Annotated in this window: 53 protein-coding genes (2 of these 53 only partly in view); 41 read left to right on the top strand and 12 right to left on the bottom strand. The window is 68.7% G+C overall.

What is annotated here, in order from left to right; all coding sequences use genetic code 11:
- Nucleotides 1-482, top strand: partial view of a 2-hydroxychromene-2-carboxylate isomerase gene (locus BMY35_RS08820; protein ID WP_093197001.1) — the 3' portion only. 148 nt of this gene lie to the left of the window's left edge; 482 of the gene's 630 nt are visible here — the last part of the coding sequence; the start codon falls outside the window, past its left edge; it ends in the stop codon at nucleotides 480-482.
- 22 nt (nucleotides 483-504) lie between these two features.
- Nucleotides 505-846 (top strand): hypothetical protein, encoded by a 342-nt coding sequence (locus BMY35_RS08815; RefSeq protein WP_093196999.1) that lies wholly within the window; start codon nucleotides 505-507, stop codon nucleotides 844-846.
- Between the two features lie 25 nt (nucleotides 847-871).
- Here the strand turns inward: BMY35_RS08815 and BMY35_RS08810 are convergent, their stop codons facing one another.
- Nucleotides 872-1783, bottom strand: a complete 912-nt coding sequence (locus BMY35_RS08810; RefSeq protein WP_093196996.1) for a LysR family transcriptional regulator — start codon at nucleotides 1781-1783, stop codon at nucleotides 872-874.
- Between the two features lie 178 nt (nucleotides 1784-1961).
- Between BMY35_RS08810 and BMY35_RS08805 the strand changes: the two genes are divergently transcribed.
- From BMY35_RS08805 to BMY35_RS08745, 13 genes are all read left to right on the top strand, one after another.
- A complete protein-coding gene (locus BMY35_RS08805; protein WP_093196993.1) occupies nucleotides 1962-2615 on the top strand; it encodes a hydrolase in 654 nt (217 codons plus the stop codon).
- 26 nt (nucleotides 2616-2641) lie between these two features.
- Nucleotides 2642-2935 carry a DUF1427 family protein gene (locus tag BMY35_RS08800; protein WP_093197258.1) on the top strand — a complete coding sequence of 98 codons (294 nt, stop codon included), beginning with the start codon at nucleotides 2642-2644 and terminating at the stop codon, nucleotides 2933-2935.
- A 95-nt stretch (nucleotides 2936-3030) separates the two neighbouring features.
- On the top strand, nucleotides 3031-4926 hold the full coding sequence (locus BMY35_RS08795; protein ID WP_218152978.1) for an amidohydrolase: 1896 nt from the start codon (nucleotides 3031-3033) through the stop codon (nucleotides 4924-4926).
- Nucleotides 4927-4934: 8 nt separating this feature from the next.
- Nucleotides 4935-5333, top strand: coding sequence for a DoxX family protein (locus BMY35_RS08790; protein ID WP_093197255.1), 399 nt, complete (start codon nucleotides 4935-4937; stop codon nucleotides 5331-5333).
- Entirely contained in the window at nucleotides 5326-6927 is a 1602-nt protein-coding gene (locus BMY35_RS08785) for an MFS transporter (protein WP_093196988.1), read from the top strand. Before BMY35_RS08790 ends, BMY35_RS08785 begins: the two co-directional genes overlap by 8 nt.
- Nucleotides 6928-7029: 102 nt before the next feature.
- The gene (locus BMY35_RS08780) at nucleotides 7030-7851 is read left to right on the top strand and encodes an alpha/beta fold hydrolase (protein WP_093196985.1); all 822 of its coding nucleotides are present in this window, start codon (nucleotides 7030-7032) and stop codon (nucleotides 7849-7851) included.
- Nucleotides 7852-7911: 60 nt separating this feature from the next.
- Entirely contained in the window at nucleotides 7912-8226 is a 315-nt protein-coding gene (locus BMY35_RS08775; protein ID WP_093196983.1) for a GNAT family N-acetyltransferase, read from the top strand.
- A gap of 80 nt (nucleotides 8227-8306) precedes the next feature.
- Nucleotides 8307-9182: a diaminopimelate epimerase gene (gene dapF / locus BMY35_RS08770; protein ID WP_093196980.1), complete on the top strand. Its 876-nt coding sequence runs from the start codon at nucleotides 8307-8309 to the stop codon at nucleotides 9180-9182.
- Nucleotides 9179-9883: a DUF484 family protein gene (locus BMY35_RS08765; protein WP_093196977.1), complete on the top strand. Its 705-nt coding sequence runs from the start codon at nucleotides 9179-9181 to the stop codon at nucleotides 9881-9883. Before dapF ends, BMY35_RS08765 begins: the two co-directional genes overlap by 4 nt.
- Nucleotides 9880-10515 carry a YdcF family protein gene (locus BMY35_RS08760; protein WP_177213588.1) on the top strand — a complete coding sequence of 212 codons (636 nt, stop codon included), beginning with the start codon at nucleotides 9880-9882 and terminating at the stop codon, nucleotides 10513-10515. Before BMY35_RS08765 ends, BMY35_RS08760 begins: the two co-directional genes overlap by 4 nt.
- Nucleotides 10499-11497: a tyrosine recombinase XerC gene (locus BMY35_RS08755; RefSeq protein ID WP_093197251.1), complete on the top strand. Its 999-nt coding sequence runs from the start codon at nucleotides 10499-10501 to the stop codon at nucleotides 11495-11497. The genes BMY35_RS08760 and BMY35_RS08755 overlap by 17 nt, the downstream gene beginning before the upstream one ends.
- 13 nt (nucleotides 11498-11510) lie before the next feature.
- A complete protein-coding gene (locus BMY35_RS08750; protein WP_093196975.1) occupies nucleotides 11511-12725 on the top strand; it encodes a class I SAM-dependent rRNA methyltransferase in 1215 nt (404 codons plus the stop codon).
- A gap of 110 nt (nucleotides 12726-12835) precedes the next feature.
- Nucleotides 12836-13888 (top strand): CobW family GTP-binding protein, encoded by a 1053-nt coding sequence (locus BMY35_RS08745; RefSeq protein WP_093196973.1) that lies wholly within the window; start codon nucleotides 12836-12838, stop codon nucleotides 13886-13888.
- 79 nt (nucleotides 13889-13967) lie between these two features.
- Here the strand turns inward: BMY35_RS08745 and BMY35_RS08740 are convergent, their stop codons facing one another.
- Complete coding sequence (locus tag BMY35_RS08740; protein ID WP_093196971.1) at nucleotides 13968-15470, bottom strand: YdgA family protein; 1503 nt, start codon at nucleotides 15468-15470, stop codon at nucleotides 13968-13970.
- Nucleotides 15471-15980: 510 nt separating this feature from the next.
- On the opposite strand from BMY35_RS08740, the gene dksA reads away from it, so the two are divergent.
- The 21 genes from dksA (at nucleotide 15981) to BMY35_RS38260 (ending at nucleotide 40421) form a co-directional block, all read left to right on the top strand.
- The gene (gene dksA, locus BMY35_RS08730) at nucleotides 15981-16835 is read left to right on the top strand and encodes an RNA polymerase-binding protein DksA (RefSeq protein ID WP_256228272.1); all 855 of its coding nucleotides are present in this window, start codon (nucleotides 15981-15983) and stop codon (nucleotides 16833-16835) included.
- A 48-nt stretch (nucleotides 16836-16883) separates the two neighbouring features.
- A complete protein-coding gene (locus BMY35_RS08725; protein ID WP_093196964.1) occupies nucleotides 16884-18557 on the top strand; it encodes an STAS domain-containing protein in 1674 nt (557 codons plus the stop codon).
- Nucleotides 18558-18615: 58 nt separating this feature from the next.
- Nucleotides 18616-19161 carry an ATP-dependent protease subunit HslV gene (gene hslV, locus BMY35_RS08720; RefSeq protein ID WP_007832466.1) on the top strand — a complete coding sequence of 182 codons (546 nt, stop codon included), beginning with the start codon at nucleotides 18616-18618 and terminating at the stop codon, nucleotides 19159-19161.
- A 2-nt stretch (nucleotides 19162-19163) separates the two neighbouring features.
- A complete protein-coding gene (gene hslU, locus BMY35_RS08715; protein WP_093196961.1) occupies nucleotides 19164-20492 on the top strand; it encodes an ATP-dependent protease ATPase subunit HslU in 1329 nt (442 codons plus the stop codon).
- A gap of 272 nt (nucleotides 20493-20764) precedes the next feature.
- Complete coding sequence (gene mraZ / locus BMY35_RS08710; RefSeq protein ID WP_081270207.1) at nucleotides 20765-21193, top strand: division/cell wall cluster transcriptional repressor MraZ; 429 nt, start codon at nucleotides 20765-20767, stop codon at nucleotides 21191-21193.
- Nucleotides 21194-21201: 8 nt separating this feature from the next.
- Nucleotides 21202-22125 (top strand): 16S rRNA (cytosine(1402)-N(4))-methyltransferase RsmH, encoded by a 924-nt coding sequence (rsmH, locus tag BMY35_RS08705; protein ID WP_093196960.1) that lies wholly within the window; start codon nucleotides 21202-21204, stop codon nucleotides 22123-22125.
- 1 nt (nucleotide 22126) lies between these two features.
- Nucleotides 22127-22501, top strand: coding sequence for a cell division protein FtsL (gene ftsL, locus BMY35_RS08700; RefSeq protein WP_093196957.1), 375 nt, complete (start codon nucleotides 22127-22129; stop codon nucleotides 22499-22501).
- Nucleotides 22498-24252, top strand: coding sequence for a peptidoglycan D,D-transpeptidase FtsI family protein (locus BMY35_RS08695; RefSeq protein WP_093196956.1), 1755 nt, complete (start codon nucleotides 22498-22500; stop codon nucleotides 24250-24252). The genes ftsL and BMY35_RS08695 overlap by 4 nt, the downstream gene beginning before the upstream one ends.
- 2 nt (nucleotides 24253-24254) lie before the next feature.
- Entirely contained in the window at nucleotides 24255-25814 is a 1560-nt protein-coding gene (locus BMY35_RS08690; protein ID WP_093196953.1) for a UDP-N-acetylmuramoyl-L-alanyl-D-glutamate--2,6-diaminopimelate ligase, read from the top strand.
- Complete coding sequence (murF, locus tag BMY35_RS08685) at nucleotides 25811-27256, top strand: UDP-N-acetylmuramoyl-tripeptide--D-alanyl-D-alanine ligase (RefSeq protein WP_093196952.1); 1446 nt, start codon at nucleotides 25811-25813, stop codon at nucleotides 27254-27256. The genes BMY35_RS08690 and murF overlap by 4 nt, the downstream gene beginning before the upstream one ends.
- A gap of 15 nt (nucleotides 27257-27271) precedes the next feature.
- Nucleotides 27272-28450, top strand: coding sequence for a phospho-N-acetylmuramoyl-pentapeptide-transferase (gene mraY / locus BMY35_RS08680; protein ID WP_019656756.1), 1179 nt, complete (start codon nucleotides 27272-27274; stop codon nucleotides 28448-28450).
- A gap of 19 nt (nucleotides 28451-28469) precedes the next feature.
- A complete protein-coding gene (murD, locus tag BMY35_RS08675; protein WP_093196949.1) occupies nucleotides 28470-30680 on the top strand; it encodes a UDP-N-acetylmuramoyl-L-alanine--D-glutamate ligase in 2211 nt (736 codons plus the stop codon).
- A complete protein-coding gene (ftsW, locus tag BMY35_RS08670; protein WP_093196948.1) occupies nucleotides 30677-31975 on the top strand; it encodes a putative lipid II flippase FtsW in 1299 nt (432 codons plus the stop codon). Before murD ends, ftsW begins: the two co-directional genes overlap by 4 nt.
- The gene (murG, locus tag BMY35_RS08665) at nucleotides 31972-33036 is read left to right on the top strand and encodes an undecaprenyldiphospho-muramoylpentapeptide beta-N-acetylglucosaminyltransferase (RefSeq protein ID WP_093196946.1); all 1065 of its coding nucleotides are present in this window, start codon (nucleotides 31972-31974) and stop codon (nucleotides 33034-33036) included. The genes ftsW and murG overlap by 4 nt, the downstream gene beginning before the upstream one ends.
- A 130-nt stretch (nucleotides 33037-33166) precedes the next feature.
- Complete coding sequence (gene murC / locus BMY35_RS08660) at nucleotides 33167-34636, top strand: UDP-N-acetylmuramate--L-alanine ligase (RefSeq protein ID WP_093196944.1); 1470 nt, start codon at nucleotides 33167-33169, stop codon at nucleotides 34634-34636.
- Entirely contained in the window at nucleotides 34633-35604 is a 972-nt protein-coding gene (locus BMY35_RS08655; protein ID WP_093196942.1) for a D-alanine--D-alanine ligase, read from the top strand. The genes murC and BMY35_RS08655 overlap by 4 nt, the downstream gene beginning before the upstream one ends.
- A gap of 2 nt (nucleotides 35605-35606) precedes the next feature.
- Nucleotides 35607-36395, top strand: a complete 789-nt coding sequence (locus tag BMY35_RS08650) for a cell division protein FtsQ/DivIB (RefSeq protein WP_093196940.1) — start codon at nucleotides 35607-35609, stop codon at nucleotides 36393-36395.
- A 28-nt stretch (nucleotides 36396-36423) separates the two neighbouring features.
- Complete coding sequence (ftsA, locus tag BMY35_RS08645) at nucleotides 36424-37653, top strand: cell division protein FtsA (protein WP_093196937.1); 1230 nt, start codon at nucleotides 36424-36426, stop codon at nucleotides 37651-37653.
- 170 nt (nucleotides 37654-37823) lie between these two features.
- Nucleotides 37824-39038 carry a cell division protein FtsZ gene (ftsZ, locus tag BMY35_RS08640; protein WP_093196934.1) on the top strand — a complete coding sequence of 405 codons (1215 nt, stop codon included), beginning with the start codon at nucleotides 37824-37826 and terminating at the stop codon, nucleotides 39036-39038.
- Nucleotides 39039-39294: 256 nt separating this feature from the next.
- The gene (lpxC, locus tag BMY35_RS08635; protein ID WP_171022508.1) at nucleotides 39295-40218 is read left to right on the top strand and encodes a UDP-3-O-acyl-N-acetylglucosamine deacetylase; all 924 of its coding nucleotides are present in this window, start codon (nucleotides 39295-39297) and stop codon (nucleotides 40216-40218) included.
- A 26-nt stretch (nucleotides 40219-40244) separates the two neighbouring features.
- Nucleotides 40245-40421, top strand: coding sequence for a hypothetical protein (locus BMY35_RS38260; protein WP_019656766.1), 177 nt, complete (start codon nucleotides 40245-40247; stop codon nucleotides 40419-40421).
- Nucleotides 40422-40428: 7 nt separating this feature from the next.
- On the opposite strand, the gene BMY35_RS08630 is transcribed toward BMY35_RS38260, so the two are convergent.
- Together BMY35_RS08630 and BMY35_RS08625 are read right to left on the bottom strand one after the other, a co-directional pair.
- Nucleotides 40429-41343: a hypothetical protein gene (locus BMY35_RS08630; protein ID WP_143080660.1), complete on the bottom strand. Its 915-nt coding sequence runs from the start codon at nucleotides 41341-41343 to the stop codon at nucleotides 40429-40431.
- Nucleotides 41344-41453: 110 nt separating this feature from the next.
- The gene (locus BMY35_RS08625) at nucleotides 41454-42413 is read right to left on the bottom strand and encodes a LysR family transcriptional regulator (protein ID WP_093196927.1); all 960 of its coding nucleotides are present in this window, start codon (nucleotides 42411-42413) and stop codon (nucleotides 41454-41456) included.
- 117 nt (nucleotides 42414-42530) lie between these two features.
- Here BMY35_RS08625 and glyA point away from each other — a divergent pair, with 117 nt between their 5' ends.
- Complete coding sequence (glyA, locus tag BMY35_RS08620) at nucleotides 42531-43853, top strand: serine hydroxymethyltransferase (RefSeq protein WP_093196924.1); 1323 nt, start codon at nucleotides 42531-42533, stop codon at nucleotides 43851-43853.
- Nucleotides 43854-43972: 119 nt separating this feature from the next.
- Here glyA and ruvC read toward each other — a convergent pair whose 3' ends face one another.
- Nucleotides 43973-44521: a crossover junction endodeoxyribonuclease RuvC gene (ruvC, locus tag BMY35_RS08615; RefSeq protein ID WP_093196921.1), complete on the bottom strand. Its 549-nt coding sequence runs from the start codon at nucleotides 44519-44521 to the stop codon at nucleotides 43973-43975.
- A gap of 151 nt (nucleotides 44522-44672) precedes the next feature.
- Between ruvC and BMY35_RS08610 the strand changes: the two genes are divergently transcribed.
- Entirely contained in the window at nucleotides 44673-46751 is a 2079-nt protein-coding gene (locus tag BMY35_RS08610; protein ID WP_093196918.1) for a tetratricopeptide repeat protein, read from the top strand.
- A 149-nt stretch (nucleotides 46752-46900) separates the two neighbouring features.
- On the opposite strand, the gene BMY35_RS08605 is transcribed toward BMY35_RS08610, so the two are convergent.
- Both BMY35_RS08605 and BMY35_RS08600 read right to left on the bottom strand, forming a co-directional pair.
- Complete coding sequence (locus BMY35_RS08605) at nucleotides 46901-47890, bottom strand: phosphatidate cytidylyltransferase (RefSeq protein WP_093196915.1); 990 nt, start codon at nucleotides 47888-47890, stop codon at nucleotides 46901-46903.
- Between the two features lie 7 nt (nucleotides 47891-47897).
- Nucleotides 47898-48803: a 1-acyl-sn-glycerol-3-phosphate acyltransferase gene (locus BMY35_RS08600; protein ID WP_176947383.1), complete on the bottom strand. Its 906-nt coding sequence runs from the start codon at nucleotides 48801-48803 to the stop codon at nucleotides 47898-47900.
- A gap of 9 nt (nucleotides 48804-48812) precedes the next feature.
- On the opposite strand from BMY35_RS08600, the gene BMY35_RS08595 reads away from it, so the two are divergent.
- Nucleotides 48813-49235: a ribosomal maturation YjgA family protein gene (locus BMY35_RS08595; RefSeq protein WP_093197245.1), complete on the top strand. Its 423-nt coding sequence runs from the start codon at nucleotides 48813-48815 to the stop codon at nucleotides 49233-49235.
- Here BMY35_RS08595 and mtgA read toward each other — a convergent pair.
- The 5 genes from mtgA to BMY35_RS08570 form a co-directional block, all read right to left on the bottom strand.
- On the bottom strand, nucleotides 49201-49944 hold the full coding sequence (mtgA, locus tag BMY35_RS08590; RefSeq protein ID WP_093196912.1) for a monofunctional biosynthetic peptidoglycan transglycosylase: 744 nt from the start codon (nucleotides 49942-49944) through the stop codon (nucleotides 49201-49203). The two genes, BMY35_RS08595 and mtgA, sit on opposite strands and share 35 nt — an antisense overlap.
- Before the next feature lie 12 nt (nucleotides 49945-49956).
- On the bottom strand, nucleotides 49957-50805 hold the full coding sequence (gene aroE, locus BMY35_RS08585; RefSeq protein ID WP_093196910.1) for a shikimate dehydrogenase: 849 nt from the start codon (nucleotides 50803-50805) through the stop codon (nucleotides 49957-49959).
- Nucleotides 50806-50828: 23 nt separating this feature from the next.
- Nucleotides 50829-51683 carry an energy transducer TonB gene (locus BMY35_RS08580; RefSeq protein ID WP_093196908.1) on the bottom strand — a complete coding sequence of 285 codons (855 nt, stop codon included), beginning with the start codon at nucleotides 51681-51683 and terminating at the stop codon, nucleotides 50829-50831.
- Nucleotides 51684-51738: 55 nt separating this feature from the next.
- Nucleotides 51739-53805 (bottom strand): ribonuclease catalytic domain-containing protein, encoded by a 2067-nt coding sequence (locus BMY35_RS08575; protein WP_093196906.1) that lies wholly within the window; start codon nucleotides 53803-53805, stop codon nucleotides 51739-51741.
- A gap of 69 nt (nucleotides 53806-53874) precedes the next feature.
- On the bottom strand, nucleotides 53875-54468 hold the full coding sequence (locus BMY35_RS08570; RefSeq protein ID WP_093196904.1) for a YqiA/YcfP family alpha/beta fold hydrolase: 594 nt from the start codon (nucleotides 54466-54468) through the stop codon (nucleotides 53875-53877).
- A 399-nt stretch (nucleotides 54469-54867) separates the two neighbouring features.
- Here BMY35_RS08570 and BMY35_RS08565 point away from each other — a divergent pair, with 399 nt between their 5' ends.
- Together BMY35_RS08565 and BMY35_RS08560 are read left to right on the top strand one after the other, a co-directional pair.
- Nucleotides 54868-55602, top strand: a complete 735-nt coding sequence (locus BMY35_RS08565) for a response regulator transcription factor (RefSeq protein WP_170217082.1) — start codon at nucleotides 54868-54870, stop codon at nucleotides 55600-55602.
- Nucleotides 55603-55608: 6 nt separating this feature from the next.
- On the top strand, nucleotides 55609-56191 hold the beginning of the coding sequence (locus BMY35_RS08560; RefSeq protein WP_093196900.1) for a sensor histidine kinase. It continues 1262 nt past the right edge of the window; the window shows 583 of its 1845 coding nt (coding positions 1-583); the start codon lies at nucleotides 55609-55611; its stop codon lies beyond the right edge, outside the window.

Raw genomic sequence — 56191 nt, 5'->3', positions numbered from 1 at the left:
TTCCGCTGAAGACGCGCCCCGAGCCGCGCCGCACGTACCACGCGCTCGAGCTCGCGCGCTGGAGCGACTACCTCGGCATGCCGATGAACCTCGAGCCCGCGCACTACCCGAAGGGCGCGCCCACCGATCCGAACTGGAACAAGTACCCGGGCTGGATGGTGATCGCCGCCCAGCTGAAGGGCCTCGACGCGCAACCGCTGTCGCACGCGCTGCTTCGCGCGCTGTGGGCCGAGGAGCGCGACACCTCGAAGGCCGAGGTGCGCATCGCCGTGGCCGACGAGAACGGCTACGACGGCGCCTCGCTTCAGGCGATGGAGCAGTCGGCCGAGGTGCTGGCGATGTACCGCGCCAACAGCGCCGAAGCGGTGGAGGCGGGCGTGTTCGGCGCGCCGACCTTCATCCTGAACGGCGAGCGCTTCTGGGGACAGGACCGGCTCGCGTTTCTCGACCGGGCGCTGGACAAGTTGCGCGCGGCGGGCTGAGCGCCCTGCAAAGGCCGAGTCGATGATCGACCGTATCGTGTCGAAGCACGGAGAGGTCTTTGCCGTCATCGACTACAGGGCCGACGAAGACATCCCGTACTGTTTCTCCGCCCGGGTTCTCGAGAACCGGTTTCCGCAAGAGCTGGTCGCGCTCATCGATGAGTACAACGGCCTCGTCGACGACGGCGTGCTTTCGCTGCTCGACGATGTCGAAGAGCAGATCTACGCCTACGGGCTGAGGTTGATCGATCTCGACGAGAAGCTGTTCTGCATCCGTCTGGATGACGAGACTTCCATGTGGTTCTTTACGAGATATCCGACGGCTGGCGGTTTCGTGTCCGACTATCCGAGAGCATCCGGATAGGTCCAGAAGGCGTCGCCGCATCGACTCAGAAGGCCGACCGCGGCAGCAACGCCGGTATCAGCGTGCGGTTCATCCGCTCGCGCCACCAGCGCAGCGCCTGTCCCTGTGCACCGGTCTTCCAGGCCAGCCAGAAGGCTTCGGGAGCACGCGGCTCCTCGGTGGCTAGCTCGACCAGCGTGCCGCGCTTCAGCTCGTCCGCGATGCAGGCGCGCGGCAAGAAGCCGTGGCCCAGTCCGGCCACCTGGCAGGCGATCTTCGCGGGCATCGAGGGCACGGTGATGCGCGGCTGGCCGGCCAGCAGGCCGACGGTGCGTTCCGAGAGCGTGCGTGCGCTGTCGCCCACCACGATGGCGTTGCACTCCAGCAGGTCGCCGCGCTGCAGCGGCCGGCCCAGGCGCGTGAGCGGGTGTGTGGGCGCCACGCAGAAGGCGAAGTCGAGGCTGCCCACGGTCACGGCCTGGTAGCCGCCGCCGGCCGGGCCGTCGCCGGCGGCGATGACGATGTCGGCGCGGCCCTCGCGCAAAGCCTCCCAGCTGCCGGTGAGCGCCTCGCAGCCGATGCGCAGCCGCGTGCCGCAGCGCAGGTCTTCGAAGGCGCGGATGTCGCCGATGAGGGCCTGCGTGGGAATGAGCGAGTCGTGCACCAGGCGGATCTCCGACTCGTAGCCGGTGGCGATCTGGCGCATGCGCGATTCGAGGTCGCTCGCGGCGCCGAGCAGCCAGCGGCCTTCCTTGAGCATCTCTTCCCCGGCGGCGGTGAGGCTCACGCGCGGACCGTTGCGCTCGAAGATCAGCATGCCGAGCTGCTCCTCCAGCTTGCCCACGGCGTAGGAAATGGTGGAGGGCACCTTGTTCAGATGCGAGGCAGCCGCGGCGAAGGAGCCGTGGCGCGCGATGGCATCGACGATCTCGATGGCTTCCAGGCTGAGCTTGAGCATGCGATGGCCCGTGGAGGGTGGAAAATCTATGTTCGAAAAATTCGAACGTTGAATATGAAAAGTTTCGTCGATGACGGCCTCTGGGCCCACGATGATTCGTTCCATGCCAAGGAGATTTCTCTCCGGAAGCGATTGTGAATCAGATCGAACATTCAACCAACCCATAGGAGTTTTTCACATGTTCATCAAAGCCACCCCCACCGCCGGCGCCAAGCTGCTCACCCCCAGCGACCACACGCTGGTGATGATCGACTTCCAGTCGCAGATGGCCTTCGCCACGCACTCCATCGACGCCGTGAACCTGCGCAACAACGCCGCGCTGGTGGCGCAGGCGGCGGCCGGCTTCGGCGTGTCGACCATCCTCACGACGGTGGCCGAGAAGAGCTTCTCGGGCCCGATGTTCAGCGAGATCACTGACGCCTTCCCGGGCCAGAAGATGCTGGACCGCACCTCGATGAACACCTGGGAAGACGCCGCCGTGATCGAGCGCGTGAACCAGATCGGCAAGCCGCGCATCGTGCTGGCTGGCCTGTGGACCAGCGTGTGCATCGTCGGCCCGGCGCTGTCGGCGCTCGACCAGGGCTTCGAGGTGTACGTGATCGCCGACGCCTGCGGCGACGTGTCGACCGAGGCGCACAACCGCGCGATGGAGCGCATGGTGCAGGCCGGCGCGCAACCGATGACCTCGCTGCAATACCTGCTCGAGCTGCAGCGCGACTGGGCCCGCGGCGAGACCTACGAGCTGACCACCGGCATCGCGAAGAAGGTGGGCGGCGCCTACGGCCTGGGCGTGACCTACGCCAAGACCATGTTCGGCGCGCACGAGGGTTGATCGACAACACCGAGGCCGACGAGATCATGAAGCCCTATGTCCTGTCGCTCGCGCTCGGCCTCCTGGTCGGCGCGATCTACGCACTCTTCCAGGTGCGCTCGCCGGCGCCGCCGGTCATCGCCCTGGTGGGGCTTCTCGGGATCCTGCTCGGCGAGCAGATCCCGCCGCTCATCAAGAGCGTGATCAAGCCCGACACGGTGGCCACCTCGTGGCTGCACCACCAGGTCAAGCCGCACGTGTTCGGCGAACTGCCGAAGTGCGCGCAGCCGGCGGGCGCGAACACCGCCGAGGCCCCGTCCTCCGGAAAGCGCGACGCATGAACCCGTCCGCAGACCCCAGCCGCCGGCGCCTCCTCGGAGCGCTCGGCGCCACCCTCGCAGCCCCCGGCCTCGCGGTCGCCTCTTTCTCCGACACCATGACCACCAACACCGCAACCCCAGACCTGATCCTGCACAACGGCCGCTTCACCACGCTGGACCGCGCCAACCCGGTGGCCGACGCCGTGGCCATCAAGGACGGCCGCTTCACCCGCGTGGGCCGCGCCGAAGACGTGCTGCCGCTGGCCGGCGGCGCCACCCGCGTGATCGACCTGCAGGGCAAGCGCGTGCTGCCGGGGCTGATCGACAACCACCTGCACATCATCCGCGGCGGCCTGAACTTCAACATGGAGCTGCGCTGGGACGGCGTGCGCAGCCTGGCCGACGCCATGAACATGCTCAAGCGGCAGGTGGCGATCACGCCGGCGCCGCAGTGGGTGCGCGTGGTGGGCGGCTTCACCGAGCACCAGTTCGTGGAAAAGCGCCTGCCGACCATCGAGGAGCTGAACGCGGTGGCGCCCGACACGCCGGTCTTCATCCTGCACCTGTACGACCGCGCGCTGCTCAACGGCGCCGCGCTGCGCGCAGTGGGCTACACCAAGGACACGCCCGCGCCTCCCGGCGGCGAGATCGTGCGCGACAGCGCCGGCAACCCCACGGGCCTGCTGCTGGCCAAGCCCAACGCGGCCATCCTCTACGCCACGCTGGCCAAGGGCCCGAAGCTGCCCTTCGACTACCAGCTCAATTCCACGCGCCACTTCATGCGCGAGCTCAACCGCCTGGGCGTGACCGGTGCCATCGACGCGGGCGGCGGCAACCAGAACTATCCCGACGACTACGAAGTGATCCAGAAGCTCGCCGACGACGGCCAGCTCACCATCCGCCTGGCCTACAACCTGTTCACGCAGAAGCCCAAGCAGGAAAAGGAAGACTTCCTGAACTGGACCGCCAACTCCAAATACAAGCAGGGCGACGACTACTTCCGCCACAACGGCGCCGGCGAGATGCTGGTGTTCTCGGCCGCCGACTTCGAGGACTTCCGCCAGCCGCGCCCCGAGATGGCTCCCGAGATGGAAGGCGACCTCGAAGGCGTGGTGCGCATCCTGGCGCAGAACCGCTGGCCCTGGCGCATGCATGCCACCTACGACGAGACCATCAGCCGTTCGCTCGACGTGTTCGAGAAGGTCAATAAAGATACGCCGCTGGCCGGCCTGAACTGGTTCTTCGACCATGCCGAGACCATCTCCGAGAAGTCGATGGACCGCATCGCCGCGCTGGGCGGCGGCGTGGCCGTGCAGCACCGCATGGCCTACCAGGGCGAATACTTCGTGGAGCGCTACGGCGCCGTCGCTGCAGAGGCCACGCCGCCGGTCAAGCGCATGCTGGAGCGCGGCCTGAAGGTCTCGGCCGGCACCGACGCGACGCGGGTGGCCTCGTACAACCCGTGGGTGTCGCTGTCGTGGCTGGTCACGGGCAAGACGGTGGGCGGTCTGCAGATCACGCCGCAGCGCAACCTGCTCGACCGCGAACAGGCGCTGCGCATGTGGACCGAGAACGTCACGTGGTTCTCGAACGAGGAGGGCAAGAAGGGCCGCATCCAGGCCGGCCAGCTCGCCGACCTGGTGGTGCCCGACCGCGACTTCTTCGCCTGCCCCGAATCGGACATCGCCGATACGACCGCGCTGCTGACGATGGTGGGCGGCAAGGTGGTCTACGGCGCCGGTGTCTTCGCCTCGCACGACGAGGGCTCGGTGCCCCCGGCCATGCCCGACTGGTCGCCCGCGCGCACCTTCGGCGGCTATGCCGGCTGGGCCGACAAGAAGGAAGGCGCGCCGCTGCAGAAGGTGATGCGCAACGCTGCGATGTCCTGCGGCTGCGCCAACAACTGCAACGTGCACGGCCACAGCCACGCCACGGCCTGGAGCAGCAAGCTGCCCGTTGGCGACCTGAAGAGCTTCTGGGGCGCACTCGGCTGCGCATGCTGGGCGGTGTGAGGATGACGATGCGCTGGACAACCACACCCCTGCTGCGCTGGATCGCCCTGTTGCTGCTGTGCGCGGCCTACCTGCAGGGCGGCCTGCAGAAGGCCTTCGACTTCCCGGCGGCCATTGCCGAGATGAACCACTTCGGCCTCTCGCCCGCCGTCCCGATGGCGATCGCCGTGATCGTGCTGGAGCTCGGCGCCGCCGCGATGATCCTCACCGGCCGCCTGCGCTGGCTCGGCGCGCTGGCCCTGGCCGGCTTCACGCTGATGGCGACTTTCGTGGCGCTGCGCTTCTGGCAGATGCCCGTCGGGCAGGAGCGCTTCATGGCGGCAAACTCCTTCTTCGAACACCTGGGGCTGGTCGGCGGCTTCCTGCTCGTCGCCTGGCTCGACCTGAAGGAGCGTGCACATGTCTGATACCTCGCACGGCGCAACAGCGCCGGCTCCGCAACCGGGAGCCTTCGCGCCTCTTCGCCAGCCGGTCTTCGCGGTGCTCTGGGCCGCCACGGTGCTCGGCAACATCGGCAGCTTCATGCGCGACGTGGCCAGCTCGTGGCTGGTGACGGACCTGTCGGCCAGCCCGACGGCGGTGGCGCTGATCCAGACGGCGGCCACGCTGCCGATCTTCCTGCTGGCGATTCCGGCGGGCGTGCTGTCGGACATCCTCGACCGGCGGCGCTTCCTGATCTTCGTGCAACTGGTGCTGGCGGCGGTGAGCGGCACGCTGCTGGTGCTCTCGCACACCGGCGCGCTCACGGTGGAATACCTGATCGCGCTGACCTTCGTGGGCGGCATCGGCGCGGCGCTGATGGGGCCCACCTGGCAGTCGATCGTGCCCGAGCTGGTGCCGCGCTCCGACCTGAAGGGTGCCGTGGCGCTCAATTCGCTGGGCATCAACATCGCGCGCTCCATCGGGCCGGCGGCGGGCGGGCTCATCCTCGCGAGCTTCGGCGCGGCGGCCACCTACGGCATCGACGTGCTGAGCTATGTGTTCGTGATCGCGGCGCTGCTGTGGTGGAAGCGTCCGCCGGCTGGAGACACCGCGCTTTCGGAGAACTTCCTGGGCGCCTTCCGTGCCGGCATGCGCTACACCCGCGCCAGCAAGGAGCTGCACGTGGTGCTGCTGCGCGCGGCGGTGTTCTTCCTGTTCGCCAGCTCGGTGTGGGCGCTGCTGCCGCTGGTGGCGCGCCAGATGCTCGGCGGCAGCGCCGGCTTCTACGGCGTGCTGCTCGGCGCGGTGGGCGCCGGCGCCATCGGCGGCGCACTGGTGATGCCGCGCCTGCGTGCCCGGCTCGATGCCGACGGGATGATGCTGCTGGCCTCGCTGCTCACCGCCGCGGTGATGGGTGCGCTGGTCTTCGCGCCGCCCAAGTGGCTGGCCGTGGCGCTGCTGCTGGTGCTGGGCCTGGGCTGGATCGTGGCGCTGACCACGCTCAACAGCGTGGCCCAGTCGATCCTGCCGAACTGGGTGCGTGGGCGCGGCCTGGCCGTGTACCTGACGGTGTTCAACGGCGCGATGGCGGCCGGCAGCCTGGGCTGGGGCCTGGTGGCGCAGCAGGTCGGCGTGCCGATGACGCTGGTGGCCGGCGCCGTGGGGCTGGTGGTGGCGGGCCTGGTCTTCCACCGCGTGCGGCTGCCGGCCGGCGAGGCCGACCTGCAGGCCTCGAACCACTGGCCGGAGCCGCTGCTGGCCGAGCCGGTGGCGCACGACCGCGGGCCGGTGATGATCCAGGTCGAGTACCGCGTCCGCAAGGAGGACCGCCCTGCGTTCCTGGATGCGATGAAGCGCCTGTCCCTGGAGCGCCGCCGCGATGGCGCCTACGCCTGGGGCGTGCACGAGCACACGGCCGACCCGGAGCGGGTGATGGAGTGGTTCCTGGTCGAGTCGTGGGCGGAGCATCTGCGCCAGCACCACCGGGTGTCGCATGCCGACGCCGACCTGCAGAGCGACGTGCTGCGCTTCCACATCGGGCCGGACAAGCCCGAGGTGCATCACTTTCTTGCGCTCTGACTTTCTCCGGCGGCTACCGCCGGACTCGAGGAAAGACTTTCTTTCCTCCCTTCTTTCCCCGCACTTCACTTCACTTCACTTCACTTCACTTCACTGAAAACCATGACAACTCTCACACTGCGCGACGGCACCGAGCTCTACTACAAGGACTGGGGCTCGGGCCAGCCCATTCTCTTCAGCCACGGTTGGCCGCTCAGCGCCGACATGTGGGATGCCCAGATGCTGTTCTTCGCGGAACGCGGCTACCGCGTGATCGCATTCGACCGGCGCGGCTTCGGCCGCTCGAGCCAGCCGTGGACAGGCTATGACTACGACACCTTCGCCGACGACATCGCCGAGCTGATCGAGAAGCTCGACCTGAAGGACGTGATCCTCGCGGGCTTCTCGATGGGCGGCGGCGACGTGACGCGCTACATCGCGCGCAAGGGCAGCGCTCGCGTGGCCAAGCTCGCGCTCATCAGCGCCGTGACGCCGCTGTTCATGAAGACGGCCGACCACCCGGTGGGCCCCGACGCCTCGCTGTTCGCAGGTATCCGCGCCGGGCTGGCCGCCGATCGCCCGCAGTTCCTCGACGACTTCAGCACGCTCTTCTACGGCACCAATCGTCCCGGCGCCAAGGTGTCGCAGGGCGTCTTCAAGCAGACCCTGCAGATCGCGCTGCAGGCCTCGATCAAGGCCACCATCGACTGCGTGACCGCGTTCTCGGAAACCGACTTCCGCCCCGACATGGCCAAGATCGACGTGCCCACGCTCGTGATCCACGGTGACGACGACCAGGTCGTGCCCTTCGAGGCCACCGGCAAGCTCGCGGCCGAGATGATCAAGGGCAGCCAGCTCAAGGTCTACGCAGGCGCGCCGCACGCCACCTGCACCACCCACAAGGACCAGGTGAATGCCGACCTGCTGGCGTTCATCCAGGGCTGATCGTCCGTGGCGTCCGCGGCGCATGCGCGGACGCCTCCTTCCCCACCCGAGACCATCTTCATGACCACGCCTCCTACCCCCGTCGTCCAGGACAACCCATCGAAGCACCGTTTCGAGTTCGCATCGCAAGGCGAGCGCGCGGTCGCGATCTACACCCTTGCGGGCGACGTCATCACCTTCGTCCACACCCTGGTGCCCGAGGCGCTGCAAGGGCAGGGCGTCGCCAGGCAACTGGTGCTCGCGGGCCTGGCCTCCGCGCGCGAGCGCGGCCTGCGCGTCGTTCCGCAGTGCCCCGTGTTCGCCGCCTACATGCGCGCGCACCCCGAAACGCACGACCTGCTGTCCGACGAAGGCCGCGCGCTGCTCGGTCTCTGAGGCGCCCGGCTTCCCGGCGCCGCAGGGGAGGGCTTGGGCCCATGGTCGCCAGGGGCGATGCCCGTGGCGATAATCCCGGGATGCGAATCCGCTTTACCAAGATGCAGGGAGCCGGCAACGATTTCGTCGTGCTGGACGAAACGCGCGGCACGCTGGGCCTCAGCGCCGCGCAATACCGCTTCCTGGCCGACCGCCACTTCGGCGTCGGCGCAGACCAGATCCTCACGGTGCGGCCTTCGCCTGCCGAAGGCATCGACTTCCAGTACGTGATCCACAACTCCGACGGAGGCGAGGTGGAGCAGTGCGGCAACGGCGCGCGCTGCTTCATGCGCTTCGTCAGCGAACACCACCTGACCGAGAAGAAGCAGGTGCGCGTGCAGACGCTTTCCGGCGTGATCGAACCCCGCATGGGCGGCGACGGCCGCGTGACGGTCGACATGGGCGCCCCCGTCTTCGAACCCGCGCGCGTGCCCTTCGACCCCGCCGGGCTCGACCCGCAGCCCGAAGGCGCCTGGCACAAGTGGCACCTGGCCCTCGGCACCCGCGCCGGCAGCGCTATCGTTTCAGTAGCTGTGCTCTCGATGGGCAACCCGCACGCCGTGCAGGTGGTGGACAACGTCGACACCGCCCCGGTGGCCGAGCAGGGCCCGCAGATCGAGCACCACCCGCGCTTTCCGCAGCGGGTGAATGCCGGATTCATGCAGGTGGTCGACCGTTCCAACATCAGGCTGCGGGTGTTCGAGCGCGGCGCCGGCGAAACGCTGGCCTGCGGCACCGGCGCCTGCGCGGCGGTGGTGGCGGGCATCCGCCTCGGGCTGCTGGAGCGCCGCGTGGACGTGCAGACGCACGGCGGCGTGCTGACGATCGAGTGGCAGGGGGAGGGCCAGCCGGTGCTGATGACCGGGCCGGCCGTCACGGTCTTCGAGGGAGACATCGAGGTGCCGGAGCTGCCATGACCAACTTCACGAGCAACAACAACGACGCCAACGCCATGAACCCGATCACCGAAGACGACATCGCCAACTACCTGGCGAACACGCCCGACTTCTTCGAGCGCCATGCCCAGTTGCTGGCGCAGGTGCAGCTCACCAGCCCGCACGGCAACCGCGCCGTGAGCCTGCAGGAGCGTCAGGCCGAGATGCTGCGCGAGAAGATCAAGGCGCTGGAGCATCGCCTGATGGACATGATGCGCCATGGCACCGAAAACGTCGTGATCGCCGACCGCCTGCAGCGCTGGACCAGCGGCCTTCTCACCACCCGCGAGCCGCGCAGCCTGCCGTACCGGATCGCGGTCGACCTGCAGTCGCTCTTCCTGGTGCCGCAGACGGCCATCAAGGTGTGGGACTGCGGCAGCGAATACCTCAACGAGGCCTACGCCCAGTGGGTGAGCGACGACGTGAAGGCGCTGGCTACCTCGCTGACCTCGCCCTACTGCGGGCTCAATTCGGGCTTCGAGGCCGCCAACTGGCTGCCCGAGCCGCAGGCCGCGATGTCGATCGCGCTGATTCCGCTGCGCCCCGACGCCGAGTCGCCGGCCTTCGGCCTGCTGGTGCTGGCCTCGCCCGACGCGCAGCGCTTCAACGCCGAGATGGGCACCGATTTTCTCGAGCGCATCGCCGAGCTGGCCTCGGGCGCGCTTTCGCGGCTGCGTCCTTGAAACGTCCGCGCTGGTTGCGGCGGCCCTGGGAGGTCGCGCTGGCCTGTGGGTTGGCGGTCGTGGCGCTTGTGTACGCGGCCGTCGGTGCCTTCATTTGGCGTCATTCCGAAGAACTGCTGGCGCACCCGCCGCAGCGGCAGGCCGACGCCGCGCTGGTGCTCGGCAGCCGTGCCTACCTCGACGGCAAGCCGCATCCGTGCCTCACCGGGCGGGTCGATACCGCCCTGGCGCTGGCACGCGCCGGGCTGGTCAGGCAGCTGGCTTTCTCGGGCGGCGTGGATCTGGAGGACAGCCGAATCGAGGCCATCACGATGCAGGAGCACGCCATCGCCTCGGGATTCACCGGGCCGATGGTGCTGGAGCCTGCGTCGACCTCCACCCGGCTGAACCTGTCGTTGTCGCGCCCGCTGCTGCTGGCGGCCGGCGTGCGCAGCGTGGTCATCGTGTCGGAGCCGTTCCACCTGTGGCGCGTCGAGCGGCTGGTGAAGATGAGCGGCTTCGACAAGAGCTTCGACGTGCAGTACGCGGCGGCGCCCACCTCCTGCTGGCAGGCGCTCGGGCCGTTCTCGAAGGGCGCATTGCGCGAGCCGGCGGCCATCATCAACAATGCCGGGCATGGGTATCTCTTCTGACCCGGCTGCATCCGCTCCGTCGACTTCCCCGGACTGGATCGAAAAATACCTGGAGTACGTGCGCGTCGAGCGCCGGCTCGCGGCGCGCACGGTCGAGCTCTACGCCTTCCACCTGCAATCCCTGCGCGAGCATGCCGACGAGGCGAAGCTGCCGCTGGACCGTGTGCAGACCGCCCACGTCCGCCGCTGGATGGCGCAGCTGCACAGCGCCGGGCGCGAGCCGCGCGGCATTGCGCTGGTGCTGTCGTGCTGGCGCAGCTTCTACCGCTGGCTGGGGCACGAAGGGCTGGTCGGCTTCAACCCGGTGCAGGACGTGCACGCACCCAAGGCCGGCCGGCCGCTGCCCAAGGCGCTGGGCGTGGACGACGCGGTGCGGCTTGCCGAGCTCTACGACCCCGAGGCCGATCCGTGGACCGAGGCGCGCGACGGCGCGATCGTCGAGGTGCTCTACGGCTGCGGCCTGCGCGTGAGCGAGCTCACGGGGCTCGACGTGCGGGCGAGCAACACGGCGCGCGGCTGGGTCGATCTCGATGCGATGGAGGCCAGCGTGCTCGGCAAGGGCAGCAAGCGCCGCATCGTGCCGATGGGCGGCAAGGCGGCCGAGGCGCTGCGCGACTGGCTCGCGGTGCGCGACGATTGCCCTGGCCTGACCACGGCCCGGCTGCGCGACCCGCAGGCCGCCGGCGCGCTCTTCATCAGCGCCAAGGGCATGCGGATGTCGTCGCAGGCGGTGTGGAAGCTGCTGCGCGAGCGCAGCCTCAAGGCCGGCCTCGCGGCGCCGGTGCACCCGCACATGCTGCGCCATTCGTTCGCGAGCCACGTGCTGCAGTCGAGCAGCGACCTGCGCGCGGTGCAGGAGCTGCTGGGCCACGCCAACATTGCGACCACGCAGGTCTATACGCGGCTGGATTTCCAGCACCTGGCCAAAGTTTACGACGCGGCGCATCCGCGCGCCAAGGCCCGGGAAGACAAAGACAAGTAAGCAAACACAAAAAATGAAAACCCTTCGCCTCAAACCCGGCAAGGAGCGCTCGCTGCAGCGCCGCCATCCCTGGGTGTTCGAATCCGCCATCGCACGCGGCGGCGCCGATTCCGGCGAGACGGTCCGCGTCGAGTCGCACGACGGCACTTTTCTCGCTTGGGCCGCCTTCAGCCCGCTTTCCAAGATCCGTGCGCGAGCCTGGAGCTTCGTCGAGACGCAGCGTATCGACGCGGCCTTCCTTGCATCGCTGTGCGCTCGTGCCGTGGCTGCGCGTGGCCTGTTCGACCTGCAGAGCGACGGCGTGCGGCTGGTGCATGGCGAGGCCGACGGGCTGCCGGGGCTGATCGTCGACCGCTACGGCGACACGTTGGTGGCGCAGTTCCTCTCGGCCGGCGTGGAGCGCTGGAAGGGCGTGCTGGCCGACGCGCTGCTCAAGGGCACGGGCCTTTCGAAGCTCTACGAGCGCTCCGACGCCAGCGGCCGCGAGCGCGAGGGGCTGAAGCCTGTCACGGGCTGGCTGCGCGGGGAAGGGCCGACCGAGATCGTCATCCGCGAGCACGGTTGGAAGCTCTCGCTCGACATCGCCACCGGCCACAAGACCGGCTTCTACCTCGACCAGCGCGACAGCCGCCAGCGCTTCGCCGAGCTGGCGCAGCACCGGCGCTTCCGGCGCGTGCTCAACTGCTTCTGCTACACGGGCGGGTTCACCGTCGCGGCGCTGGCGGGGCTGAAGGCGGCGGGTGCGCTGCAGGGCGCGCAGCTGGTGTCGGTCGATTCCTCGCTGCCGGCGCTGGAACGGGGGCGCGGGCATCTGGCGCTCAACGGCTTCGAGGGGCAGGGCATCGAGACCGAGTTCCTCGACGCCAACGTCAACACCGTGCTGCGCGAGTTCATCGACCAGGGGCGCACCTTCGATGCCATCGTGCTCGATCCGCCCAAGTTCGCGCCCACGGTGGCGCACGCCGAGCGCGCCTCGCGGGCCTATAAGGACATCAACCGGCTGGCGCTCAAGATCCTGGAGCCGGGCGGCGTGCTGCTGACCTTCTCGTGCTCGGGCGGCATCAGCGCAGACCTGTTCCACAAGATCGTGGCCTCGGCGGGGCTCGACGCGGGCGTGGACGGCTACATCGCCGAACGGCTGGGCGCCGCGCCCGATCATCCGATGACCATCGAATTCCCGGAAGGCGAGTACCTGAAGGGCCTGGTGGTGGTCAGGAAGCCCGCCTGAAGCGGGGCTTGACCCTGCCGCCAACGCAACTCAGTGGCATTGGCTAAACTGCCGGGCCGCGCCTTCCACGGCCCCCATTTCCTGTTTTCCGCTTCCGGAGCACTTTCCCCATGGCCCTCATTCCCGCGACCATCCTCACCGGCTTTCTCGGCTCGGGCAAGACCACGCTGCTCAAACGCATCCTGACCGAGGCCCACGGCCAGAAGATCGCGGTCATCGAGAACGAGTTCGGCGAGGAGAACATCGACAGCGACATCCTCGTGACCGAATCGAAGGAGCAGATCGTGCAGATGAGCAACGGCTGCGTCTGCTGCACCATCCGCGAAGACCTGCGCGAGGCGCTGCAAGTGCTGGCCGCCAAGAAGCGCCAGGGCCTGCTCGATTTCGACCGCGTGGTGATCGAGACCACCGGCCTGGCCGACCCCGGCCCCGTGGCCCAGACTTTCTTCATGGACGACGAGATCGCCGAGAGCTACCTGCTCGACTCGATCCTGACGCTGGTCGACGCCAAGCATGCGCCGCAGCAGCTCAACGACCGCCAGGAAGCGCGCCGCCAGGTGGGCTTTGCCGACCAGATCTTCATCAGCAAGAGCGACCTGGTGTCGGCCGACGAGACCGACGCGCTGATCCATCGCCTGAAGCACATGAACCCGCGCGCGCCGCAGCAGAAGGTGCATTTCGGCGAGGTGCCGCTGAAGGACGTGTTCGACCTGCGCGGCTTCAACCTGAACGCCAAGCTCGACATCGACCCCGACTTCCTGACGGAAGACGACCACGATCATCACGACCATGACCACGCGCATGGCGAGCACTGCGACCATCCATCGCACAAGCACGAGGGCCATGGCCACCATCACCACGTGGACGACGACGTCAAGAGCTTCGTCTACAAGGCCGACCGCGCCTTCGATCCGGCGAAGCTGGAAGACTTCCTGGGCGCGATCGTCAACATCTACGGCCCGCGCATGCTGCGCTACAAGGGCGTGCTGAACATGAAGGGCACCGAGCGCAAGGTGATCTTCCAGGGCGTGCACCAGCTCATGGGCAGCGACCTGGGCCCGGAATGGGGCAAGGACGAGGCGCGCCAGAGCCGCATGGTGTTCATCGGCATCGAGCTGCCGCGCGAGATCCTGGAGCAGGGGCTGGAGCAGTGCCTGGTCTGAGCCCGAGCTGAAGGCTTCCTGAAAAAAACGGCGCTGGCCTCCTGGGGCCAGCGCCGTTTTTCATTGGGGCAGGGCGGCTTTACTTGCCCGCGCCACCCATTCCGCCCAGCGGCTTGCCGTTGACCTTCAGGGCGCCGTCGCTGAACTCGACCTGGGCGGTGACGTCGTCGCCGTCGCGCTTCACGAAGCCGCTTTCCTCGCCCTGTTCGACCAGGCCGGCCACCATTTCAGGCGGAGGCGTCTGGCCGCTCTCGGCGCCGGTCTCGGCCAGTTTCTCGAGCCACTTCATGGGCAGCCGCGCGTGGGCCTTGAGCACGCCGCGCTTCATCATGAGCGCCGTGCCCGGCAGCTGCAGGTCTTCGTCGGTCACGCCGGCCATGCCGGCCGAGTAGCCGAGTTCGGCACGCTTGCCGTCGATCTCGACCAGCAGCTTGTCGATGCCGGCTTCGGGGGAGTACTTGGCCATGGCCTTCAGGTCGGGCGTGAGCTGCTCGACCAGCGCCTGCATGGCCGCCTGGGAGGCCTTGCTGCCGCCCTTGCCGCAGCTGTTGGCGGCGCTGGACTGCATCCAGGCGTCGGCCAGTTTCTTGTAGCCGGCGCCGTGGATGCGGCGCGCGCCGCTGGTCAGCTCGAACTTGTCGATTTTGGTCTCGCCGATCTTGCCGGTGCCCTTGAGGGTGCCGGTGGACATGTAGAGGCCGTCCTTGATGCTCGCGTCGCCCACCAGGTCGATGTTCTGCAGCACGACGGCCGGCAGCGCCTTCGGCGGTTGCGAGCCGTCCTCGGCCGCTTTCTTCTTGACCGTGAACTCCAGGGAATCGAGCCGGCCCTCGCTCTTGCCGGTGGCCAGGAACCAGCCGGAACTGCTGTCCATGTCGGCCTTGGCGACGAGCTTGCCCATCTTCATGGTCACGCCGCTCTTCACGTCGTTGAAGTCGAGGCCGGGCATGCTCAGGTCGTAGCGGGCCTGGGTGCGCGCGGCGTTCACGTTCACGCGGGCCTGCAGGCCCTGCCAGTCGAGGCGACCCTTGCCGTCCTCGGCCAGCTTGGCGGGAGCGACCGTGAAGTCGGTCGTGAAGGCGCCGTCGAAGCCGACCTTGGTGCGGGCCGACAGGGGCTTGGCCTCGCCGAACAGCTTCTTCACCTCGGCCTGCGCCTTGGCGTCGAGCACCAGTTCGCTGTCGATGGTGGCGGCCGCCAGCGTGCCGCCGGCCAGCGGGCCGTGGTGGATGGTGTCGCGGATGGTCAGGCGCAGCTGCTTCGGCGGCTTGATGGCGGGGGTGTCGTCTTCCTCGCCGTCTTCCTTTTCCTCTTCGTCCTGGCCGGCGGTGGGCTGGCTGGCAGCCGGGCTGGCGGCGGCATCGGCCGCGCAGCCGATTTCCAGCGTGACGGTGCTGACGGCGCCCAGGAAGCCGCGTTCGTACTTGCGCTCGGTCACGCGCACCAGCGCGGTCTGCTTCGGCAGCTCGTCAAGCGCGGTGTCGTAGCGGGACTTGATCTGCGAACCGGCCCACCAGGTGCTGCCGCCGTAGGCGACCGCGATGGCCGCGGCCAGGACTCCCAAAACTGCTTTCTTGTTCAAGGCTTGTGCTTTCTTCTGTCTGTCTTGCGATTGATCGGAATGATCGGATAGGCCCCCTGCGCCATATGGACAAGGGCCGGGGCCCGCGCGCCGCCCCCTCCGGCGGCGCCGGGCGATGCTAACGGAGTCGGACGGCACACCGGAACATGTCCCGCGCCGTCGAGTTCTCTATACAATCGCGCGCCTGTTTCGCAAGCCACGTCCTGCTCCCAAGGACAAGATGTGACTTCCGGCACGGGGCGCCATACGTTTCTGGCGGGCTTTCGGGGGTATAACCCCGGGGTTCGCCACTTGGCGGGCACCCCGACAACGGGGCCTGTGCGGTCTGAAAGCCGCAAGGGGCCTCATGGGAGGAGACACCCAGTGAAAGCGCGTTCCAGTTCGTCCAAGGAGCCAGTCACCGTGAAGAAACCCGCCGCCAAGGCTACGCCAGCAACCAAGCCCGCCGTCAAGAAGGCGACGGCTGCGAAGCAGGCTGTACCTGCGGCCAGGAAGGTTTCCGGTTCCGCGATCAAGGAGAAAAGCGCGCCATCCAAAAAGCCCGCAGCACCACCGGCCAAGGCCGCGACCGCTGCGACAAAGAAGTCCGCCAAGCCTGCAACTGCCGCCACCAAGACCGCGGGCGCGGGCTCATCGTCATCCAAACCCGTCGGCCGCCCTGCTGCCGTTCCTTCTGTCCCCCCGATCCCCATGAAAAAAACGGCTGCCGCCTCCACTTCCGCCCCGGCGACACCCTCGATGCCCGCTCAAACCGCCACGCCCGCACCCGCCGCGCGTGGTGGCCGCGTGTCCCGGCTGTCGCAACTGACCGTCCCCTCGATGCCGCAGTCGGTGGCATCGACGGCCGCCAAGTCCACTTTCTCGCAAAGCCACTCCAACGCGCTGGTGCCTCCGCCGCCCCTCGCCATCAAGAAAGATCCGAAACTGGCCAACAACTGGAAAACCAAGTCGCCCGCAGAACTGAGCGATGCCGAAGTCATCGCCATGCCGGACGACGAGTACATGAACGAAAAGCAGATGGCGTTCTTCCGCCTGAAGCTCGAGGAGCTCAAGCGCGGCATCCTGGAGAACGCCGGCGAGACCACCGAGCACCTGCGTGAAGACACGGTGGTCGTGCCCGATCCGGCCGACCGCGCCACCATCGAGGAAGAGCACGCCCTCGAGCTGCGTACCCGCGACCGCGAGCGCAAGCTGCTCAAGAAGATCGAGCAGTCGATCCAGCGCATCGACGCCGGCGACTACGGCTACTGCGACGAAACCGGCGAACCCATCGGCGTCGGCCGCCTGCTGGCCCGCCCGACCGCGACGCTGTCGCTCGAGGCGCAGCAGCGCCGCGAGCTCAAGCAGAAGATGTTCGGGGATTGAAACAAAGCAAGGTAGATAAAAGCCAGCCTCTTCGATAGCCTCCCCCGAATGCCAAAGGAAGAATCGGGCCGCCTTCTGTCCAAGGTGGCCAAGTTTGTCCGCAATCCCCTGAAGGATTGGTCGGAGCTGGATGCCCCTGCGTCCGCTTCGCCCTCGGATTCGTCGCTGCCCGCGCAGACCTACAGCCGGGAGATGCTCAAGGAGATGATCGAGCGGCGCCAGCGCAACGATTTCGTGCGCCGGCGCGAGTTCGACATGCTGCGCAAGCTGCGCCAGCGTGAAGCCGCGGCGCATGCCTTCGAGGCGACGGTCACGCCGTCCTCGTTCAACATCAACAGCTCCTCCGAAAGGTCGGAGGGCCGCGCACTCACGCTCAAGAAGATCGACGAGATCGAGCAGCAGATGTCGCAGCAGTGGTGGAAGGGGCGGGGGCCGAACGGCGAAGCGCTCGTCAATCCGCCGCCCGACGCCGGCGCGGAAACCCTGCCGCCGGTGCACACCGACGAATTGCTCTCCGAGCCCGCGGAGGCCCTGCCCGCCGCGGCGGTGACCCCGAGCGGCGGCGCCGCTCCGGCCGTGGCCGAAGGCGTGCCGCTGCTGTCGTCGCGCCTTGCGCACGACGGCGCGCTCGAGGAGGCGGTGATCCGCTTCGCGCACGGCGACGACACGGGTGCCGAGGCGATCCTGCTGCAGGCCCTGGCTTCCTCCGAAGGCGCGTCGATTCCCGATGGCGGGCACGATGCAGCCGCCGAGCGCGACGACAGCCGCTGGCGAGCCCTGTTCGACCTGTACCGCGCGACCGGCGATGCCGCCAAGTTCGCCGCCGCGCGCATGCGCTATGCGCAGCGCATGCGGCGCATGGGGCCCGACTGGGTCTCGCTCGAAGAGCTGGCCCGCAGCGTCAAGGCCGTCACCGCCAGCGAGGAGGCTGCCGGAGCCGCCGCCGATGGTGCCAGCGCCCATGCAGACTGGACTTGCCCCACGCGCCTGGGGCGCGAGGGCCTGATGGACCTGACGCGTGCGCTGTCGAAGGCCGGCTCGGTCTGGACGCTCGACTGGCGCGGCCTGCATGCCGTCGAGCCCGAGGCCGCCGCGCCGCTGCGCGTGCTGTTCACCCACTGGGCCGATTCGCCGGTGCAGCTTCGCTTCATGGGCTCGGCCCAACTGCTGGCCGTACTGTCCGAGGCCGCGCCCAACAACGAGCGCGGCACCGACGAGGTCTGGTGGCAGCTGCACCTCGCGGCGCTGCGCATGATGCACCTGCCGGACGACTTCGAGCTGGTGGCGCTCAACTACTGCATCACCTACGAGGTGTCGCCGCCCGCCTGGCAGGACCCGAAGGGCGAATGCACCTCGCTGGCCGCGCCGCCCGCGAGCCGGCCCAGCTCGGTGTGGTCGCTGCTGTCGGTCGGCGGCGATTCGGAGAGTTTTCCCTCCACCGACAGCGGCTTTGCCGCGCTGGCGGGCGACCTGCGGGGCGAGTCGCTGTCGAACTGGCAGCGGCTGGACCACGATCTGCGCCACACCACGGCGCCCGTCATCTCGTGCGCCGCGCTGCTGCGCATGGACCTCGCGGCGGCGGGCACGCTGCTGAGCTGGGTGCGCACGCGCGATGCCAACGGCGAGCGCGTGCAGTTCGTCGATGCGCACCGGCTCATCGCGGCGCTGTTCAACCTGGTAGGCATTGCCGATCACGCGACCGTAGCAGTTAGAAAAAACTAAGGGCCCGGCCGGCCCTCGCGCGGGTTGCATTGCTTTTGGCCACCCCCAGATGGCTGCGATGGAACAGTTTCACGGCACCACCATCGTGAGCGTGCGCCGCAAGACCCCCCAAGGCGACCAGGTCGCCATCGGCGGGGACGGGCAGGTCACTCTCGGCAACATCGTCATCAAAGGCACGGCGCGCAAGGTGCGCCGCCTCTATCACGGCAAGGTGCTTGCCGGCTTCGCGGGCGCCACGGCGGACGCCTTCACGCTCTTCGAGCGCTTCGAGGCCAAGCTCGAGAAGCACCAGGGGCACCTGACCCGCGCAGCGGTCGAGCTCACCAAGGACTGGCGCACCGACCGCGTGCTGCGCAAGCTCGAGGCCATGCTCGCCGTGGCCGACGCCACCACTTCCCTCATCATCACCGGCAACGGCGACGTTCTGGAGCCCGAGGACGGCGTGATCGCCATCGGATCGGGCGGCGCCTATGCCCAGTCGGCGGCCAAGGCGCTGATCGAGAACACCGAGCTCTCGGCCGAGCAGATCGTGCGCAAATCGCTGGCGATCGCCGGAGAAATCTGCATTTACACGAACATGAACCACACGGTGGAAGCGCTCTGACCATGTCCATGACCCCCCAGGAGATCGTCTCCGAGCTCGACAACCACATCGTCGGCCAGCCGGCCGCCAAGCGCGCCGTGGCCATCGCCCTGCGCAACCGCTGGCGCCGCCAGCAGGTCGACGACAAGCTGCGCCACGAGATCACGCCCAAGAACATCCTCATGATCGGCCCCACGGGCGTGGGCAAGACCGAGATCGCCCGCCGCCTCGCGCGCCTGGCCGACGCGCCCTTCATCAAGGTCGAGGCCACCAAGTTCACCGAGGTGGGCTACGTGGGCAAGGACGTCGATTCGATCATCCGCGACCTGGCCGAGATCGCCGTCAAGCAGACCCGCGAGGCCGAGAGCGTGAAGGTGCGCGCGCGTGCCGAAGATGCTGCCGAGGAGCGCATCCTCGACGTGCTGCTGCCCGCGGCGCGCGGCGCCGACGGCACCGCTGCCGCGACCGACTCCAGCAACGCCACCCGCCAGGCCTTCCGCAAGAAGCTGCGCGAGCACCAGCTCGACGACAAGGAGATCGAGCTCGACCTCGCCGAGGCCCGTGCTCCGCTCGAGATCATGGGCCCCGCCGGCATGGAGGAAATGACCGAGCAGCTGCGCGGCATGTTCGGCCAGCTCGGCGGCGGCAAGCGCAAGACGCGCAAGCTCAAGATCGCCGAGGCGCTGCGCCTTCTGACAGACGAGGAAGCCGCCAAGCTGGTCAACGAGGACGAGATCCGCACACAGGCGATCGCCAATGCCGAGCAGAACGGCATCGTCTTCATCGACGAGATCGACAAGGTCGCCACCCGCAGCGAAGCCCAGGGCTCCGACGTGTCGCGCCAGGGCGTGCAGCGCGACCTGCTGCCGCTGGTGGAGGGCACGGCCGTCAGCACCAAGTACGGCGTGGTGCGCACCGACCACATGCTGTTCATCGCGAGCGGCGCCTTCCACCTGAGCAAGCCCAGCGACCTCATTCCCGAGCTGCAAGGGCGCTTTCCGATCCGCGTGGAGCTGCAGTCGCTTTCGGTGGCGGACTTCGAGAGCATCCTCACGCAGACCCGTGCTTCGCTCGTGAAGCAGTACCAGGCGCTGCTCGCCACCGAGGGCGTGACGCTCGAATTCACTCCAGAAGGCGTGAACCGGCTGGCCACCATCGCCTTCGAGGTGAACGAGCGCACCGAGAACATCGGCGCGCGCCGCCTGTCGACCGTGATGGAGCGCCTGCTGGATGAGGTAAGCTTCGACGCGACCCGCCTCGAAGGGCAATCGATCCGCATCGATGCCGCCTATGTCGACCAGCGCCTTGCGGCACTAAGTCACGACGAAGACCTTTCGCGCTTCATCCTCTGAAGCCGCTTCTCCTTCCCCCTGTAACGGGGGAATCCTTCACGCATCACTTTCACTGCGTGAGCTAAGTACTTCATTTTCAACGAAATTCGCCGATTCCAAGGATTTGGAATCGACGCTAAGTCGTTGATTCCATTACAAAAAATAGCCCAAACGGCCAGTTGCTTCCGAAGTGTTTCCTGCTACAGTGCAAAAAAGTGCAGTTAAGTGGGAAAAAGTGCGAGTAGTGCCTCTTTCGGGTGCTGCAGCACTCCCAACACAGGGGTTTCGTGGTCGTGTTTCAAGGCGCTTCATCGCTCAGTCTGGATGCCAAGGGGCGGCTCTCCGTGCCGACCCGGCATCGTGACGTCCTGAGCGCGACGGCAGGCGGCCAGCTCACGATCACCAAGCATCCGCACGGATGCCTGATGGTGTTCCCCCGTCCCGAATGGGAGAAATTCCGCGAGCGCATCGCCGCGCTGCCGATGTCGGCGCAGTGGTGGAAGCGCGTCTTCCTGGGCAACGCCATGGACGTCGAGATGGACGGCACCGGCCGCATCCTCGTGTCGCCCGAACTGCGCGCGGCCACCGGCATCACGCGCGAGACGCTGCTGCTGGGCATGGGCAACCACTTCGAACTCTGGGACAAGGCCACCTACGAGGCCAAGGAGGCCGAGGCCACCCAGGGCGAGATGCCGGACGTATTCCAGGACTTCGCGTTCTGAGGGGCACCGTGAACACGCCCTGGACCCACACGACCGTCTTGCTCGGCGAGGCGGTGGAAGCTCTTCTATCCGGCAGCACCGCAGCCACCGGCACCTACGTGGACGCCACCTTCGGACGGGGAGGGCACGCGCGCGCGATCCTCGCGCGGCTGGCGCCGGAAGGCAGGCTCATCGCATTCGACAAGGATGCGGAAGCAGTGGCCGAAGCAGCGCGCATCTCGGATGCGCGTTTTTCCATCCGCCACCAGGGATTCCGCTCGCTGGGCGAACTGCCCGACGCGAGCGTGGCCGGCCTGCTGATGGACCTGGGCGTGAGCTCGCCGCAGATCGACAACCCGGTGCGCGGTTTCAGTTTTCGTTTCGATGGCCCGCTCGACATGCGCATGGACACCACGCGCGGCGAGAGCGTGGCCGAGTGGCTGGCAACGGCCGAACTACAGCAGATTGCAGAGGTGATCCGTGACTATGGCGAAGAACGGTTTGCTGTTCAGATTGCAAAGGCGATTGTTGCTCGCCGACAAGAACGGGGCCCAGTTTCAACCACCGCCGAACTGGCCGAGCTCGTGGCTGGCACGGTCAAAACCCGCGAGCCGGGCCAGAACCCTGCAACGCGCACATTTCAGGCTTTTCGGATTTTCATCAACGCCGAGCTTGAAGAGCTGCAACAGGCGCTAGAAGCCAGCCTCTCGGTGCTGAAGCCCGGCGGGCGGCTCGCGGTGATCAGCTTCCACTCGCTCGAAGACCGCATCGTCAAGCAGTTCATCGCCAAGCACTCGAAGGAGGTCTACGACCGCCGCGCGCCGTTCGCCGCGCCCAAGGCCATGAAGCTGCGTGCCCTGGAGCGCATCAAGCCCTCGCAGGCCGAGGTGAGCGGCAATCCTCGAGCACGCAGCGCCATTCTTCGAGTGGCGGAACGCACGGAGGCCGACTGACATGGCCCGCGTGAACCTGCTCCTGCTGATGGCCGTCATTGCGACGGCTTTGTACCTTGTGCACACCCAGTACCTGTCGCGCCAGCTCTATACCGAGCTCGACCGCGTGCAGCAGGACGCCCGCCGCCTGGAAACCGAACGCGACCGCCTGCAGGTCGAGAAGCGCGCGCAGGCCACGCCGCTGCGCGTCGAGCGGCTCGCCAAGGAGCAGCTGCAAATGCGCACCACTTCCCCGGCGATCACGCAGTACGTACGGCCCGACGGCTCGGTGATCCCGGCCGTCGCGCCGGTTGCGCCGATGCCGGCCGCCACGACCGCCAAACCGGCGGCCAAACCGGCGGCCAAGCCAGCCACCGCAGCGAGGGCAACGCGATGAACCGGGGCAACCGCAGCGTGCGCTACACCACCAGTCCCTTGCTCGCGAGCAAGACGCCGGTTTGGCGCAGCAAGCTCATCGTGGCCGGCATCGCTTTCGGCTTCCTGGTGCTGGCCGGCCGGGCTGCCTACGTGCAGGTCATCGGCAACAGCTTCTTCCAGCGGCAGGGCGAGGTGCGTTTCGCGCGCACGCTCGAGCTGCCGGCCAACCGCGGCCGCATCCTCGACCGCAACGGGCTCATCCTCGCTTCCAGCGTGGTCGCGCCCAGCATCTGGGCCATTCCGGAGGATATCGAGCGCGACGACCCCGAGGTGCGCGCCAAGCTCAAGCAGGTGGCCAAGCTGCTCGAGATGTCGCAGAAAGACTTCGACAAGAAGCTGGAAGACGAGGACAAGACCTTCGTCTGGATCAAGCGCCAGGTCGACGAGCCCATCGCCAAGCAGATCGCGGCGATGAACCTCAAGGGCATCTACCAGCGCAAGGAATACAAGCGCCAGTACCCCGAGGGCGAGGCTGCCGCGCACGTGGTGGGCTTCACCAACGTGGAAGACAACGGCCAGGAAGGCATCGAGCTGGCCTTCAACAAGGACCTGGCCGGCAAGGCCGGTTCGCGCCGCGTCATCAAGGACCGCCTGGGCCGCGTGGTCGAGGGCGTGGGCGAGACCGTGCCGCCGCTGGACGGCAAGGACATCCAGCTCAGCGTCGACAGCAAGGTGCAGTTCTTCGCCTACCAGAAGCTGCGCGACGCCGTGACCGCGCGCAAGGCCAAGGCCGGCAGCGTGGTGGTGCTCGATTCCGTCACCGGCGAGGTGCTGGCGCTGGCCAACTACCCGAGCTACGTGCCCGACAAGCGCCAGAACCTGACCGGCGAGCAGCTGCGCAACCGCGCGATCACCGACACCTTCGAGCCCGGCTCGACCATGAAGCCGATCACGGTCGGCATGGCGCTGGAGGCCGGCCGCGTGAAGCCCTCGACGCTCATCGAGACCGGCCCCGGCCGCTACCAGATCGGCGGCTTCACCATCAGCGACACGCACAATTACGGCACGCTGACCGTCGAAGGCGTGATCCAGAAGTCGAGCAACGTCGGCGCGCTCAAGATCGCCCAGAAGATGACCCCGCACGAGATGTGGGACACCTACACCGCGCTGGGCTACGGCCAGAAGCCGCAGATCCAGTTCCCCGGCGCCGTGACGGGCCGGCTGCGCCCCTGGAAGACCTGGAAGCCGGTCGAGCAGGCCACCATGGCCTACGGCTACGGCCTGTCGGCGTCGCTGTTCCAGATGGCGCATTCGTACACCGCGTTCGCGCACGACGGCTCGCTCATTCCGGTGACCATCCTCAAGAACTCCGAGCCGCCGGTGGGCGTGCGCGTGTTCTCGCCCTCGAACGCGCTGGCGGTGCGCAAGATGCTGCAGATGGCCGCCGGCCCCGGCGGCACCGGCACGCGCGCGCAGACGGTCGGCTACTCGGTCGGCGGCAAGTCGGGCACGGCCCACAAGCAGGTCGGCAAGGGCTACGCCAGCAACAAGTACCGCGCCTGGTTCACCGGCATGGCGCCCATCGAGAAGCCGCGCATCATCGTCGCCGTGATGATCGACGAGCCCAGCGACGGCCAGTATTTCGGCGGCCTGGCGGCCGCTCCCGTGTTCAGCGAGGTCGTGCAGCAGACGCTGCGCATGATGAACGTACCGCCCGATCTGGCGGTCAAACCGCTTGTGATGACGCAGGGCGTCGACGAGAGCTTCTGAACATGCTGACCTTCACTTCCCCCCAACTGGTCGCCGCCTGGCTGAAGGAGCGCGCGCCGCAGGCCGCGCTGCACGCCGACAGCCGCGCCGTGGGCGCGGGCGACGTCTTCATCGCCTGGCCGGGCGCCGCCACCGACGGCCGCAGGCACGTGGCCGCCGCGCTGGCGCAGGGCGCCGCCGTCTGCCTGGTGGAGCACGAGGGCGTCGAGCCCTTCGGCTTCGATGGTGACGAGCGCATCGTGAGCTACCCCGGCCTGAAAGCTGCCACCGGCCCTATCGCCTCGGCCTACTACGACAACCCCTCGGCCCTGCTCGAGCTGCTGGCCGTGACCGGCACCAACGGCAAGACCTCCACCGCCTGGTGGCTGGCCGAGTCGCTTTCCACGCTGCGCGCGGCGGGCGGCGTGCGCGTGATGAAGCCCGACGGCACCATGCAGCGCGACGCCCCGTCGCCCTGCGCGGTGATGGGCACGCTGGGCATCGGCGTGCCGCCCGAGCTGACCTACACGGGCCTCACCACGCCCGACCCGGTGATGATGCAGCGCGAGCTGCGCTCGCTGGTCGAGCGCGGCTTCGGCGCCTGCGCCATCGAGGCCTCGTCCATCGGCATCGCCGAGCGCCGCCTCGACGGCGCCCAGATCGCCGTGGCCGTGTTCACCAACTTCACGCAGGACCACCTGGACTACCACGGCAGCATGGACGCCTACTGGCAGGCCAAGGCCGAGCTGTTCCGCTGGCCCGGCCTGCGCGCCGCGGTGATCAACATCGACGACACGCACGGCGCCAGCCTGTGCGCGAACCTGATCGACGCCGGCATCGGCGCGCTCGACGTCTGGACCGTCTCGGCCGGCGGCAAGCCGGCCCGCCTCGTGGCGCGCGAGATCGGCTACGACGCGCAGGGCCTGCAGTTCTCGGTGGCCGAGCACGGCACGGCTGCCGTGGAGCGCCTGTCGACCGGGCTCATCGGCCAGTACAACGTGTCCAACCTGCTGGGCGTGCTCGGCACGCTGCGCGCACTGGGCCTCACGCTGCAGCAGGCCGTGGCCGCCTGCGCCAACCTCACAAGCGTGCCGGGCCGCATGGACCGCGCGGGCACCGGCGAAGGCGCGCCGCTGGCCGTGGTCGACTACGCCCACACGCCCGATGCGCTCGACAAGGCGCTGATCGGCCTGCGCCCGCTGGCCAGGCAGCGCGGCGGCGCGCTGTGGTGCCTGTTCGGCTGCGGCGGCGACCGCGACCCGATCAAGCGCCCGATGATGGCCGCCGTCGCCGAGCGCCAGGCCGACCGCGTGATCGTCACCAGCGACAACCCGCGCAGCGAAAAGCCCGACGCGATCATCAGCCAGGTGCTGCGCGGCTTCTCGCGTCCTGACGCGGCGCAGGTGCAGCCTGACCGCGCGGCCGCCATCGCCGACGCGATCGCGCAGGCCGCGCCGCAAGACGTCGTGCTCATCGCCGGCAAGGGTCACGAGGCCTGGCAGGAAATCGCCGGCCAGCGCATCGAGTTCTCTGACAAGGCCCATGCGCTGCAGGCGCTGGCGAAGCGAGGAGCAGCGGCATGAGCGTCGCCACGACCACGCCCCTCGACATCACCCTGGCCCGGATCCAGCAATGGATTCCGGGTTCCCGCCTGGTGGGCGACGGCTCCATCGTCATCGCCCGCGTGCACACCGACACGCGCACGCTCGCGCCCGGCGACCTGTTCGTCGCGCTCAAGGGCGAGCGCTTCGACGCCAACGATTTCCTGGCCGATGCGAAGAAGCAGGGCGCGGTGGCAGCCATTGCGCATCACGGCCTCGAAGCCGCGGGCCTCGCCGGCCTCGAGGTGCCCGACTCGCTGGTCGCGCTCGGCGCGCTCGGCGCGGGCTGGCGCGCGCAGTTCGACCTGCCGCTGATCGCCGTGACCGGCAGCAACGGCAAGACCACGGTCACGCAGATGATCGCGGCCGTGCTGTTCGCCTTCCGTGCCGAACGTGCGCTCGCCACGGCCGGCAACTTCAACAACGAGATCGGCGTGCCGCTCACGCTGCTGCGCCTGCGCGCGCAGCACCAGCGCGCGGTGCTCGAGCTGGGCATGAACCATCCGGGCGAGATCGCGCGGCTGGCGGCCATCTCGCGCCCGACCATCGCGCTGGTCAACAACGCGCAGCGCGAGCACCAGGAGTTCATGGCCACCGTCGAGGCGGTGGCTGTCGAGAACGCTGCCGTGTTCGCGGTGCTGCCCGAGGACGGCACGGCCGTCTTCCCGCACGGCGACGAGTTCACCTCGCTGTGGACCGACATGGCCCACGACGGCGGCTCGCGCCGCTGCCTGACCTTCGGCGAGAACGAGGACGCCGACGTCTCGCTGCTGCGCGCCGAATGGAAGCAGGGCGCCTGGGCCGTGGGCATCCGCACGCCGGTGGGCGATTTCGATGCACGCCTGCACATCGCGGGCCGGCACAACGTCGTCAACGCGCTCGCCGCCACGGCGTGCGCGCTCGCGGCGGGCGTGTCGCTGGAGACCATCGGGGCCGGCCTGTCGGCCTTCGAGCCGGTGAAGGGGCGTTCTCGCGCCAGCGAGATCGCCCTGCCGGGCGGCCATGCGCTCACGCTGGTCGACGACAGCTACAACGCCAACCCCGATTCCGTGATCGCCGCCATCGACGTGCTCGCGGCCCTGCCGGGCCCGCGCCTGCTGGTGTTGGGCGACATGGGCGAGGTGGGCGACCGCTCGCCCGAGTTCCACGCCGAGGTCGGCGAGCACGCCCGCCTGCGCGGCATCGAGTCCGTCTACGCGCTGGGCGCAGCGACGGCGCACACCGTCGCTGCCTTCGGCGGTTCGGACGGACGCCATTTCGAAGAGTTCGACGCGCTGCGCGCGGCGGTGCTCGCGCGCCTGCCGCAGGTCGGCAGCGTGCTCGTGAAGGGATCGCGCTTCATGAAGATGGAGCGCGTGGTGCAGGTCGTCGAGCAGGCACAACAACAACCACAACAACAAGAGGAGGGCGGCCATGACGCATGAGCCGCGCGAAACCACATGCTGCTGACACTGGCCCAATGGCTGCAGACGCTGTCGCCCGAGTTCGGGTTCCTGCGCATCTTCCAGTACCTCACCTTCCGCGCGCTGATGGCCGCGCTGACGGCGCTCGTGGTCGGCCTGGTGGCCGGCCCCTACGTGATCCGCCGCCTCGCCGCGCTCAAGATCGGCCAGCCGGTGCGCGGCTACGGCATGGAGACCCACCTCACCAAGAGCGGCACGCCCACCATGGGCGGCGTGCTGGTGCTGTTCTCCATCGCGTTCGCCACGCTGCTGTGGTTCGACATCTCCAACAGGTTCGTGTGGATCGTGCTGTGGGTGACCATGGGCTTCGGCGCCATCGGCTGGGTGGACGACTGGCGCAAGGTGGTGCGCAAGGACCCGGAGGGCATGCGCTCGCGCGAGAAGTATTTCTGGCAGTCGGTGGTGGGGCTGATCGCGGCCTTCTACCTGCTCTTCAGCATCTCGGAAAGCTCCAACTGGCGCGTGGTGCAGCTGTTCTTCGCGTGGGTGCAGTCGGGCTTCGACCTCGACTTCCCGCCCAAGATCAACCTGCTGGTGCCCTTCTTCAAGGAAGTGAGCTATCCGCTGGGCGGCATCGGCTTCGTGATCCTCACGTATCTCGTGATCGTGGGCGCGAGCAATGCCGTGAACCTGACCGACGGCCTCGACGGGCTGGCGATCATGCCGGTGGTGATGGTGGGCTCGGCGCTGGGCGTGTTCGCCTACGTCACGGGCAGCGCGGTGTATTCCAAGTACCTGCTGTTTCCCAACATCCCGGGCTCGGGCGAACTGCTGGTTTTCTGCTCGGCCATGGCCGGCGCGGGGCTCGCGTTCCTGTGGTTCAACACGCATCCGGCGCAGGTGTTCATGGGTGACGTGGGCGCGCTGGCGCTGGGCGGCGCGCTGGGCACCATCGCGGTCATCGTGCGCCAGGAGATCGTGTTCTTCATCATGGGCGGCATCTTCGTGGTCGAGGCGATCTCGGTGATGGCGCAGGTCACCTACTTCAAGTACACGAAGAAGCGCTTCGGCGAAGGTCGGCGCGTGCTCAAGATGGCGCCGCTGCACCATCACTTCGAGAAGAGCGGCTGGCGCGAGACGCAGGTCGTGGTGCGCTTCTGGATCATCACGATGCTGCTGTGCCTCGTGGGCCTTTCGACGCTGAAGCTGCGGTGAACGGAAGAAGAGAAGAAGCATGCGTCACCTGAAAGACCTCCCCGTCCTCATCCTCGGCCTCGGCGCGTCCGGGCTGGCGATGGCGCGCTGGTGCGCGCGGCACGGCGCGGTCGTGACGGTGGCCGACACGCGCGAGGCGCCGGCATTGCTCTCCAAGCTGCGCGAGGAACTGCCCGGCGTGACTTTCGTAGGTGGACCGTTCTCGGCCACGCTGGTCGAAGGCACGCCGATCCGCGCCGTGTATCGCTCGCCGGGCCTGTCGCCCGAGACCATCGCGCCGGTGGCCGATGCGGCGCGTGCCGTCGGCCTACCGGTCGGCGGCGAGTTGGACCTGTTCGCGCGTGCGCTGCTGGATCTGCGCACGGTGGAAGTGCCTGTGGTGGAGGCTGAGCCGGAACCCGAGGCCGAGCCCGAAACGCAAGCTCCGGCCGAACCCGTGGCCGAAGTGCCCGTGGAAGCCGTCGAGCCGGAGCCCCAGGCGCAACTGCCGCTGGACGAGCCTGCGGCTGCTGATCAGGCAGCGGCCGAGGCTGAACCATCGCAGCAGCCTGCCGTTCCTGTCGAAACCGAACCGCCTGCCGCTGAAGCCGCCACCGAACCCGCTTCCGAAGCGACCGCGCCCGCGCAGGCCGAAGCCATGCCGCGCGATCCGTCGATGAGCGTTGCCGTGCCGCAGCCGCCGCAGGCCGAGGAATCGCCCGCGCCTGCCGAAGCCACGGAACCCGTCGCGCAGCCGGCGGCAGAAGCCGCGCCTGAATCGGCACCGGAAGCCGCCGACGCGACCACGGCCGAAACGCCGGAAGCTCCCGAAGCCGCTGCTCCCGAGTCTTCCGAGACTCCGCCGGCGGCTCCCGCGCCGGCCACCGTTTCCCGCCTGCCCACCACCGGCAAGCCCTACGTCCCGACGGCAGCCAAGGAGGCCGCGGAATTCGTCGCGCGCATCGCCGAGCTCTCCGCCACCAACCCGGCCTCGGCCGCCGTCGAGGAAGAGCCCTCGCCGCAACTCGAACTGGCACCGCCCGTCGAGCCCGAGGCACCCAAGGGCTACACGCCCGCGGTGCTCGCCATCACCGGCACCAACGGCAAGACGACCGTCACCTCGCTCACCGGCCGGCTGGTCGAGCGCGCGGGCAAGACCGTGGCCGTGGCCGGCAACATCGGCCCGACGCTGCTCGACACGCTCACGGCGCACATGGATGCCGAGACGCTGCCCGACGTGTGGGTGCTGGAGCTGTCCAGCTTCCAGCTCGACGGCGTGCAGGGCTTCGAGCCCACCGCCGCCACGGTGCTCAACCTCACGCAGGACCACCTCGACTGGCACGGCGACATGGCCGCCTACGGCGCGGCCAAGGCGCGCATCTTCGGCGCGCACGGGCTCATGATCCTCAACCGCGACGATGCCGGCGTGATGGCCATGCTGCCCGCGCCCGTCAAGGTCAAGCTGCAGCGCCCGCAGATCCGCACGCACGTCACCTTCGGCTCCGCCATGCCGCTGCGCCCGGGTGACTACGGCATCGAGCGCGTCAACGGCATGGCCTGGCTGGTGCGCGCGCTGGAGGCCGACGAGACGCAGAAGCGCAAGCGCGGCGCCGTGGTCGAGGAAGAAATCTTCCTGCAGCGCCTGATGCCCGCCGATGCGCTGCGCATCCGCGGCCGTCACAACGCCATGAACGCCCTCGCGGCCCTGGCGCTGGCCAGCGCCGCCGGCTGCCCGCTGAACACCATGCTCTACGGCCTGCGCGAGTACCAGGGCGAGCCGCACCGCGTGGAGCCCGTCGCCATCATCGACGAGGTCGAGTACTTCGACGACAGCAAGGGCACCAACGTGGGCGCCACCGCCGCCGCCCTTACCGGGCTGGGCGAGGAGCGCCGCGTGGTCGTCATCCTTGGCGGCGAAGGCAAGGGGCAGGACTTCGAGCCGCTCGCCGCGCCCGTTCGCCAGTACGCGCGCGCCGTGGTGCTCATCGGCCGCGACGCGCCGATCATCGAAGCCGCGCTGGCATCGACCGGCGTCTCGCTGCTGCACGCAGCCTCGATGGACGAGGCCGTGAAGCTCGCGTCCGCGCGCGCCAACCCCGGCGATGCCGTGCTGCTGTCACCGGCCTGTGCGAGCTTCGACATGTTCAAGGACTACGCGCACCGCGCCGAGGTGTTCCGCGAGGCCGTGCAGGCCTACGAGGACAGCCCGCGCGGCCTGGGCGATTCGACGACGACGGAGGACCCGGTTTGAACTCTGCCGCCTCAGGCGCCACGCCCAACGCATCCACCAGCCGTTTCGGCGGCTGGTTCAGGCGCGCGCGCAGCGGGATCGACTCGCTGCCCGTGCACCTGCCCGTGCGGCTGGGCGGCGCCGGCATCGCGCAGACGAAAGCCACGCCGATGCGCGTGCTGGGCTTCGACCAGGCGCTGGTCTGGGTCACGGTCGCGCTGCTGACCTGGGGCCTGATCATGGTGTATTCGGCCTCCATCGCGCTGCCCGACAACCCGCGCTTCGCGCGCGCCGGCTACAGCGCCTCGTACTTCCTCACGCGGCACGCGGCCTCGGTGGTGTTCGCGTTCATCGCCGCGCTGCTGACCTTCCAGATCCCGATGAAGACCTGGGAGCGCGCCGCGCCCTGGCTCTTCGTGGCCTCGCTGCTGCTGCTGGTGGCGGTGCTCATTCCGCACATCGGCATCAACGTGAACGGCGCGCGCCGCTGGCTGCCGATGGGTTTCATGCGCTTCCAGCCCTCGGAGCTGGCCAAGCTCGCGATGGTGCTCTACGCCGCCAGCTACATGGTGCGCAAGATGGAGATCAAGGAGCGCTTCTTCCGTGCCGTGCTGCCGATGGGCGTGGCGGTGGTGGTGGTCGGCATGCTGGTGATGGCCGAGCCCGACATGGGCGCCTTCATGGTGATCGCCGTGATCGCCATGGGCATCCTGTTCCTGGGTGGTGTGAACGCGCGCATGTTCTTCCTGATCGCCGCGCTGGTGGTGGTGGCCTTCGGCACCATCGTCGCGAGCAGCCCGTGGCGCCGCGAGCGCATCTTCGCGTACCTCGATCCGTGGAGCGAGGAGCACGCGCTGGGCAAGGGCTACCAGCTGTCGCACTCGCTGATCGCCATCGGGCGCGGCGAGATCTTCGGCGTGGGCCTGGGCGGCAGCGTCGAGAAGCTGCACTGGCTGCCCGAGGCGCACACCGACTTCCTGCTGGCCGTGATCGGCGAGGAGTTCGGCCTGGTCGGCGTGCTGCTGATCATCGGCCTGTTCCTCTGGCTCACGCGCCGCATCATGCACATCGGCCGCCAGGCCATCGCGCTCGACCGCGTGTTCTCTGGCCTCGTGGCCCAGGGCGTGGGCGTGTGGCTGGGTTTCCAGACCTTCATCAACATGGGGGTGAACCTGGGCGCCCTGCCGACCAAGGGGCTGACCTTGCCGCTGATGAGCTTCGGCGGCTCCGCGATCCTGATGAACCTCGTGGCGCTGGCGATCGTTCTGCGCATCGACTACGAGAACCGTGTGCTGATGCGGGGAGGCCGCGTATGACCGGCCGCACCGCACTCGTGATGGCCGGCGGCACCGGCGGCCACATCTTCCCCGGACTCGCGGTGGCCGAGGCCCTGCGCGAGCGCGGCTGGAAGGTGCACTGGCTGGGCGCGCCCGGCAGCATGGAAGAAAAGCTGGTTCCGCCGCGCGGCTTCGCCTTCGAGCCCGTGCAGTTCGGCGGTGTGCGCGGCAAGGGCCCGCTCACGCTGTTCCTGCTGCCGCTGAAGCTGCTGCGCGCCTTCTGGCAGAGCCTGGGCGTGGTGCGCCGCGTGAAGCCCGACGTGCTGGTGGGCCTGGGCGGCTACATCACCTTCCCGGGCGGAATGATGGGCGTGCTGGTCGGCAAGCCGCTGGTGCTGCACGAGCAGAACTCGGTCGCAGGCCTCGCCAACAAGGTGCTGGCGGGCGTGGCCGATCGCGTGTTCACCGCCTTCCCCAATGTGCTGAAGAAGGCGCAATGGGTGGGCAACCCGCTGCGCGCGGCCTTCACCTCCAAGGCCGAACCGGCCGAGCGTTTCGCGGGCCGTACCGGTCCGCTGAAATTGCTGGTGGTGGGCGGCAGCCTCGGCGCGCGCGGCCTCAACACCGTGGTGCCGCAGGCGCTGGCCCGCATCGAGCCGGCCGTGCGCCCGCAGGTGCTGCACCAGAGCGGCGTCAAGCAGATCGACGAACTGCGCGCCAACTACGAGGCCGCTGGCGTCGAGGGCGAACTCACGCCCTTCATCGAAGACACCGCGCAGGCCTATGCGGACGCCGACATGATCGTCGCGCGCGCCGGCGCCAGCACCGTCACAGAAATCGCGGCCGTCGGCGCAGCAGCGCTGTTCGTGCCTTTCCCCTCGGCGGTCGACGACCACCAGACCACCAACGCACGCTTCCTCGTGGACGCGGGCGGCGGATGGCTGGTGCAACAGGCCGACCTCACTCCTGAATTGCTGGCTGACTTGCTACAGAAAACCGGGCGCGATGCGCTGATAGAGAAGGCCGCCAAGGCCAAGACCATGCAGAAGACCGAAGCCGTGGAAGCGGTCGTCCGCGCCTGCGAGGAGTTAACGAAATGAAGCTCCCGTCGATGTTCCATGGACTTTCGGGGAATGCCGCGGAACTGGCTTTGCCAGGCCGCAGGCATTGCCCCCTGCAAGGGGGTTGGCGAAGCGACACGAAGTGCGCGAAGCCTGGGGGTGTGCCGGTATGAAGCACGCGATTCGTCACATCCATTTCGTGGGCATCGGTGGGTCCGGCATGAGCGGCATCGCCGAGGTGCTGCTCAACCTGGGCTACAAGATCACCGGCTCCGACCTGGCCGACAGCGCCACGCTGCGCCGGCTCGCGGGCCTGGGCATCGGTACCTTCGTGGGCCACGCAGCCGCGCACATCGACGGCGCGGACGCGGTCGTCACTTCCACGGCAGTGCAGTCGGACAACCCCGAGGTGCTGGCCGCGCGCGAGAAGCGCATTCCGGTCGTGCCGCGCGCGCTGATGCTGGCCGAGCTGATGCGCCTGAAGCAGGGCATCGCCATTGCCGGCACGCACGGCAAGACCACCACCACCAGCCTGGTGGCGAGCGTGCTCGCCGCCGCGGGGCTCGACCCGACCTTCGTGATCGGCGGGCGCCTCAACAGCGCCGGCGCCAACGCGCAGCTCGGCAGCGGCGACTACATCGTGGTGGAGGCCGACGAGTCGGACGCCTCGTTCCTGAACCTGCTGCCGGTGATGGCGGTGGTCACGAACATCGACGCCGATCACATGGAAACCTACGGGCACGACTTCGCGAAGCTCAAGAAGGCTTTCGTCGACTTCCTGCACCGCATGCCGTTCTACGGCGTGGCCATCCTCTGCACCGACGATCCGGCGGTGCGCGAGATCGTGGCCGACGTGACCTGCCCGGTCACCAGCTACGGCTTCGGCGAGGACGCCCAGGTGCGCGCCATCGACGTGCGCGCCGTCGGTGGCCAGATGCACTTCACCGCGCAGCGCCGCAACGGCGTGACGCTGCCCGACCTGCCCATCGTGCTGAACCTGCCGGGCGAACACAACGTGCGCAATGCGCTGTCGGTGATCGCGGTGGCCGTCGAACTCGGCATTTCCGACGAGGCGGTGCAGCGCGGCCTGGCCGGCTTCAAGGGCGTGGGCCGCCGCTTCCAGAGCTACGGCGACGTCGCGGTGCAGGGCGAGGGCGCCACGGGCACCTTCACCGTGATCGACGACTACGGCCATCACCCCGTGGAGATGGCCGCCACCATCTCGGCCGCGCGCGGCGCGTTCCCGGGGCGCCGGCTGGTGCTGGCCTTCCAGCCGCATCGCTACACCCGCACGCGCGACTGCTTCGAGGACTTCGTGAAGGTCATCGGCACGGCCGACGCGGTGCTGCTCGGCGAGGTCTATGCCGCCGGCGAGCAGCCCATCGTGGCGGCCGACGGACGTACGCTGGCGCGCGCGCTGCGCGTGGCGGGCAAGGTCGAGCCGGTGTTCGTCGACGACATCGCCGCCATGCCGCGCGCCATTCTCGACAACGCCCGTCCGGGCGACGTGGTGCTCTCGATGGGCGCGGGCTCCATCGGCGCGGTGCCGGCCAAGGTGGTCGAACTCGGCGCGGCGGCCGGTGCGGCCGCCGCTCCTTCAACATCCGAGCGCGCTTCGCGCAAAGGGAGGGCCTCATGAGCCTCCAGGACCCCAAGCTCTTCGGCAAGGTCGCCGTGCTGTTCGGCGGCAGCTCCGCCGAACGCGAAATTTCCCTGATGTCGGGCACCGGCGTGCTCGACGCGCTGCGTTCGCGCGGCGTGGACGCGCATGCCTTCGATCCGTCGCAGCGCGAGCTGTCGGAGCTCAAGCGCGAAGGCTTCGCGCGCTGCTTCGTCGCGCTGCACGGCCGCCACGGCGAGGACGGCACCGTGCAGGGCGCGCTCGAGCTGCTCGGCATTCCCTACACCGGCTCGGGCGTGATGGCCTCGAGCGTGGCGATGGACAAGGTCATGACCAAGCGCATCTGGCAGGCCGACGGCCTGCCCACGCCCAAGTACGTGCGCCTGGCCTTCGACCAGCAAAGCCGCGAGCAGATCATGGCCGTGCCCGACGTGCTCGGCCTGCCCGTGATCGTGAAGCCGCCGCGCGAGGGCTCGTCCATCGGCGTGACCAAGGTGCAGGGCTACTCGCAGATGCAGGACGCGGTCGCGCTGTCGGCGAAGTACGACGCCGACGTGCTGTGCGAGGAATTCATCGAGGGCGAGGAAGTGACCTGCGCCGTGCTCGGCCACGGGCTCGATGCGCGCGCGCTGCCGGTGGTGCGCATCGCCGCGCCCGAGGGTGCCTACGACTACCAGAACAAGTACTTCACCGACGACGTGAAGTACCAGTGCCCGAGCGGCCTGCCCGAGGCCGAGGAGCGCGAGATCCAGCGCATCACGCTGGCCGCCTACCGCACGCTCGGCTGCCGTGGCTGGGGCCGCGCCGACGTGATGATCCGCGCCAGCGACCGCAAGCCCTTCCTGCTGGAGATGAACACCTCGCCCGGCATGACCAGCCATTCGCTGGTGCCGATGTCCGCCCGCGCCGCGGGCATCGCGTACGAGGAGCTGTGCCTGCGGGTGCTGGCTTCCGCCACGCTGGACGCAACGGGAGGCTCGCTATAGCCATGGCCGACAGCATTCCCGCGCCCTTCGACGTCAAGCTCATGAACATCGTCGCCAACCTTGCGTTCGCGGCGGTGGCGCTCATGCTGCTTGCCGCGGGCGCGTGGTGGGTGCTGCGCCAGCCTTTCTTCCCGATCGCCGGCATCAAGGTGGACGGCGAGGTCACGCACAACAACGCGGTCACGCTGCGCGCCAACGTGGCGCCGCAGCTCAAGGGCAACTTCTTCACCATCGACCTGGCGCGCGCTCGCGCTGCCTTCGAGTCGGTGCCGTGGGTGCGCAGCGCGGTGGTGCGGCGCGAGTTCCCGAACAAGCTGCGCGTGACGCTGACCGAGCAGGTGCCGGTGGCCAACTGGGGCGACGAGGCGAGCTCGAAGCTCATCAACGGCTTCGGCGACGTGTTCGAGGCCAACGTGGCCGAGGTGGACGACAACCTGCCGCGCCTGGACGGCCCGATCGAGCAGGCCGGCCAGGTGCTGGGCATGTACCGCGTGCTGCAGCCGCAGTTCCAGCCCTACGACCTGAGCATCGACGAGCTCACGCTGTCGAGCCGCGGCAGCTGGAAGGTGGTGCTCGACAGCGGCGCCGAGATCGAGCTCGGCCGGGGCCAGGGCGAGGAGGTGACTGCCAGGTTGCAGCGCTTCCTGAAGACCGTGACCCAGGTCGCGGGCCAGTACCGCCGAACCATGGCCGACGTCGAGGGCGCCGACCTGCGCCACAACGACGCGTATGCATTGCGGCTGCGCGGCGTCACCACGGTCTCGCCAGAGGCCCCAAGAAAAATCAAGTAGCGAATACCGAGGAATCGAGGACATTTCAATGCCCAAAGAATACAAAGACCTGGTCGTAGGACTCGACATCGGCACCGCCAAGGTGATGGTGGTCGTGGCCGAGGTGCTGCCCGGTGGCGAGCTCAAGCTGGCCGGCCTCGGCATCGCGCCGAGCAACGGCCTCAAGCGCGGCGTGGTGGTGAACATCGACGCCACGGTGCAGAGCATCCAGCAGGCGCTGAAAGAGGCCGAGCTGATGGCCGACTGCAAGATCAGCCGCGTCTACACCGGCATCACCGGCAGCCACATCCGCGGCATCAACTCGAGCGGCATGGTGGCGGTGAAGGACAAGGAAGTGACGCCCGCCGACGTGGCCCGCGTGGTGGAGACGGCACGCGCCATCAACATCTCGAGCGACCAGCGCCTCCTGCTGGTGGAGCCGCAGGAGTTCGTGATCGACGGCCAGGACGTGAAGGAGCCGATCGGCATGAGCGGCATGCGGCTCGAAGCCAAGGTGCACATCGTGACCGGCGCGCAGAGCGCGGCCGAGAACATCATCAAGTGCGTGCGTCGCTGCGGCCTCGAAGTCGACCAGCTCATGCTGAACCCGCTGGCCTCCAGCCAGGCGGTGCTGACGGAAGACGAGCGCGAGCTGGGCGTGGTGCTGGTGGACATCGGCGCGGGCACGACCGACGTGGCGATCTTCACCAACGGCGCGATCCGCCACACGGCGGTGATCCCGATCGCGGGCGACCTCATCACCAGCGACATCGCGATGGCGCTGCGCACGCCGACCAAGGACGCAGAGGACATCAAGGTCGAGAACGGCTTCGCCAAGCAGCTGCTGGCGGACCCCGAGACGCAGGTTGAAGTGCCGGGCCTGGGCGACCGCGGCCCGCGCATGCTGAGCAAGCAGGCACTGGCCGGCGTGATCGAGCCGCGCATCGAGGAGATCTTCTCGCTGGTGCAGCAGGTGGTGCGCGAGTCGGGCTACGAAGAGGTGCTGTCGTCGGGCGTGGTGCTCACGGGCGGCAGCGCCGTGATGCCCGGCATGGTCGAGCTCGGCGAGGACATCTTCCTCAAGCCCGTGCGCCGCGGCATCCCGAAGTATTCGAGCGCGTTGTCGGACATGGTCGCGCAGCCTCGTGCCGCGACGGTGATGGGCCTGCTCGAGGAAGCACGCTTCGCACGCATGCGTGGCTTCAAGGTCGCGCAGAAGAATGGGTCGGTAAAGACTGCATTCGGACGTTTCAAGGACTTCATCGTGGGGAATTTCTAGCCATGATCAAGTCTCCACTCTGGCTCGCGCGTGGCAGCCCTCCCATGCATTTCAACGAGCGATGGCGACGAACAGGTCCACCATCGCGACGGGCTCTTCGTTGATCTCGTCAATACACAAGAAATATTCACAGACACATAACGGCAACTGCAAGATTCAAGGAGTTAAAAATGACCATCGAAATGATCGAAGTCGAAGAGTTCAATCAGGGCACGCAGATCAAGGTGATCGGTGTCGGCGGTGGCGGCGGCAATGCGGTCGCCCACATGATGGAGCGTGGCGTGCAGGGCGTTCAGTTCGTCTGCGCGAACACCGACGCACAGGCCCTGCAGCGCAGCAACGCGCACAAGATCATCCAGCTCGGCACCAGCGGCCTGGGCGCCGGCAGCAAGCCCGAAAGGGGCCGTGAAGCGGCCGAGCTCGCGGTGGACGACATCCGCACCGCCATCGACGGCGCACACATGCTGTTCATCACGGCCGGCATGGGCGGCGGCACCGGCACCGGTGCGGCTCCCGTGATCGCGCGCGTCGCGAAGGAAATGGGCATCCTGACCGTGGGCGTGGTCACCAAGCCCTTCGACTGGGAAGGCGGCCGCCGCATGACCAACGCCGACGCCGGCCTGGCCGAACTCGAAGCGAACGTCGATTCGCTGATCGTGGTGCTCAACGAGAAGCTGCTCGACGTGCTGGGCGAGGACGTCACGCAGGAAGAAGCCTTCGCGCAGGCCAACGACGTGCTGAAGAACGCCGTGGGCGGCATCTCGGAAATCATCAACGAGTACGGCGGCGTGAACGTCGACTTCGAAGACGTGCGCACCGTGATGGGTGAACCCGGCAAGGCCATGATGGGCACGGCCGCGGCTGCAGGCCCGGACCGCGCGCGCATCGCCGCCGAGCAGGCCGTGGCCTGCCCGCTGCTCGAAGGCATCGACCTCTCGGGCGCCAAGGGCGTGCTGGTGCTGGTGACGGCGTCGAAGAGCTCGCTGAAGCTGAACGAGTCGAAGCTGGCGATGAACACCATCCGCGCCTACGCTTCGCCGGACGCGCACGTGATCTACGGCGCCGCCTACGACGACAGCCTGGGCGACGAGATGCGCGTGACCGTGGTGGCCACCGGCCTGTCGCGTGCCGACGCACGCCGCCAGCAGCCGACGCTGGAAGTGATCCGCACCGGCACCGACAACATCCCCTTCACCGTGCCGACGCTCGGTGGCGTGGGTCATGCCGGCGGCACGGGCGGCAGCCAGCCCAACTACGACGGCATGGCCGTTCCCAGCGTGTGGCGCACCAACCGCACGATGGCCGCGGCGAAGGTGGATGCGCTGTCTTCGGGTGGCATGGACGACTTCGAGATCCCGGCCTTCCTGCGCCGTCAAGCCGATTGAGAGAACACCCCATCCGATGGCCTCGCTGGAGGCCATCGCGGGGGTGAACTCGGCCAGACGCAGAGGGCACGAGGGAGCGTAAGGGGCACAGGGACGACCCGAAAGGGACGTCCGCTGGCTCTAGGCGCTGCGCTCACCTCGTGCCCTTTGCGTCCATTTCAGGCCAATTCGAAGGAATTGCATAGAACCCATGTCTATCGGTGCCATAGCGAGGGGCATAGGCCGCCACGCCCGTCGCGCGCCTAAAATCCCGGCCGTGCTGCAACAACGTACCCTCAAGTCGATCAGCCGCGCCGTGGGCGTGGGGCTCCATAGCGGCCAGCGCGTGGAGCTGACACTGCGGCCGGCTCCGGCCGACACGGGCATCGTGTTCCGCCGCGTCGACCTGCCCGAGCCGGTCGAGATCCGCATGACCGCCGAGTCGGTCACCGACACGCGCCTGGCCTCCACCGTCTCCACCGGCGGCGCCAAGGTGCAGACCGTCGAACACATCATGTCCGCCTGCGCGGGCCTGGGCATCGACAACCTCTACATCGACATCACGGCCGACGAAGTGCCGATCCTCGACGGATCGGCTTCCTCCTTCGTGTTCCTGCTGCAGAGCGCGGGCATCGCGCTGCAGAAAGCGCCGCGCCGCTTCATCCGCGTGACCCGCAAGGTCGAGGTGCGCGAAGGCGAGGGCGCCAACGAGAAATGGGCGAGCCTGGAGCCGTACCACGGCTACAAGCTGAGCTTCGAGATCGACTTCGACCACCGCGTCGTCAATTCCACCGGCCAGCGCGTGGAATTCGACCTGGGCACCGATTCCTACAGCCGCGACATCGCACGCGCGCGCACCTTCGGCTTCACCAAGGAAGTCGAGTACATGCGCAGCAAGGGCCTCGCGCTCGGCGGTGGCCTGGACAACGCCATCGTGATGGACGACACCAAGGTGCTGAACGAAGGCGGCCTGCGCTACGACGACGAGTTCGTGAAGCACAAGATCCTCGACGCGATGGGCGACCTCTACATCATCGGCAAGCCGCTGCTGGCCGCCTACACCGCCTTCCGCTCGGGCCATGCGCTCAACAACAAGCTGCTGCGCGAACTGCTCTCGCACAGCGACGCCTACGAGGTCGTGACCTTCGAGGACGAGAAGCGCGCGCCGCGCGGTTTCGGCGAAGTCGCGCGCGCCTGGTAACGAGCGCCTCCTCCCGCCTTCCTCACATGCTCCTGTTCCGATGGGCCATCCTGCTGCTTCTGCTGGTGGCCGGCGTGTGCTTCGCGTTCTACGCGGGCACGGGGCAGGTCAAGTACCGCCGCATCGGCTGGATCGTGCTGAAGTGGACGCTGCTGGCGGCCTTCGGCTTCTTCGCGGTCCTGATCGCCGAACGGGTGGCATGAGTTGTCTTCAGCCGGCGGTCTCCTGCCGGCAGACGAAGAGGCTCAGGTAGGACGGCGTGCGCTGCGAGACTTCGCGCAGCGTCACCTCGTCGAAGTCCTTCGGGACGTTCTCCACCACCATCTGCCGCAGCGCCTGGGCGGCCTCCGTCTCGTTGTCCCGCGGGTTGTAGCGGACCTGCACGCCGCGGATCAGGTAGCCGGGAACGGCGTTGCTCGCCTCGGGAAACTCGCGCAGCCGCCAGGTGACGTCGCCGCGCGCGGCCTTCAGCCTGGCGAGCAGGTCGCGCGCAGGCGCTTCATTGCGCTTGCGGACCTCCGGATCGCGCTCGCTCGTGCAGTACAGGATGTCGACCCGGAAGCCGGCGAATTTCCCCGATGAGGAGCTGGCCGGCGGTTTAGCCACTGCCGCCGCGGCGCTGCGATTGACCTCGATGGCCTTCTGCTCCTGCGCGAACTCCCCGGCCTTGCCCGCTTCGGCGCGCAGCACCGGATCGGCGAAAGACAGCGCCACGAGCGGAAAGAGCCGGCCCGCCAGGTCTTCCGATGCCACCGAATTGATGAGCGCGAAGGCCGCCTGCTCGCGGCGATGCCGGCCCGGCGCCTTCTCGTCCATCTGGAGCACCTCGACCACCTTCTCGTAGACGTACTGGTCGCGCTTGAAGCGCGTCTCCTCGAGCGAGTTGTCGACCCGCTTGCGCTCGAAGTCGATGCGCTGCGCCTCGTTCGCCTGCGCCGAAGCCGCGGCGCGATGCTGGGCATCCTCGGCGGCCTTCTTCGAATCCTCTGCCTTGTACTGCCAGTAGAGGCCCAGCGCCGCCGCGAGCACCGCGATCAGCGCCGACGCGCCGCTGGCCCATTTCGTGACCTTCTCCACCCGCGACGAAGGCGCGGGCGTTCCCCCACCGTGATCCTCTCCTGCCATGGTTCGCTCCCGATGTTGTTGGTGCTGGCGCGAAGTCTGTCACTGCGCCTGCGCGGCGGCCTCCCTGCAAATGGGGAGGCTCGGCGCGGAAAGTGTCCGGCGCTTGTGTTTCAGTTTTCGGTCAGCGCTTGCAAGGCCTGCACCTGCCGAGCCAGCAGCGGCCCCTTGCGATGCGCGGGCACCAGCAGCACGACCGTGTCGCCCAGCGCCTTCGGCCGGCCCCAGGGCGCATGCAGCTTGCCCTGAGCAAGCAGGGGCGCGACGAGGCGCTCGCGGCCCATCAGCACGCCTTCGCCGTCGAGCGCGGCCTGCAGGGCGAGGCTGTAGAGCGAGAAGTCCGGCCCGGCCGCCAGCGCCTCGGCTTCGGCCGCCGTGGTGCCGGGCCGCACGGCCTGCAGCCAGCGCTGCCAGTCGTCGCGCCAGACGGTGTCGTGCAGTCCGCCGTTGCGCTCCAGCAGTTCGATCAGGTCCTCGGGCGGGCGCGGGCGGCCGCTGGGCAGGGGCTGCCGCAGGCGCGGGCTGCACACGGGCAGCAGCCGGTCGCGCACGAGCGGGATCGCCTGCGCGCCCGCGTCGGTCTCGATGCGCTCGCCGGCCCGCGCATAGAAGAGGCCCAGATCGAATGGCTCGCGACGAAAGTTCGGCGGCTGTTCCAGCGCGGTCACCGACACCTGCACGCCGGGCAGCTCCGCCTTCAGGCGCGAGAGCCGGGGCGACAGCCACAGCTGGGCCACGGCAGGCAGCGCGGCCACCTGCAGCGTGCTGCGGCGCGCGGCGATCTGGGTTTCGTGGCGCAACGCCTGCACGGCCAGGCCGAGCTGGTCGACGGCCGCGCTGAGGGCAGGCAGGGCGCGCCGCCCGTGCGCGCTGAGGCGGATGCCCTGGCTGTGCCGCTCGAACAGCGCGCCGCCGGCCCATGTTTCAAGCGCCTTGATCTGCTGCGCGACGGCGGCCGGCGTGACGAAGAGTTCCTCGGCCGCGCGCGCGAAGCTGCCGTGGCGGGCCGCGGCCTCGAAGGCGCGCACGGCGGTGTGCGGCGGCAGGCGGGGGCGCGGCGGTGCGAGCGGCATCTGGCAGATCCTTCAGGCCAAGTTTTTCTATGGCCCGGGGCCAGATTATCCGGTTTGCCCGGCCGGCGGCGGCGCGCGACGATTCGTGCATCCATCACTTCCAGCGAGATCCGCCGCATGCCCGCCGCCCTGCAACGCCGCCCCTGGGTTCCCGCCGCCAGCGAAGACCACGTGCTTTCCATTGCCGCGGATGCCTCCGCGCGCGATGCGGCGGGCGTCGCCGCCGAGATCGAACGGCTGGTGGCCGACAACCACCGCATCCACGACGTGCAAGGCCTGAACCTCAACCCCGCCACCAACGTGATGAACCCGGCCGCCGAGGCGCTGCTGTCGCGCGGGCTGGGCTCGCGTCCGTCGCTGGGCTATCCGGGCGACAAGTACGAGATGGGGCTCGAGGCCATCGAGCGCATCGAAGTCGTCGCGGCCGAGCTGGCGGCCGAGGTGTTCGGCTCGAAGTTCGCCGAGGTGCGCGTGAGCTCGGGCGCGCTGTCGAATCTCTACGTGTTCATGGCGACCTGCAGGCCGGGCGACACCATCGTCGTGCCGCCGCCCAGCATCGGCGGCCACGTCACGCACCATGTGGCAGGCGCGGCGGGGCTCTACGGCCTGAAGCCGGTCTCCGCGCCTGTGGATGCCGACGGCTACACGGTCGACGTGACCGCGCTCGCGAAGCTGGTGCGCGAGGCGAAGCCGAAGCTCATCACCATCGGCGGCAGCCTGAACCTGTTTCCGCACCCGGTGCCGGCGATCCGCGAGATCGCCGACAGCGTGGGCGCGAAGCTGCTCTTCGACGCCGCGCACCTCTCGGGCATGGTGGCCGGCAAGGCGTGGCCGCAGCCGCTGGAGCAGGGCGCGCATGCCATCACGATGAGCACCTACAAGAGCCTGGGCGGCCCGGCGGGCGGCCTGATCGTGTCGAACGACGCCGCGCTGATGGAGCGCATCGATGCCATCGCGTACCCCGGCCTCACGGCCAATTCGGACGCGGGGCGCACCGCGGCGCTGGCCCGCGGGCTGCTCGACTGGAAGGTGCACGGCGTCGCCTATGCGGCGGCGATGCGCGAGACCGCGCAGGCGCTCGCACGCGCTCTCGATGCGCTGGGCCTGCCGGTGTTCGCGAAGGCGCGCGGCTTCACGCAGTCGCACCAGTTCGCACTCGAGGCGGCGCGCTGGGGCGGCGGGCAGCACGCTTCGAAGAAGCTTGCGCAGGGCGGCCTGCTGGCCTGCGGCATCGGATTGCCGATCGCGCCCGTGGAGGGCGACATCAACGGCCTGCGCCTGGGCGTGCCCGAGATCGTGCGACTGGGCTTCACGCCCGAAGACATGCCGCAGCTGGCCGGCTGGATAGCGCGTGCGCTCGATGGCGACGCCGCATCAGTGGCTGCCGAGGTGCGCGAGCGACGCAAGCGCCTTGGCGAGCTGCGCTACATCGTGCGCTGAAAGCAGCTACGGGCTGATTCGGGAAGCACCGCGGAACCGGCTTCGCCGGGCCGCAGGTGTTGCCCCCGGAAGGGGGAAGGCGTGCGCGACACGAAGTGCGCGAAGCCTGGGGGGCGAGCCTACCTCGAACGCCCCTGCCGATAGGTGCCGGCATGGGTCTTCGACAGCTCGGCCGCTTCGGCGAGCCGCGCCATCGAGCGTCCCACCTGCGCATGCGTGATGGCGATGCCCAGTGCGTCCGCCGCGTCGGCGCCCGGCAGGCCGGGCAGGTCGAGCAGCCGCCGCACCATCTCCTGCACCTGCGCCTTGGCCGCCTGGCCGTGGCCGGCCACCGCCTTCTTCATCTGCAGCGCCGTGTACTCGGCCACCGAGAGGTTGTTGCTGACCAGCGCCGTCACGCACGCACCGCGCGCCTGCCCCAGCAGCAGCGTCGACTGCGGATTGACGTTGACGAAGATGATTTCCACCGCCGATGCATCGGGCTGGTAGCGCGCGGTGATTTCCGCGATGCCGTCGAACAGCACCTTCAGCCGCGCCGGCAGGTTGCCGGTGCCCAGGTGCCGCGTGCTGATGGTGCCGCTGGCCACGTAGCGCAGCCCGTGGCCGTCCGCATCGACCACGCCGAAGCCGGTGGTCTGCAAGCCGGGGTCGATGCCGAGAATGCGCATGAAAGGAAACGTAAAGGCCTAAGCCCGGATAAAGAGAGTCGAAAGAGCCGCGAGGAGAGGGCCGAAAGCGGGCTGATCGCGGGCAGAATCCGCCCGGTCCGTACAGTCCGCCCCCCGCCGCGCGCGGGGCGCGCCATCCAAGGAAGCGAATGTGAATGTAGTCGAGTCCTCCGCGCAGCAGCAACTGGACGAGGTGCAAGCCTTGATCGCGCGCCTGCAGATGCACCCCGCCGAACGCGCGGCCGCCAGTTTCCGCCGCATCGAGCTGCTCGACGACCTGGGCCGTCGCAAGGAAGCGCTGGCCGCGAGCGCCAGGCTGCTCGACGAATTCGCGGCGAAGCCCGAGGTCGGCGTGGTCGTGCCGTGCTGCCAGACGCTGCGCCTGCTGGCGCACATGCTGCGCCAGATGCACCGCCCGGCAGACGCGCTCGCCACGCTCGACCGCCTGATCGCGGCGCACGGCCAGCGCGCCGAGCCCGAGATCCGCGAGCACATCGCCCACGCGCTCTACCAGCGCACATGGTGGATCGACGAGCCTGCCGCGCGCTGCGAAGCTTGCGACGCCATGAGCGAACTGCTCGACAGCCAGCCCGATGCCGCCTTCGACACCTGGCGCGTGGAGGCGCGGTTGCTCAAGGCCGAGGTGGAGCATCACCGCGGCCTGCCGCAGGATGCGCTGGCCACGTTGGAGGCCGCGATCGAGCGCTTCGACGCCAGCACCGACCCCGGCGTGGTGCTGCGCGTGGCGCGTGCGCGCCTGGCGTCGGTGCTCAACCTGCGGGAGCTGGCGCAGCATGCCCAGGCGCAGGTGATGTGCCTCGCCGTGGCCGACCAGATCGAGGCCGGCCTTGCCGAAGCCGCGCCGGAACTGCGCATCGAAGGCGTGCGGGCGCTGACGCTGTTCTTCGACGGCTTCGGCATCGACGAGCATGCGAACCGCGCCGAACTGGTCGGCTGGCTGCTCGACCGCTACGGCCACGACGCATCGCCGCAGGTGCGCCGCATGGCGGTGCGCCGCGCCTACGACTGGTCGGTGGGCCTGCGCGAGCAGGAAGACGGCGATGCCGCGCTGGCCGCATGCGATCGCCTGCTCGCCACCTTCGGCGCTGACACCGACGCGGTGGTGCATCGCACCGTCGCGAGCGCGCTGCTCAACAAGGGCTTCGTGCTGCTCGAACGGCTGGGCCGCGCCGAGGATGCGCTCGCTGTGTACCAGCAGCTCGCGCGCCAGCTCCAGGGCGCGCCCGCTCTTGAATTGCAGGACACCCTGGCCAAGGCCATCGCCGGCCGCGAAGCCTGCCTCAGGCGGCTGCGCAGGGCCGACGCCGAGGCCAACCTGCCGGAGCTGTCGCCCGAGACGCGCGACGAGGTGCGCGACAAGGTCAAGCAGGGGCGCAGGCACGGCGATGCGGGCGAGTCGCGCGAGGCCATCGCGCTGTTCGACGAGGTGCTGGCCGCGCATGCCCCGTCGCCGCATCCGGAGCTGCGCCGCCAGTGCGCGCGGGCGCTGGTCCACAAGGCCTTCTGCCTGGTCGCGCTGGAGCGCTTCGACGAAGTCGTCGCCGCCGCCGAGGCGATGGACGCGCGCTACGGTGCCGATTCCTCGACCGAGATGCAGGAGACGGTCGCGCTGTGCATGCAGTACAAGAGCACCGCGCTCGACCGCCTCGGCCGGCACGACGACGAGATGCGCGTGCACGACGAGATCGTCGCGCGCTGGGGCAACTCCGAGCTGCCCGACCTGCGCGGGCGCGTGGTCGGCGCGCTGTTCCGCAAGGGCGCCACGCTGCGCCAGACCGGCCGGCTCGAGGCGGCGGTGGCCTGCTACGACGAGGCCATCGCGCGCACCACCGGCGCGAGGGAAGGCACGCTGCAGCTCTGGGCCGCGAAGTCGATGATCAACAAGGCCAAGGCGCAGGACAAGCTCGGCGATCCGGCCGGCCAGATCAAGACCTATCGCGCTCTCATCGCACGCTTCGGCGATTCGGGCGATGCCGCGCTGCGCGAGCGCGTCGTCAATGCCTGCGAGTGGCTTGCCGAGGCCGAGGGCCGGCAGGGCCGGGTGGAAGCGCAGCGCGCGGCGCTCGAGGCCGCGCTGGGCCGCTTCGGCACCGCGCTCTCGGCCGAGCAGCGCGCACGCCTCGCCCGAGAACTGCAGGCACTGAAGGCCAGGGCCATCGGACGCAAGGCGAAGGAAGTCTTCGGCCGCGTGGTGCGCCGCAAGGCCTGAACGAATTCATCTGCCTCCCCGCGCAGAACCGCCCGCGAGGCTTTTCCATGAATACCGCGGAACCGGCTTCGCCGGGCCGCAGGTATTGCCCCCTGCAAGGGGGTTGGCGAAGCGACACGAAGTGCGCGGAGCCTGGGGGTGTGCCAGGTTCAGGCGTTGAAGTACCAGCGGATGGAGTGGAAGAAGATGGGCGCGGCGAAGCAGAGTGCATCGACGCGGTCCAGCAGGCCGTTGGCGCCGGTCACGCCCATGCCTTTCTGGCCCCAGTTCGGAATGCCCCGGTCGCGCTTGAGCGCCTTCATCACCAGGTGTCCCATCGACCCCGAGATGCACGCGATGACCGACACCGCGAGCGCCTGGCCGAACTTGAACGGCGTGATGAACGAGAACAGCGCGCCCACCAGGCTCGCCACCGCGATGCCGATGGCCCAGCTGGTCCAGTTGAAGCTGCGGCTCACGTTGGGCGCGAAGGGCGCGCGCTGCATGCGCCGCGAGATCAGGTGCTGCACCAGCACCGAGGTCTGCACCACGAACACCAGGAAGAACACGAGGAAGGCGCTCTTGCCCTCGTAGCCCGGGAAGCTCAGCAGCAGCAGCGCCGGCACGTGGCTCATGCCGTAGACGCAGACCATGATGCCCCACTGCAGCTTGGCATTGCGCTCCAGGAACTGGCTCGGGTCGTTGGCCAGTGCGCTGGTCACCGGGATCGCGAGGAACACGTACACCGGGATGAACACGGTGAACAGGTCGAAGCGCGCGGTGGCCACGAGCCAGAACTGGATCGGCAGCACCACGAAGAAGGCGAGGATCAGGCTGCGATGGTCGCCGCGTCGCGTGGGCGAGAGCGTGATGAACTCGCGCAGCGCGAAGAAGGAGATCAGCGCGAACAGCACGGTGGCCACCGTTTCGCCGAGCGCCCAGCCGATCCAGAAGACCAGCACCATGAACCAGGTGGTGCCCAGCAGGGCGCGGAAGTGCGCCAGCTCGGCCTGCCAGGCGGCGTCGTGCACCGGGTTGCGCTTTTCCCTGAAGCTCAGGAAGAAGGCCGTGGCGCTCACGATCGCGAGCACGCCGAAGATGATGAGGAAGAGCGCCGCGACCTGCTGGGTCGGGCTGAGGCTGCGCAAAAACTGGTTCATGTCGTCGTCAGACGTCGCGCAAGGCGATCACGGCGGCGCGCGCCCGGTCGAGGAAGGGGCGGCGCTCCTCGCCTTCCTCGACGCGGATCGGCGCGCCGAAGGTGACGGAGCAGAGGATGGGCACCGGCACGATCTCGCCCTTGGGCATGACGCGCTGCACGTTGTCGATCCATGCGGGCACCAGCACCACCTCGGGGAACATCGTGGCGAGCGTGTAGAGGCCCGACTTGAACTTCTGCGGCTCGCCGGTGTGGCCGCGCGTGCCCTCGGGGAAGATGATGATCGAGTCGCCGCTGCGCAGGGCCTCGACCAGCGGGGCCAGCGGATCGACAGCGGGAGTCGCCGCGACGGACGGGGCTTCGGGCTCTGCCGGCGGTGATGGTGGCGGCGGCTCGGGCGGCGGCGCAGGAGGTGGAGCAGGGGGCTCCGGCAGGTCGAGCCGGCCTTGCGCGCCGGACGCGACGGTTTCCAGGGGAGGCTCGGGCGGAGTCAGCGGCAGCAGCGGTTCCATCGAGGGCTCGATGCGCTCGGCCGGCGACGGAACCGGTGCACGTACGACGGGCGGCGGTGGCGGTGCTTCGGCCACCACCGGTGCTGTCGGTGCGGTTGCCGCTGCGCTTGCCGCAGCAGGCGTCGCCTGCCGCTCCACGTACACCGCGTTGAAGACCTCCGTCGTGATCCAGCGCTTGACCGGCGTGTTGGCCCAGTAGTCGCGCGCGGCGATCGGGCGCGTGATGCTGCGCAGCTCTTCCGGCAGCGCCGCCCAGATCATCACCAGGTCGGCATGGCTCTGGTGGTTGGCGAAGTAGATGCGCTGCTCGGCCTTGGGCGGACAGCCGTACCAGCGTGCCTGGGCACCCGTGAGCAAGCGGACGATCCCAAGAAGCAACCAACCCGTGAGCTTTGCCAGCATATGGGCGCGATGATACGGGCCATGCGATGGCGTTTCGATCCTCTTTCCCTTGCCTGGGCCGTGGCCCTGTTCCTCGTTCTCCTGCTGCTGGCCACCGTGGGGGCTCGCTGGGGCTGGCTGCGCAGCTTCTTCGGCGACGTGCTGGCCGTGGTGTGGGTGTACTTCGTGTTCAGGACGGTGATCGCCGCGCGTGTGCTGCCGCTGGCACTGGCCGCGCTGGGCGTGGGCCTTGCGGTCGAGCTCGGGCAGTACCTGGCGGCGACGTGGCACCTGCACATTCCGAACCGCGCCCTGCGCATCGTGCTCGGCAGCACGGCCGACTGGTGGGACGTGCTGGCCTACACCATCGGCTTCGCCGCGGTGCTGGCCATCGAGGGCCTGCGCGGCGCGGCCGTCTTCAGGGCAGCTCGGCCGCAGGCATCCGCGCCATGACCGTGGAAGCACGCCCGCTCAGGTAGGGCGAGCCGGTCCGGCGCTCGAAGAACTTGGGGCTGGGCAGCATCACCGCGAGGCGTGCCGCCTCGCCGGTGCCCAGGCGCGAAGCCGGCTTGCGGAAGTAGTACTGCGAGGCCGCCTGGGCGCCGAACACGCCTTCGCCCCACTCCACGTTGTTGAGATAGATCTCCAGGATCCGCCGCTTGTCGAGCAGCACCTCGAGCAGCGTGGCCAGCACCAGCTCCTGCCCCTTGCGCAGCATGGTGCGCTCGCCCGACAGCAGCAGGTTCTTCGCGAGCTGCTGCGTGATGGTCGAGCCGCCGCGCAGTTGCACGGGCTTGACCGGCCTGCCACGTGCCGCCGCGCGTGCGGCACGCTTGGCGGCCAGCTCTTCCGCCCTGGCGTTGCGCTGGCGCGCGCGCTCGATGGCTTCCCATTCCACGCCGTTGTGGTCGACGAAGCCGGAGTCCTCGCTCGCGATGACCGCGCGCTTGAGCGTGTCGTTGATCTGCGAGTAGGGCACCCATTCCTGGCGCCAGCCGCCGCCGCTTCCCTGGTGGATGGCGATCTGGTAGGCCTCGGAGCGCTGGAACGCGGTGCTCTGCGGATCGATCACGGCCATCGCCGCGATGCGCGCCACGAAGAAGAGCTGGAGTGCCAGGCCTGCCACCGCAATGCAGGCGATCAGGCGCAGCGCGGCCTTCATCTTCTTTCTTGCTTACTTCAGTTCGGCGCGGATCTCGGCCAGCACCTGCGCCGACGGCGGGCGCACGCCGCGCCAGATCTCGAAGGATTCCGCCGCCTGCTCGACCAGCATGCCGAGCCCGTCGCGCGGCACCGCGCCATGGGCCTGCGCCCAGGCCATGAAGCCCGCGGCCGCGGGGCCGTACATCATGTCGACCGCGAGCCCGCCTTCGCGCAGCACGCTGGCCTTCACGGGCACCGCGTCGCCCGCGAGGCTGGAGGCGGTGGCATTGACCACCACGTCGAAGGCGCCCGGCACCTCGTCGAGCGCCCAGGCTTCGAGCGAAGCCCCGTGGCGCAGCGCGACGGCCGCGTGGCGGCGCACCAGCTCCACGGCCTTGTCCACGGTGCGGTTGGCGACCACGACGCGCGAGGCGCCCGCGTCGAGCAGCGGACCCAGCACGCCGGCCGCGGCGCCGCCCGCGCCGATCAGCAGCAGCGCCTTGCCCTGCAGCGGCACGGCCGCGTTGCGCACGATGTCGTTGACCAGGCCGATGCCGTCGGTGTTGTCGGCGTGGATGCCGCCGTCGGCGTCGAAGCGCAGCGTGTTCACCGCCTGCGCGAGCAGGGCGCGCTCGCTGGTGTGCTGCGCCAGCGCGGCGGCCTCGAACTTGAAGGGCACCGTGATGTTGCAGCCGCGCGCGACGTCGCCGCGCTGCGCTGCCTCGCTGCGGAAGGCCGCGATGCCTTCGGCGAACGCGCCGAGCGGAATCAGCCGCCGGCCGTAGTCCATCTGCTGGCCGCAGAGCTCGGCGAAGCGTGCGTGGATGCGGGGCGAGCGGCTGTGCTCGACCGGGTTGCCCATGATGCAGTACAGGTCCATGGTGTCCGCCTCTTGTGTTCTGCTTACTGCGATGAGAGTTCGACCGAGCCGTCGTGCGCGAAGCGGAAGTGCGGCCGGATCACGATCTGGTCGGCGTGCTCCTTGCGCATCGCGTCGGTGAAGGTGCCGAAGTTGCCCACGCTCGCGACGATGGCCTGGGCCCGCTTGTCGAGCACGGGCACGCCCGAGCTCTCGTCGATCACGGTCGACAGCAGCCGGCCGTCGAAGTTGACGGTGATGGTCATCGTGAGCTCGCCGTAGAGCTTCTTGCCGGCGAGCGTCGGGAAGTTGGCCGTGCCCTGCGCTTCCACCCGGCGGCGCAGCGAGTCGACGTAGGTGGCGAAGGCGGCCTCGCGCGTGAAGGGGCTCAGGTAGCGCTTCTTGGGGCGCGCGTTCTCCTCGTTCACGCGGCGCTCGATCTCGGCCAGCAGGTTGATCATCTGGCGGCGCTTGTCTTCCTGCGCCTGGGCTTCGGCGGGGTCGCCCGCGTTGCGTGGGTCGGGCGCGGGCATCGCGGCCAGGTCGCGCTTGAGCTGGGTCAGCATCTGCATCTGCTCGGCCTGCATCGCGTCGACCTTGCGCTGCGCGTCCTCGAAGGAGTCGCCCACGGTGGTGAAGCTCGACGGCGGCAGCGGGCTGGTCGCGCGGCCCTTGTCGAGGTCGCCGCCGCCCGCGAGCGAGGTCTGCGCGCGCAGCCGGGCGGCGGGGTCGGGCCTGTCGTTGGTCTTGCTGTTGACCAGGATGACTTCGAGCGGCGTGTCGCTGAAGACCTTGTTGAACGACTCGGGGTCGACGAAGCGCACCGCGAGCAGCGCGGCGTGTACGACGACCGACACGCCCAGAGCGATCTGCAGCGTGCTGAGGTCCTTGAAGTTCATTCTCGAAACTCCTCCAGGGGCCGCATCATTTCTCCGGACGACGATCCGCCGGGTTTCATGCTGGCGTGTTTTCTTCTGGCGCGGCCTCGCTGTCGTTCAGGTCGACGGCAATGGCGATCGGGCCCGCAACCACTTCTTCTTCCTCTTCGTCGCCCTCCTGGCCGGCGGCCGCGTCGGCCTTCGGCGAGTCGAGGCGCTCGAGCACCGTGCCGTTCACGTTGAGGGCGATCTCGTCGATCTCGCCGAGCTTCACGCGCAGGCGCGCGCCGCGTTCCTGCTGGCCCGCCACCGGGAACACCAGCGGCAGCGTGTCGGCGCGCACCAGGGCGCCGTTGGGCATGTCCTTGATGACGGTGGCCTCCAGCTCGGAAATGCCCTGCTGCTGCAGGTACTTCAGCGTCCAGAAGCGCTCCATGCCGCCCTGGTAGGCGTTGTACGCGGCGTAGGCGGCGTCGAAGCCCGAGAGGATGGAGAACAGGTCGGCGTCCTTCGGCTTGAAGGGCGCGGCCAGCGCGGCGGTCTTGCCGTGGCGCGCGGCGGCGATGATCTGCCACTGGTTCACCAGGTCGGTGTAGCGGCGCAGCGGCGAGGTGCTCCAGGCGTAGCTCTTCACGCCCAGGCCCGCGTGCGGCAGCGCGCGCGTGCCCATGCGCACCTTGATGCCGGGCGCGAGGCTGGCCTGGCTGCGATAGAGGCCGGGCACGCCGAGCTCGCCGAGCCAGCCGCCCCAGCTGCTGTTGGCCAGGATCATCGCCTCGGACACGATCAGGTCGAGCGGCGCGCCGCGCTGGCGCGTGCTGATCTGCACCTGCTCGCCGCCCGTGGGCTCGGCGCCGTCGTTGCCGACGAGGCGGAAGTTGTAGTCGGGCCGGTTGAAGTTCTCGGGCTTGCCGCGCACCACCTCGCGCTGCGCCTTCAACTGTTTCGCGAGGCGGAACAGGAAGGACAGCGGCGCGCGCAGGCGGGTGGCGGCTTCGGGCGTGCCCTCGCCCTGGAAGGAGGCGTCCTCGAGCCACTGCTGCGTGACGACGGTGTCGAGCTGGTCGTGGCGCAGGTTGGCCACGATGGGCACGCGCTCCAGCTTCGTCTCGGTGCCCTGCAGCTCCAGCGTGGCTTCGTCGAAGCGCGCGTAGAGCGACACGGCCGGGCGGTCGCCGCCCTCGAGCAGCGTGTAGGTGTCGACCACCTCGTCGGGCAGCATCGTGATCTTGTAGCCCGGCATGTAGACCGTCGACATGCGCGCGCGCGCCACGTTGTCGATGGCGCTGCCCGGCGTGAGCGCCAGGGCCGGCGCCGCGATGTGGATGCCGACCGTGACGGTGCCCGTGCCCAGGCCCTGCACGGAGAGCGCGTCGTCGATTTCGGTGGTCTGGGAATCGTCGATGGAGAAGGCCTGCACGCCGGTGGCCGGCGGAAGATCGTCGGCGATGGCGGGCGCGGCGAGCGCGGGAAAGCCGGTGCCCTTGGGGAAGTTCTCGAACAGGAAGCGCCGCCAGTGGAACTGGTAGGGCGAATCGATGGCGCCTGCGCGCTCCAGCAGGTCGAGCGGAGCGCGCTGCGTGGTGCGCGCGGCCTCGACCACGGCCTTGTACTCTGGGGCGTTCTTGTCGGGGCGAAAGAGGATCTTGTAGAGCTGCTCGCGCACGGGCGCCGGGCACACGCCCTCGGCCAGCTGCGCGGCCCATTCGGCGATCTGCGCCTGGATGGCCTTCTTCTTCTCGATGGCGGCGAGCGCCTGCTGGACGATCTCGGCCGGCGCCTTCTTGAAGCGACCCTTGCCGGCGCGGCGGAAATAGTGCGGCGCCTCGAACAGCGCGAACAGGGCGGCGGCCTGCTGGGCGAGCGAGGGCTTCTCGCTGAAATATTCGGCGGCCAGCTCGGCGAAGCCGAATTCGCCCTCGGGCGCGAATTCCCAGGCGAGGTCGAGGTCCAGGGAGGCGGCGAGCGAGCGCCCTTCGGCGATCAGCTCGGCGGGGGCCGGTTTCTCGAAACGCAGGACGATGTTGGCGCCCTTGACCTTGACGCGCTTGCCGGTGTCGAGCTCGACCTGCGCCGATGCTTCGGCCTCCGACAGCACGCGGCCGCCGAGGTACTTGCCGGCTTCTTCAAACAATACAAACATGGCCCGGATTGTCCCATGCTGAACCCGCCGGAATTCCGGGGGCAGGCGCTCCGGACGAGCTCGGGGAGCCTAGATCGGGTTGATGAAGGCCATCACGTCGTCCAGGTGGGCCTTTTCGAAATCGGACAGCGCATGGTCGCCGCCCTCGAGCAGCTTGATGTTGCTGTCGGGGTAGCGCGCGGACATCTCGTGCCAGTCGAGCGCCTCGTCGCCCTTGGCGATGATGGCGAACACGCGCTCGGGCCGCGTGAGCGGGCCGACTTCCATCGCGCGCAGCTCGTGGATGTATTCGGGGCGGAAGTAGAAATGCTCGGCCGGGTCGTGCCAGACGGTCTGGTCGCCGATGTAGCGCATGAGGTCGCGCGCGGGATGCACTGCCGGGTTGAGCAGTACCGCGCGGCAGCGCGTCATGCCGGCCACGTAGGTGGCGTAGTAGCCGCCGAGCGACGAGCCCACCACCGCCATCGACTTGCGCGGCCAGTGGGCGATGCCCTTCATCACCATGTCGATGGCGTCGTGCGGCGACGGCGGCAGCTGCGGGCACCACCACTGCAGGTTCGGATGGCGTCGCGCGACGCGGTCCGCGACGACCCGGGCCTTGGTCGAGCGAGGCGAGGAGCGGAAACCGTGCAGGTAGAGCAGGTGGGTGGTTTGCGGATCCATGCGAGGAAGAGACGGGAGGTGCGGCGACCGCACCTCGCTTGCCGGGAACGGGTAATTCTGCATGAGGTCTGTTCTCGCGAGGCCGCCTCCAACATACAAAAAACCCGGCCGGGCGGGTTCTTCGGTAAAGCCCGGCCTGCGAGCTCCCCGGGGTCGCGCCGGCATCCCGCCCGTCCCGTTCCAGTGCATGTCGCGCATCTGGAATTCGAAAGTATTCAAGTTGCGTTCGCGTGCTGCGCGAACCGCCTACGTTCCGGTTACTTCGCCTGCGCGGAGCAGGGCGGAAGGCGCCCGGAAAAAAGCGGCCAGAGTTTCTGACAAGCCCATTGCCGCGCGTATCCCATGAACGAGGGATGTGCACATGGATTCCCGGTGCGCGCCGAGGCTTATGCTCGGAGGATGAACATCGAGGCTCAGGACGACGCGACGCTACGCCGCTGGGGCGTGCTCGTCGTCGAAGACGACAGCCGCGCGCGCGCCTTTTTCGAGGCGAGCGTGCAGCGCAGCCCGCGCCTTTTCTGGCTCGGCAGCGCCGGCACCGTGCAGGAAGCGCTGGGCTGGCTGTCGCGCACCACCACCATTCCCGACGTGCTCCTGGTCGACCTCGGCATGCCCGACGGCACCGGCCTCGACGTGATCCGCGACGCCGTGTCGCGCTTTCCCGGCTGCGAGCCGCTGGTCGTTTCGGTCTTCGGCGACGAGGAGAACGTGCTCGCCAGCATCGAGGCGGGCGCCGTGGGCTACATCCACAAGGACGCCGCGCCGGAGGACATCGCGCAGACCATCGTCGAGATGAAGGCCGGCGCCTCGCCGATCTCGCCCATGATCGCGCGGCGCGTGCTCGCCAAGTACCGTAGCCTGCAGACCGCGGCGCCCACCGGCTCGACGCCGGGCGCCACGCCCGAGGCGGCGGCGGAGGAGGCCGACCGCGGCCTGCTCTCGGCGCGCGAGCACGAGGTGCTGACGCTGATCGCGCGCGGTTTCTCCTATGCGGAGATCGCCCGGCTCAAGGGGCTGAGCGTGCATACGGTGCAGACCCACATCAAGAACCTCTACGGAAAGCTCGCGGTGCATTCCAAGAGCGAGGCGGTCTTCGAGGCGACGCGTCTCGGCCTGCTGTCTCATCCGGGCTGAGCGCAGATGCGACAGAACTGGGTGTCGCTGGTGATGCCGTGGCTGGCGATGCTCCTGATGGGCATCGTCGGTATTTCCGTCGCGGCCGCGTCCGAGGCGCCGATCGAGCTGCGCCAGGGCACCGTGACCACCACGGTCGACGGCGTCACCCGCACGGAGCCGGTCGAGCTTTCCTATCACTGGGACCGTCAGTTCAACGGGCGCCCCGGCACCGCCAGCTTCGACCTGCCGTTCACGCTCGAGGCCGAGCCCGAGACGCCGTGGGGCATCTTTATCCCGCGCGTGGGCAACGTCTTCGAGGTTCAGCTCAACGACGCGCTGCTGCAGACCTATGGCGACATGAAGCGCGGCAACGACGCCGACTACGCCAAGGCGCCCATCTACGTACCCGTGCCCGGCAAGCTGCTGCGCAAGGGCGAAAACCTGCTGCAGATCCGCCTGCATGCCGACACCGCCCGCCTCGCGGGGCTGTCGCAGGTGGTCGTCGGGCCGGCCGCGACGGTGCGCAACGAGCTCTTCGAGAGCGCCAACGCGTGGCGCTTCACCGGCTCGGTGCTGCTGATGGCCTTCAGCCTGATCGTGGGCGGCA

Source organism: Variovorax sp. YR750, assembly GCF_900109805.1.
GTDB classification, from domain to species: domain Bacteria; phylum Pseudomonadota; class Gammaproteobacteria; order Burkholderiales; family Burkholderiaceae_C; genus Variovorax; species Variovorax gossypii.
The sequence above is the reverse complement of the archived record's forward strand: the minus strand, read 5'-3'. Positions and strand labels throughout refer to the sequence as shown.

Excerpts from the sequence above, each read along its gene's own strand:
- BMY35_RS08750 (WP_093196975.1), top strand. The coding sequence starts at position 11,511 with ATGAAAACCCTTCGCCTCAAACCCGGCAAGGAGCGCTCGCTGCAGCGC.
- aroE (WP_093196910.1), bottom strand. The coding sequence starts at position 50,805 with ATGGACCTGTACTGCATCATGGGCAACCCGGTCGAGCACAGCCGCTCG.
- murF (WP_093196952.1), top strand. The coding sequence starts at position 25,811 with ATGAGCGTCGCCACGACCACGCCCCTCGACATCACCCTGGCCCGGATC.
- BMY35_RS08765 (WP_093196977.1), top strand. The coding sequence starts at position 9,179 with ATGACCAACTTCACGAGCAACAACAACGACGCCAACGCCATGAACCCG.
- mraY (WP_019656756.1), top strand. The coding sequence starts at position 27,272 with ATGCTGCTGACACTGGCCCAATGGCTGCAGACGCTGTCGCCCGAGTTC.
- murC (WP_093196944.1), top strand. The coding sequence starts at position 33,167 with ATGAAGCACGCGATTCGTCACATCCATTTCGTGGGCATCGGTGGGTCC.
- BMY35_RS08810 (WP_093196996.1), bottom strand. The coding sequence starts at position 1,783 with ATGCTCAAGCTCAGCCTGGAAGCCATCGAGATCGTCGATGCCATCGCG.
- BMY35_RS08570 (WP_093196904.1), bottom strand. The coding sequence starts at position 54,468 with ATGGATCCGCAAACCACCCACCTGCTCTACCTGCACGGTTTCCGCTCC.
- ftsA (WP_093196937.1), top strand. The coding sequence starts at position 36,424 with ATGCCCAAAGAATACAAAGACCTGGTCGTAGGACTCGACATCGGCACC.
- BMY35_RS08655 (WP_093196942.1), top strand. The coding sequence starts at position 34,633 with ATGAGCCTCCAGGACCCCAAGCTCTTCGGCAAGGTCGCCGTGCTGTTC.
- BMY35_RS08625 (WP_093196927.1), bottom strand. The coding sequence starts at position 42,413 with ATGCCGCTCGCACCGCCGCGCCCCCGCCTGCCGCCGCACACCGCCGTG.
- BMY35_RS08605 (WP_093196915.1), bottom strand. The coding sequence starts at position 47,890 with ATGAACCAGTTTTTGCGCAGCCTCAGCCCGACCCAGCAGGTCGCGGCG.
- BMY35_RS08690 (WP_093196953.1), top strand. The coding sequence starts at position 24,255 with ATGCTGACCTTCACTTCCCCCCAACTGGTCGCCGCCTGGCTGAAGGAG.
- BMY35_RS08780 (WP_093196985.1), top strand. The coding sequence starts at position 7,030 with ATGACAACTCTCACACTGCGCGACGGCACCGAGCTCTACTACAAGGAC.
- BMY35_RS38260 (WP_019656766.1), top strand. The coding sequence starts at position 40,245 with ATGCTCCTGTTCCGATGGGCCATCCTGCTGCTTCTGCTGGTGGCCGGC.
- BMY35_RS08785 (WP_093196988.1), top strand. The coding sequence starts at position 5,326 with ATGTCTGATACCTCGCACGGCGCAACAGCGCCGGCTCCGCAACCGGGA.
- murD (WP_093196949.1), top strand. The coding sequence starts at position 28,470 with ATGCGTCACCTGAAAGACCTCCCCGTCCTCATCCTCGGCCTCGGCGCG.
- BMY35_RS08650 (WP_093196940.1), top strand. The coding sequence starts at position 35,607 with ATGGCCGACAGCATTCCCGCGCCCTTCGACGTCAAGCTCATGAACATC.
- ftsZ (WP_093196934.1), top strand. The coding sequence starts at position 37,824 with ATGACCATCGAAATGATCGAAGTCGAAGAGTTCAATCAGGGCACGCAG.
- BMY35_RS08755 (WP_093197251.1), top strand. The coding sequence starts at position 10,499 with ATGGGTATCTCTTCTGACCCGGCTGCATCCGCTCCGTCGACTTCCCCG.
- hslU (WP_093196961.1), top strand. The coding sequence starts at position 19,164 with ATGTCCATGACCCCCCAGGAGATCGTCTCCGAGCTCGACAACCACATC.
- BMY35_RS08745 (WP_093196973.1), top strand. The coding sequence starts at position 12,836 with ATGGCCCTCATTCCCGCGACCATCCTCACCGGCTTTCTCGGCTCGGGC.
- ftsL (WP_093196957.1), top strand. The coding sequence starts at position 22,127 with ATGGCCCGCGTGAACCTGCTCCTGCTGATGGCCGTCATTGCGACGGCT.
- ruvC (WP_093196921.1), bottom strand. The coding sequence starts at position 44,521 with ATGCGCATTCTCGGCATCGACCCCGGCTTGCAGACCACCGGCTTCGGC.
- BMY35_RS08565 (WP_170217082.1), top strand. The coding sequence starts at position 54,868 with ATGAACATCGAGGCTCAGGACGACGCGACGCTACGCCGCTGGGGCGTG.
- BMY35_RS08630 (WP_143080660.1), bottom strand. The coding sequence starts at position 41,343 with ATGGCAGGAGAGGATCACGGTGGGGGAACGCCCGCGCCTTCGTCGCGG.
- BMY35_RS08775 (WP_093196983.1), top strand. The coding sequence starts at position 7,912 with ATGACCACGCCTCCTACCCCCGTCGTCCAGGACAACCCATCGAAGCAC.
- BMY35_RS08805 (WP_093196993.1), top strand. The coding sequence starts at position 1,962 with ATGTTCATCAAAGCCACCCCCACCGCCGGCGCCAAGCTGCTCACCCCC.
- dapF (WP_093196980.1), top strand. The coding sequence starts at position 8,307 with ATGCGAATCCGCTTTACCAAGATGCAGGGAGCCGGCAACGATTTCGTC.
- mtgA (WP_093196912.1), bottom strand. The coding sequence starts at position 49,944 with ATGAAGGCCGCGCTGCGCCTGATCGCCTGCATTGCGGTGGCAGGCCTG.
- BMY35_RS08600 (WP_176947383.1), bottom strand. The coding sequence starts at position 48,803 with ATGCTGGCAAAGCTCACGGGTTGGTTGCTTCTTGGGATCGTCCGCTTG.
- BMY35_RS08695 (WP_093196956.1), top strand. The coding sequence starts at position 22,498 with ATGAACCGGGGCAACCGCAGCGTGCGCTACACCACCAGTCCCTTGCTC.
- BMY35_RS08725 (WP_093196964.1), top strand. The coding sequence starts at position 16,884 with ATGCCAAAGGAAGAATCGGGCCGCCTTCTGTCCAAGGTGGCCAAGTTT.
- BMY35_RS08815 (WP_093196999.1), top strand. The coding sequence starts at position 505 with ATGATCGACCGTATCGTGTCGAAGCACGGAGAGGTCTTTGCCGTCATC.
- BMY35_RS08800 (WP_093197258.1), top strand. The coding sequence starts at position 2,642 with ATGAAGCCCTATGTCCTGTCGCTCGCGCTCGGCCTCCTGGTCGGCGCG.
- BMY35_RS08795 (WP_218152978.1), top strand. The coding sequence starts at position 3,031 with ATGACCACCAACACCGCAACCCCAGACCTGATCCTGCACAACGGCCGC.
- BMY35_RS08595 (WP_093197245.1), top strand. The coding sequence starts at position 48,813 with ATGATACGGGCCATGCGATGGCGTTTCGATCCTCTTTCCCTTGCCTGG.
- BMY35_RS08580 (WP_093196908.1), bottom strand. The coding sequence starts at position 51,683 with ATGAACTTCAAGGACCTCAGCACGCTGCAGATCGCTCTGGGCGTGTCG.
- glyA (WP_093196924.1), top strand. The coding sequence starts at position 42,531 with ATGCCCGCCGCCCTGCAACGCCGCCCCTGGGTTCCCGCCGCCAGCGAA.
- murG (WP_093196946.1), top strand. The coding sequence starts at position 31,972 with ATGACCGGCCGCACCGCACTCGTGATGGCCGGCGGCACCGGCGGCCAC.
- BMY35_RS08790 (WP_093197255.1), top strand. The coding sequence starts at position 4,935 with ATGCGCTGGACAACCACACCCCTGCTGCGCTGGATCGCCCTGTTGCTG.
- hslV (WP_007832466.1), top strand. The coding sequence starts at position 18,616 with ATGGAACAGTTTCACGGCACCACCATCGTGAGCGTGCGCCGCAAGACC.
- BMY35_RS08575 (WP_093196906.1), bottom strand. The coding sequence starts at position 53,805 with ATGTTTGTATTGTTTGAAGAAGCCGGCAAGTACCTCGGCGGCCGCGTG.